The organism is Oscillibacter acetigenes, from assembly GCF_025567605.1.
Taxonomy (GTDB): domain Bacteria; phylum Bacillota; class Clostridia; order Oscillospirales; family Oscillospiraceae; genus Oscillibacter; species Oscillibacter welbionis.
In genome coordinates this window covers 1-54,539 of record NZ_JAOQKG010000003.1, presented here as the reverse complement: position 1 = coordinate 54,539, position 54,539 = coordinate 1, and the positions used below count along the sequence as shown (strand labels likewise).

The 54,539-nt window shown below is 62.7% G+C and carries 56 protein-coding genes, 1 rRNA gene, 1 riboswitch and 1 other annotated feature; of the genes, 17 read left to right on the top strand and 40 right to left on the bottom strand.

The genetic code is table 11. The features are described 5' to 3' along the window. Positions 1-146 precede the first annotated feature (146 nt). A complete protein-coding gene (sigG, locus tag OCV80_RS06940; protein WP_021749864.1) occupies positions 147-917 on the top strand; it encodes an RNA polymerase sporulation sigma factor SigG in 771 nt (256 codons plus the stop codon). Positions 918-950: 33 nt separating this feature from the next. On the opposite strand, the gene OCV80_RS06935 is transcribed toward sigG, so the two are convergent. Further along, the gene (locus OCV80_RS06935) at positions 951-2,537 is read right to left on the bottom strand and encodes a carbohydrate-binding domain-containing protein (protein ID WP_267288312.1); all 1,587 of its coding nucleotides are present in this window, start codon (positions 2,535-2,537) and stop codon (positions 951-953) included. A 142-nt stretch (positions 2,538-2,679) separates the two neighbouring features. Between OCV80_RS06935 and OCV80_RS06930 the strand changes: the two genes are divergently transcribed. Beyond that, entirely contained in the window at positions 2,680-3,090 is a 411-nt protein-coding gene (locus OCV80_RS06930) for a PaaI family thioesterase (protein ID WP_021749861.1), read from the top strand. A 45-nt stretch (positions 3,091-3,135) separates the two neighbouring features. Here OCV80_RS06930 and OCV80_RS06925 read toward each other — a convergent pair whose 3' ends face one another. Further along, on the bottom strand, positions 3,136-4,833 hold the full coding sequence (locus tag OCV80_RS06925; protein ID WP_021749860.1) for a glutamine--tRNA ligase/YqeY domain fusion protein: 1,698 nt from the start codon (positions 4,831-4,833) through the stop codon (positions 3,136-3,138). Between the two features lie 357 nt (positions 4,834-5,190). Between OCV80_RS06925 and OCV80_RS06920 the strand changes: the two genes are divergently transcribed. Together OCV80_RS06920 and OCV80_RS06915 are read left to right on the top strand one after the other, a co-directional pair. Beyond that, positions 5,191-5,940 (top strand): GNAT family N-acetyltransferase, encoded by a 750-nt coding sequence (locus OCV80_RS06920; RefSeq protein WP_267288311.1) that lies wholly within the window; start codon positions 5,191-5,193, stop codon positions 5,938-5,940. Between the two features lie 98 nt (positions 5,941-6,038). Then, positions 6,039-6,797 (top strand): helix-turn-helix transcriptional regulator, encoded by a 759-nt coding sequence (locus tag OCV80_RS06915; protein ID WP_256264801.1) that lies wholly within the window; start codon positions 6,039-6,041, stop codon positions 6,795-6,797. Between the two features lie 75 nt (positions 6,798-6,872). On the opposite strand, the gene OCV80_RS06910 is transcribed toward OCV80_RS06915, so the two are convergent. The 4 genes from OCV80_RS06910 to OCV80_RS06895 form a co-directional block, all read right to left on the bottom strand. Further along, positions 6,873-7,121: a DUF6514 family protein gene (locus tag OCV80_RS06910; RefSeq protein WP_051319917.1), complete on the bottom strand. Its 249-nt coding sequence runs from the start codon at positions 7,119-7,121 to the stop codon at positions 6,873-6,875. A 109-nt stretch (positions 7,122-7,230) separates the two neighbouring features. Further along, positions 7,231-7,827 carry a toprim domain-containing protein gene (locus tag OCV80_RS06905; protein ID WP_119311034.1) on the bottom strand — a complete coding sequence of 199 codons (597 nt, stop codon included), beginning with the start codon at positions 7,825-7,827 and terminating at the stop codon, positions 7,231-7,233. Further along, positions 7,824-8,879: a DNA polymerase III subunit delta gene (holA, locus tag OCV80_RS06900; RefSeq protein WP_021749854.1), complete on the bottom strand. Its 1,056-nt coding sequence runs from the start codon at positions 8,877-8,879 to the stop codon at positions 7,824-7,826. Before holA ends, OCV80_RS06905 begins: the two co-directional genes overlap by 4 nt. Before the next feature lie 9 nt (positions 8,880-8,888). Beyond that, on the bottom strand, positions 8,889-11,138 hold the full coding sequence (locus OCV80_RS06895; protein ID WP_119311035.1) for a DNA internalization-related competence protein ComEC/Rec2: 2,250 nt from the start codon (positions 11,136-11,138) through the stop codon (positions 8,889-8,891). A gap of 396 nt (positions 11,139-11,534) precedes the next feature. Between OCV80_RS06895 and OCV80_RS06890 the strand changes: the two genes are divergently transcribed. After that, a complete protein-coding gene (locus tag OCV80_RS06890) occupies positions 11,535-11,930 on the top strand; it encodes an S-layer homology domain-containing protein (RefSeq protein WP_267288310.1) in 396 nt (131 codons plus the stop codon). Continuing rightward, on the top strand, positions 11,888-12,997 hold the full coding sequence (locus tag OCV80_RS06885) for a hypothetical protein (RefSeq protein ID WP_267288309.1): 1,110 nt from the start codon (positions 11,888-11,890) through the stop codon (positions 12,995-12,997). Before OCV80_RS06890 ends, OCV80_RS06885 begins: the two co-directional genes overlap by 43 nt. 134 nt (positions 12,998-13,131) lie before the next feature. Here the strand turns inward: OCV80_RS06885 and OCV80_RS06880 are convergent, their stop codons facing one another. From OCV80_RS06880 to OCV80_RS06845, 8 genes are all read right to left on the bottom strand, one after another. After that, positions 13,132-13,209: an HIT domain-containing protein gene (locus OCV80_RS06880; RefSeq protein ID WP_084192840.1), complete on the bottom strand. Its 78-nt coding sequence runs from the start codon at positions 13,207-13,209 to the stop codon at positions 13,132-13,134. Between the two features lie 141 nt (positions 13,210-13,350). Then, positions 13,351-13,689 (bottom strand): histidine triad nucleotide-binding protein, encoded by a 339-nt coding sequence (locus OCV80_RS06875; protein ID WP_021749307.1) that lies wholly within the window; start codon positions 13,687-13,689, stop codon positions 13,351-13,353. A 2-nt stretch (positions 13,690-13,691) separates the two neighbouring features. After that, positions 13,692-13,889 (bottom strand): DUF4250 domain-containing protein, encoded by a 198-nt coding sequence (locus tag OCV80_RS06870; protein WP_025544731.1) that lies wholly within the window; start codon positions 13,887-13,889, stop codon positions 13,692-13,694. Between the two features lie 58 nt (positions 13,890-13,947). Next, positions 13,948-14,292, bottom strand: coding sequence for a TIGR04076 family protein (locus OCV80_RS06865; protein ID WP_119311037.1), 345 nt, complete (start codon positions 14,290-14,292; stop codon positions 13,948-13,950). Beyond that, entirely contained in the window at positions 14,289-14,912 is a 624-nt protein-coding gene (locus OCV80_RS06860; RefSeq protein ID WP_155979342.1) for a hypothetical protein, read from the bottom strand. Before OCV80_RS06860 ends, OCV80_RS06865 begins: the two co-directional genes overlap by 4 nt. Before the next feature lie 74 nt (positions 14,913-14,986). Next, on the bottom strand, positions 14,987-17,650 hold the full coding sequence (gene alaS, locus OCV80_RS06855; RefSeq protein ID WP_267288359.1) for an alanine--tRNA ligase: 2,664 nt from the start codon (positions 17,648-17,650) through the stop codon (positions 14,987-14,989). Between the two features lie 907 nt (positions 17,651-18,557). Continuing rightward, entirely contained in the window at positions 18,558-18,749 is a 192-nt protein-coding gene (locus OCV80_RS06850; RefSeq protein WP_021749313.1) for a hypothetical protein, read from the bottom strand. Positions 18,750-18,776: 27 nt separating this feature from the next. Continuing rightward, on the bottom strand, positions 18,777-19,220 hold the full coding sequence (locus tag OCV80_RS06845) for a hypothetical protein (RefSeq protein ID WP_021749314.1): 444 nt from the start codon (positions 19,218-19,220) through the stop codon (positions 18,777-18,779). A gap of 109 nt (positions 19,221-19,329) precedes the next feature. On the opposite strand from OCV80_RS06845, the gene OCV80_RS06840 reads away from it, so the two are divergent. Then, positions 19,330-19,905 (top strand): DUF5662 family protein, encoded by a 576-nt coding sequence (locus tag OCV80_RS06840; RefSeq protein ID WP_025544735.1) that lies wholly within the window; start codon positions 19,330-19,332, stop codon positions 19,903-19,905. 102 nt (positions 19,906-20,007) lie between these two features. Here OCV80_RS06840 and OCV80_RS06835 read toward each other — a convergent pair whose 3' ends face one another. The 6 genes from OCV80_RS06835 to OCV80_RS06810 form a co-directional block, all read right to left on the bottom strand. Then, positions 20,008-20,820, bottom strand: a complete 813-nt coding sequence (locus OCV80_RS06835) for a helix-turn-helix domain-containing protein (protein ID WP_119311042.1) — start codon at positions 20,818-20,820, stop codon at positions 20,008-20,010. A gap of 193 nt (positions 20,821-21,013) precedes the next feature. Next, on the bottom strand, positions 21,014-22,024 hold the full coding sequence (locus OCV80_RS06830; protein WP_136890653.1) for a YeiH family protein: 1,011 nt from the start codon (positions 22,022-22,024) through the stop codon (positions 21,014-21,016). A gap of 112 nt (positions 22,025-22,136) precedes the next feature. Further along, positions 22,137-23,219 (bottom strand): hypothetical protein, encoded by a 1,083-nt coding sequence (locus OCV80_RS06825; protein WP_136890654.1) that lies wholly within the window; start codon positions 23,217-23,219, stop codon positions 22,137-22,139. Next, positions 23,212-23,667 (bottom strand): RNA polymerase sigma factor, encoded by a 456-nt coding sequence (locus OCV80_RS06820; RefSeq protein ID WP_136891753.1) that lies wholly within the window; start codon positions 23,665-23,667, stop codon positions 23,212-23,214. Before OCV80_RS06820 ends, OCV80_RS06825 begins: the two co-directional genes overlap by 8 nt. Before the next feature lie 157 nt (positions 23,668-23,824). Beyond that, entirely contained in the window at positions 23,825-25,060 is a 1,236-nt protein-coding gene (tyrS, locus tag OCV80_RS06815) for a tyrosine--tRNA ligase (protein ID WP_021749320.1), read from the bottom strand. Between the two features lie 71 nt (positions 25,061-25,131). Beyond that, positions 25,132-25,377 (bottom strand) — a binding site (T-box leader). A gap of 19 nt (positions 25,378-25,396) precedes the next feature. Then, on the bottom strand, positions 25,397-25,681 hold the full coding sequence (locus OCV80_RS06810; RefSeq protein ID WP_025544700.1) for a hypothetical protein: 285 nt from the start codon (positions 25,679-25,681) through the stop codon (positions 25,397-25,399). Between the two features lie 105 nt (positions 25,682-25,786). Here OCV80_RS06810 and OCV80_RS06805 point away from each other — a divergent pair, with 105 nt between their 5' ends. Then, on the top strand, positions 25,787-25,975 hold the full coding sequence (locus OCV80_RS06805; protein WP_136890655.1) for a hypothetical protein: 189 nt from the start codon (positions 25,787-25,789) through the stop codon (positions 25,973-25,975). A 104-nt stretch (positions 25,976-26,079) separates the two neighbouring features. Further along, a complete protein-coding gene (locus OCV80_RS06800; RefSeq protein WP_158629660.1) occupies positions 26,080-26,868 on the top strand; it encodes a GntR family transcriptional regulator in 789 nt (262 codons plus the stop codon). A 72-nt stretch (positions 26,869-26,940) separates the two neighbouring features. On the opposite strand, the gene nifJ is transcribed toward OCV80_RS06800, so the two are convergent. Continuing rightward, on the bottom strand, positions 26,941-30,468 hold the full coding sequence (gene nifJ, locus OCV80_RS06795; protein WP_267288308.1) for a pyruvate:ferredoxin (flavodoxin) oxidoreductase: 3,528 nt from the start codon (positions 30,466-30,468) through the stop codon (positions 26,941-26,943). A 278-nt stretch (positions 30,469-30,746) separates the two neighbouring features. On the opposite strand from nifJ, the gene OCV80_RS06790 reads away from it, so the two are divergent. Continuing rightward, positions 30,747-30,893 (top strand): hypothetical protein, encoded by a 147-nt coding sequence (locus OCV80_RS06790; protein ID WP_021748730.1) that lies wholly within the window; start codon positions 30,747-30,749, stop codon positions 30,891-30,893. Between the two features lie 40 nt (positions 30,894-30,933). Then, entirely contained in the window at positions 30,934-31,149 is a 216-nt protein-coding gene (locus OCV80_RS06785; protein WP_021748731.1) for a heavy-metal-associated domain-containing protein, read from the top strand. A gap of 40 nt (positions 31,150-31,189) precedes the next feature. Here OCV80_RS06785 and OCV80_RS06780 read toward each other — a convergent pair whose 3' ends face one another. Together OCV80_RS06780 and OCV80_RS06775 are read right to left on the bottom strand one after the other, a co-directional pair. Continuing rightward, a complete protein-coding gene (locus OCV80_RS06780) occupies positions 31,190-31,834 on the bottom strand; it encodes a YigZ family protein (protein WP_267288307.1) in 645 nt (214 codons plus the stop codon). Between the two features lie 26 nt (positions 31,835-31,860). Then, positions 31,861-32,079 carry a helix-turn-helix domain-containing protein gene (locus OCV80_RS06775; RefSeq protein ID WP_021748733.1) on the bottom strand — a complete coding sequence of 73 codons (219 nt, stop codon included), beginning with the start codon at positions 32,077-32,079 and terminating at the stop codon, positions 31,861-31,863. Positions 32,080-32,177: 98 nt separating this feature from the next. Here OCV80_RS06775 and OCV80_RS06770 point away from each other — a divergent pair, with 98 nt between their 5' ends. Continuing rightward, positions 32,178-32,429, top strand: a complete 252-nt coding sequence (locus OCV80_RS06770; protein ID WP_267288306.1) for a hypothetical protein — start codon at positions 32,178-32,180, stop codon at positions 32,427-32,429. On the opposite strand, the gene hflX is transcribed toward OCV80_RS06770, so the two are convergent. The 7 genes from hflX to OCV80_RS06735 all read right to left on the bottom strand — a co-directional run bounded on the left by hflX (position 32,371) and on the right by OCV80_RS06735 (position 42,993). Then, on the bottom strand, positions 32,371-33,642 hold the full coding sequence (hflX, locus tag OCV80_RS06765; RefSeq protein WP_119311048.1) for a GTPase HflX: 1,272 nt from the start codon (positions 33,640-33,642) through the stop codon (positions 32,371-32,373). The genes OCV80_RS06770 and hflX overlap by 59 nt on opposite strands. Positions 33,643-33,651: 9 nt before the next feature. After that, complete coding sequence (locus OCV80_RS06760) at positions 33,652-34,164, bottom strand: flavin reductase family protein (protein WP_021748736.1); 513 nt, start codon at positions 34,162-34,164, stop codon at positions 33,652-33,654. Between the two features lie 112 nt (positions 34,165-34,276). Beyond that, entirely contained in the window at positions 34,277-34,480 is a 204-nt protein-coding gene (gene rpmE, locus OCV80_RS06755) for a 50S ribosomal protein L31 (RefSeq protein ID WP_021748737.1), read from the bottom strand. 126 nt (positions 34,481-34,606) lie between these two features. Beyond that, positions 34,607-35,674 (bottom strand): TRAP transporter substrate-binding protein, encoded by a 1,068-nt coding sequence (locus OCV80_RS06750; RefSeq protein ID WP_136890660.1) that lies wholly within the window; start codon positions 35,672-35,674, stop codon positions 34,607-34,609. Between the two features lies 1 nt (position 35,675). Then, positions 35,676-36,092: an SRPBCC family protein gene (locus OCV80_RS06745; RefSeq protein WP_119311051.1), complete on the bottom strand. Its 417-nt coding sequence runs from the start codon at positions 36,090-36,092 to the stop codon at positions 35,676-35,678. A 12-nt stretch (positions 36,093-36,104) separates the two neighbouring features. Next, positions 36,105-39,665: a helicase-exonuclease AddAB subunit AddA gene (addA, locus tag OCV80_RS06740; RefSeq protein WP_136890661.1), complete on the bottom strand. Its 3,561-nt coding sequence runs from the start codon at positions 39,663-39,665 to the stop codon at positions 36,105-36,107. Between the two features lies 1 nt (position 39,666). Then, positions 39,667-42,993 (bottom strand): PD-(D/E)XK nuclease family protein, encoded by a 3,327-nt coding sequence (locus tag OCV80_RS06735; RefSeq protein ID WP_267288305.1) that lies wholly within the window; start codon positions 42,991-42,993, stop codon positions 39,667-39,669. A gap of 98 nt (positions 42,994-43,091) precedes the next feature. Between OCV80_RS06735 and OCV80_RS06730 the strand changes: the two genes are divergently transcribed. Beyond that, complete coding sequence (locus tag OCV80_RS06730) at positions 43,092-43,709, top strand: DUF1643 domain-containing protein (RefSeq protein ID WP_136890663.1); 618 nt, start codon at positions 43,092-43,094, stop codon at positions 43,707-43,709. Positions 43,710-43,769: 60 nt separating this feature from the next. Here the strand turns inward: OCV80_RS06730 and OCV80_RS06725 are convergent, their stop codons facing one another. From OCV80_RS06725 to OCV80_RS06710, 4 genes are all read right to left on the bottom strand, one after another. Next, positions 43,770-44,612 carry a magnesium transporter CorA family protein gene (locus OCV80_RS06725; protein ID WP_021748743.1) on the bottom strand — a complete coding sequence of 281 codons (843 nt, stop codon included), beginning with the start codon at positions 44,610-44,612 and terminating at the stop codon, positions 43,770-43,772. Between the two features lie 24 nt (positions 44,613-44,636). Next, positions 44,637-45,188 (bottom strand): hypothetical protein, encoded by a 552-nt coding sequence (locus OCV80_RS06720; RefSeq protein ID WP_021748744.1) that lies wholly within the window; start codon positions 45,186-45,188, stop codon positions 44,637-44,639. Then, on the bottom strand, positions 45,185-45,748 hold the full coding sequence (locus tag OCV80_RS06715; protein WP_136890664.1) for a helix-turn-helix domain-containing protein: 564 nt from the start codon (positions 45,746-45,748) through the stop codon (positions 45,185-45,187). The genes OCV80_RS06720 and OCV80_RS06715 overlap by 4 nt, the downstream gene beginning before the upstream one ends. A 199-nt stretch (positions 45,749-45,947) precedes the next feature. Then, complete coding sequence (locus tag OCV80_RS06710; RefSeq protein ID WP_136890665.1) at positions 45,948-46,466, bottom strand: SLOG family protein; 519 nt, start codon at positions 46,464-46,466, stop codon at positions 45,948-45,950. 150 nt (positions 46,467-46,616) lie between these two features. Then, positions 46,617-46,745, top strand: a riboswitch (FMN riboswitch). A 104-nt stretch (positions 46,746-46,849) separates the two neighbouring features. Between OCV80_RS06710 and OCV80_RS06705 the strand changes: the two genes are divergently transcribed. The 4 genes from OCV80_RS06705 (at position 46,850) to glyA (ending at position 50,944) form a co-directional block, all read left to right on the top strand. Beyond that, entirely contained in the window at positions 46,850-47,554 is a 705-nt protein-coding gene (locus tag OCV80_RS06705) for an ECF transporter S component (protein WP_051320038.1), read from the top strand. Positions 47,555-47,722: 168 nt separating this feature from the next. Continuing rightward, entirely contained in the window at positions 47,723-48,937 is a 1,215-nt protein-coding gene (gene dinB / locus OCV80_RS06700) for a DNA polymerase IV (protein ID WP_119311056.1), read from the top strand. Beyond that, positions 48,934-49,521 (top strand): 5-formyltetrahydrofolate cyclo-ligase, encoded by a 588-nt coding sequence (locus OCV80_RS06695; RefSeq protein ID WP_136890666.1) that lies wholly within the window; start codon positions 48,934-48,936, stop codon positions 49,519-49,521. The genes dinB and OCV80_RS06695 overlap by 4 nt, the downstream gene beginning before the upstream one ends. Positions 49,522-49,690: 169 nt before the next feature. After that, complete coding sequence (gene glyA / locus OCV80_RS06690; RefSeq protein ID WP_267288304.1) at positions 49,691-50,944, top strand: serine hydroxymethyltransferase; 1,254 nt, start codon at positions 49,691-49,693, stop codon at positions 50,942-50,944. A gap of 44 nt (positions 50,945-50,988) precedes the next feature. Here glyA and OCV80_RS06685 read toward each other — a convergent pair whose 3' ends face one another. The 6 genes from OCV80_RS06685 to rrf all read right to left on the bottom strand — a co-directional run bounded on the left by OCV80_RS06685 (position 50,989) and on the right by rrf (position 54,531). Beyond that, a complete protein-coding gene (locus OCV80_RS06685) occupies positions 50,989-52,035 on the bottom strand; it encodes a hypothetical protein (RefSeq protein WP_267288303.1) in 1,047 nt (348 codons plus the stop codon). Next, complete coding sequence (locus tag OCV80_RS06680; RefSeq protein WP_267288302.1) at positions 52,028-52,522, bottom strand: RNA polymerase sigma factor; 495 nt, start codon at positions 52,520-52,522, stop codon at positions 52,028-52,030. Before OCV80_RS06680 ends, OCV80_RS06685 begins: the two co-directional genes overlap by 8 nt. A 107-nt stretch (positions 52,523-52,629) precedes the next feature. Further along, positions 52,630-53,043 (bottom strand): DUF2752 domain-containing protein, encoded by a 414-nt coding sequence (locus tag OCV80_RS06675; protein ID WP_051320039.1) that lies wholly within the window; start codon positions 53,041-53,043, stop codon positions 52,630-52,632. Between the two features lie 56 nt (positions 53,044-53,099). Beyond that, positions 53,100-53,366, bottom strand: coding sequence for a hypothetical protein (locus OCV80_RS06670; protein WP_025545273.1), 267 nt, complete (start codon positions 53,364-53,366; stop codon positions 53,100-53,102). 72 nt (positions 53,367-53,438) lie between these two features. Beyond that, positions 53,439-54,269 (bottom strand): VanW family protein, encoded by an 831-nt coding sequence (locus OCV80_RS06665; RefSeq protein WP_119311062.1) that lies wholly within the window; start codon positions 54,267-54,269, stop codon positions 53,439-53,441. Between the two features lie 146 nt (positions 54,270-54,415). Beyond that, a 5S ribosomal RNA gene (rrf, locus tag OCV80_RS06660) occupies positions 54,416-54,531 on the bottom strand. Between the last annotated feature and the right edge of the window lie 8 nt (positions 54,532-54,539).

Sequence of the window (54,539 nt, the reverse complement as noted above, 5' to 3'; positions counted from 1 at the left end):
CCCTGCCTTGAGACTATGCAGTGGACGGAATGTCCCAACACTGTTTTGTGCAGACGGGCAGAAAGCGACAAAAGCTTCCAGTATAGGAAAAAAGCCCTCCGGCCATACTGAACTCATGAAGTTTCAGGGTTTGAGGGGGCACAGCCATGCAGGGCAAGGTGGAGATCGCGGGCGTCAACACGGCAAAGCTGAAGGTGTTGAAAAACGAGGAGACCATGGAACTCCTGCGCCGTACCAAGGCCGGGGACCAGGAGGCCCGCCGGGAACTGATCGAGGGAAATCTGCGGCTGGTGCTCTCCGTCATCCAGCGCTTCGCCGGCCGGGGCGAGAACGCCGACGACCTGTTTCAGGTGGGCTGCGTGGGGCTCATCAAGGCCATCGATAACTTTGACATCAATCAGCCGGTGCGGTTTTCCACCTACGGCGTGCCCATGATCATCGGCGAGATCCGCCGATATCTCCGGGACAACAGCGCCATCCGGGTGTCCCGCTCCATGCGGGACACGGCCTATAAAGTCCTGCAGGTCCGGGACAAGTACCTGGCGGAAAACCAGCGGGAGCCCACGGTGGAACAGATCGCCCAGGAGCTGGGCATCCCCCGGGAGGAAGTGGTCTTCGCCATGGACGCCATCGTGGATCCCGTGTCGCTGTACGAGCCGGTATACTCCGACGGCGGCGACGCCATCTGCGTCATGGACCAGGTCAGCGACACCCGGAACACCGACGAGGCCTGGACGGACCGCATCGCCCTGAAAGAGGCCATGAAGCGGCTGGATGACCGGGAGCGGCGCATCCTCTCCCTGCGGTTCTACGAGGGAAAGACCCAGATGGAGGTCAGCGCGGAGGTCGGCATCTCCCAGGCTCAGGTGAGCCGGCTGGAGAAGGGCGCCATCAACACCATCAAAAAAAATATATGAGCAGGCGGGGCCGGGAAACCGGCCCCGCTGTCTTTACGTCTCAGAGGCTTCTGTTGTCTCCGTCGGTGAGAGCCCGTTAAAGAAGCTCCCGCCATCCGACAAAGTGAATGTCTTGGACAGGCCCGCGGCGCTCTGGCCGCCCTCTCCTCCGCCGGGGCCGCGGCCGCCTGCGGGAGATTCCCTACCGTCAGGCTCCATTTCCCCATCCGGGCGCTCAGGGGGATCGTCCGGAACTTCACTGCCAGCGTTCTCCGGCACCTCGCCCTCCGGCGCCTGCCAGGGATCCAAGTCCGCGGGAGGCGCCTCACCGCCCATGTGCCGACCGCCGCCGGGGCTGCCCACGCCGTCGGACATGGTGCCGGCCAGTTGGGTGTCTCCCTGCCACAGGGTGTAGTCCCCTGCCGTCAGGTCCGGGGAGGACACCACCAGACAGGTGAAGTCGTTTGCCGGCGTCCAGGTGCCCACAGTCTCCCCGTCGGCGTTTTGCAGGGTATAGGTCTGGCCGCCGTTCTGCCGGGATGCAAAGGAGAGCACCACATAGTTCTGGGCCCCGCCGTCGATTTGGTCATACATATTGCCGGAGGCCGCTACTGTGCCGCCGTTGATGGTGATGCCCATGGTGGCGTCGATACCCGCGTCCCCGCTGTCGGAGCAGGCCGCGGCGGTGACAGCGCCGCCGTTGATTACCAGCCAGCCGTTGGAGTCGATGCCGTCGCCTTCGCCGGTCTCGCCGGTGACCTGAATGTTCACGGAACCGCCGTTGACAGTGGTGACGGATACATTGTCCTCATTGGTGTTGATGCCGTCATTGCCGGAGGTGATGTTGATGGTGCCGCCGTTGATGGTGAGGTGCAGCTCCGTGTCCAGCCCCTCATTGTCGGCGGTGATGTTCAGCACACCAGTGCCGGCCTCACCCCCGTCCACATTCATGGACATCTTGGAGTAAAATGCGCCGTCGTATTTGTGGAGCTTCTCGCTGTCCTCCACGGTCATTCCGTCCTCGCTGAGCACCACGCTGTCCGGGTCGTAGATCCGGGCCACATAGGAGCCGGTGACGTTGTTGATAGTACCGTCAGCAATCAGCACGTTGGCACCGGCGGCGGAGGTGTCCACGGTCTCCGAGGCGGTGTCCTCGTCTGTGCTGCCGCACTCATAGACGTTATAGAAAATCACCGCCGGGGCCACAGTGCAGGTGATGTCCACGCCGTTCAGGATCAGCGTCACCACTGCCGCCGGGTCGTCCTCCGCGTCCTCCCCCAGGTCCACAGCGATCTGCCCTGCGGACAGGATGCCGCTGAGGGCGTAGGTGCCGGGTTGTGTGATGTGGACCACCGTGTGGGCCTCCGCCTCTTCGGCGGTATGCTCGTCGGCCTCCGTGCCCTCGCCGTAGGTGAAGTCGCGGCCGGATTCATAGCAGACAATGTCATGGGCCGTGTGGACGGCGGCTGACTCGTCTGTGGAGACCGCCTTCCCGTCCACAATAATGCCGTCATCCGAGAGGACGATGGAAACAGCGTCCGGAAATTCCTGCGCGGCCGTCTCGCGGCCCTGCGCGCCGCAGCCAGAAAGCGCGGCCGCAGCCATCGCCAGCCCCAGCAAGAGAGAAGCAATTCGTTTCATTGCAGCAAATCCTTTCCGTCAAGATGGAGGCAGTCTATCATGGATTTCTGAATTTCCGCTGAAAAAGGAGGAAAAAAATTGACCTTTTCACAAGTTCGGAGTAAGCTGAAAGCAAGTCATCAAAAACGAGGAGACCGCACACATGGACTACAAAAAGCTCAGAGACACCCGGAACAGCTCCAACCCCTTCGCCCAGCGGCTGGGGATCTTTGTGGAGGAGATCGGCCCCGGCTACGCCCGGGCGGTAAAGGACATCACGGCGGAGGACGCCAACCCTGTGGGGGTTGCCCACGGGGGCTGCTACTTCTCCCTGGCAGACACGGCCTGCGGCTCCGCCATGGCCTCCCACGGATATTATGCCGTGACGGTGAACGCCTCCTACAACTTTCTCCGCAGCGCCAAGCTGGGGGACCATCTGGTGGCAGAGGCCCGGGAGACCAAGCCCGGCCGAACTCTCTGCTTTTACGAGGTGGAGATCCGGGATCAGGCGGGGACGCTGCTGGGGAACGGGTCCTTCACCTTCTACAAGCTGGACCGGGAGATCCCGCTGTGAGAAGCGCATACAAAAAGACCGCCCTTCGGCGGTCTTTTTGTATGCTTATTTCTTGAAGCTGTCCTTCAAGCTCACAGATCGGTTGAACACCAGATGGCCGGGCTTGGAGTCCTTGCTGTCCAGGCAGAAGTAGCCCAGGCGCATGAACTGGAAGCTGGCGGGAGCTGCGGCATCCGCCAGGGAAGGCTCCACCTTGCAGCCGGTGAGGACCTCCAGGGAGTTGGGGTTCAGGCACTCCAGGAAGTTCTTGTCGGCCGCGTCCGGGTCCGCGTCGGTGAACAGGTTGTCGTACAGCCGCACCTCCGCGTCGATGGCGGTGGCGGCATCCACCCAATGGATGGTGGCACCCCTCACCTTCCGGCCGTCAGCGGGGTCGCCGCCCCGGCTCTCCGGGTCGTACTCCGCCAGCACCTCGGTGACGCTGCCGTTCTCGTCCTTCACGCAGCCGGTGCAGCGGATGAGATAGGCCCCTTTCAGGCGGCACTCCGGTCCATTGGGGTAGAGCCGCTTGTACTTGGGCACCGGGGTCTCCAGGAAATCGTCGGACTCGATCCAGAGGTTGCGGGAGAAGGCGATCTCCCGGGTGCCGGCGGCGGGGTCCAGGGGGTTGTTCTCCACGGTAACAGTCTCACTTTTCCCCTCCGGATAGTTGGTGATGGTCAGCCTGATGGGCCGGATCACCGCCATGGTCCGCTGGGCGGTCTCGTTCAGGTCCTCCCGCAGGCAGTGCTCCAGGAAGCCGTATTCCACCACGTTGGCAGACTTTGCCACACCGATGCGCTCACAGAAGTTCCGGATAGACCGGGGCGTATAGCCCCGGCGGCGCAGGCCGCAGAGCGTGGGCATCCGGGGATCGTCCCAGCCGGAGACCCTCCCCTCCTCCACCAGCTTGCGGAGCTTGCGCTTGGAGAGCACCGTGTGGTCGATGCCCAGGCGGGCGAACTCGATCTGCCGGGGATGGCTGGGCAGGTCACAGTGCTCTACCACCCAGTTGTATAGGGGGCGGTGGTTTTCAAACTCCAGGGAGCAGAGGGAGTGGGTGATGCCCTCCAGCGCGTCCTGAATGGGGTGGGCGAAGTCGTACATGGGATAGATGCACCACTTGTTCCCCTGTCGGTGATGGGGCAGGTAGTTGATCCGGTAGAGCACCGGGTCCCGCATATTGAAGTTGCCGCTGGCCAGGTCGATCTTGGCCCGCAGGGTGTACTTGCCCTCCGGGAACTCGCCGTTCTTCATCCGCTCGAACAGGTCCAGGCTCTCCTCGATGGGCCGGTCCCGCCAGGGGGAGCGGGCCGGAGTGGTGGTATCTCCCCGGTACTCCTTGAACTGCTCCGGCGTCAGCTCGCAGACATAAGCCAGGCCCTTCTTGATGAGGCCCACCGCCTGACGATAATCCTCGTCAAAGTAATCCGAGCCGTAGAAGAACCGGTCGCCCCAGTCAAAGCCCAGCCAGTGAATGTCCTGCTGAATGGCGTCTACGAATTCCTCGTCCTCCTTGGTGGGGTTCGTGTCATCCATCCGCAGGTTGCACAGGCCGCCGAACTTCTCCGCCGTGCCGAAGTCGATGGTCAGCGCCTTGCAGTGCCCGATGTGCAGGTAGCCGTTGGGCTCCGGCGGGAACCGGGTGTGGACGGTCATCCCCTCGAACTGGCCGCCGGGGCCGATGTCCTCCTCGATGAAAGCGTGGATAAAGTTCCGGCTCTCCGGCGCCTCGTCCTGCGTCAGCTTGATCTCCTCTGCCATGCGCTGTCATTCCTCCCTCTCGCGCAGTGTATCGTTGGTATGCGTACACGTTAGGATATTTATTATACAAAATCTGACGGGGAAATGCAATACGTTGTTTTAGACGGCCATTGGCGGCATGGGGACAGCAAAAACTTGTCTGTATGCGGGAATATGTCAAAAGCGATCACATATTCACAAAACGGAGATTGACCTGTCCTCAATGCCCAAAAGCGGGATGCGCCGGCACCGTATCATTAAGATAAACCTGCCGCTGGCAGCGCCTTTGGCGAACCGGCAGGACAGTTGCGTTCTTCCGCCGGATCTGGTACGATACGAAAAAAAGGCCGGCGTCTCCGGCGGAAAGAGAGCGTCTGTATGGAACCGGGATTCATCGATCTGACGGCGGAAAACATCGCCGATCAGCACCTGTGCTGCATCATCCGCAGCAAAAAGCCCCACCCCGGCGTGGAGGCTAAACGCCGATGGCTGGTGGACCGCCTGCCGGAGGGGCACGTCTTCCGGAAACTGGATGTCAAGGAAAAGGTCTTTATCGAGTACGCCCCTTTGGAGACCGCCTGGGTCCCTGTAGAGGGGGACAACTATCTGTACCTCTACTGCCTCTGGGTGGCCGGTGCATACAAGGGCAAGGGGTACGGCCGGGCGCTGATGGAGCACTGCCTGGCGGACGCCCGGGACCGGGGAAAATCCGGCATCTGCATGCTGGGGGCGGAAAAACAGAAGGCCTGGCTCTCCGACCAGTCCTTCGCCCGGAAGTACGGCTTTGAGACGGTGGATGAAACGGGCTATGGCTACACCCTGCTGGCCCGATCCTTCGACGGTACCCTCCCCCGCTTTACGGACCAAGCCAGGGCGGGGACCATCGGTGAAAAGGCGCTGACGGTCTATTACAGTGACCAGTGCCCCTATGTGGCCAACAGCCTGGAGATCATCCGGCAGGTGTGTGGAGAGGCCGGGGCTCCGTATTCTCTGGTGCCTGTGGACACATTGGAGAAGGCCAAGGCCCTTCCCTGCGTGTTCAACAACTACGCCGTGTTTTACGGCGGTGCCTTCCAGACGGTGAACCTGCTGGACGCCGCTTCTCTACGGCGGCTGCTGAAGCGGTAAAGCTGCCCTTTTCCGCCGCCGCAACCGATTGTTGCCGGATAGTTGGTGGTCAAAGGAGTTGAATTCTGGTAGCATAAAGTCTGAAAGGAGGTGTGTCCATGACCACGCTGGGTCAGCGGATCAGGGAACACCGCCGGCGGGCAGGCTTGTCCCAGGAGGCTCTGGCCCGCCGGATGGATGTCAGCCGCCAGGCGGTTACCAAATGGGAGTCCGGCCAGAGCGCCCCCAGCACGGAGAACCTCTTCCGCCTGGCGGAGCTCTTCGGCACCACGGTGGACCTGCTGCTCCCATCAGAGGGGGCGGACGCTCCGGCGGCAGAGGCACCTCCACCCCTGTGGTCCCGGAGCCGCCGGCGTCCCCGGGTCCTGGCGGCTCTGGCGGTGACTGCGGGGTATCTTGTCTTTTACCTGCTGGGCCGCATCCTCTGGTGCCCCCTGGAGGACAGCTCCCTGCTGGGCTGGCTGCTGTGGGAGCGGCCCAGCGGCGGGGAGAGCTATCTCTACGGCTGGCTCCTCAGCAGCGGTCTCTTCTGGTGGGCCATGGCCCTCTCCGCCCTGACGGCGCTGCTGGGGCGGTACCGGCTCTCCTGCACCACCTGCGCCTATTTTCTCATCGGATTTTTGATGGGGCTGGTTCTGGGGCCCCACCCGGCGGGAGCGGCCATGGGACACGGGCACTACGGCTGGGCCTTCTGGGGATGCATCTATCTGCTGTCCCTCCCCATGGGGCTGCTGGCGGAACGGACGGGACGGAAGGGCGTGACGTTCGCTTCCCGCCGGGGACGGCTGCTGGCGGCGGGACTGGTCCTGTGCCCGCTCCTGTCCGCCGTTCTGGCGGCGTTGGCAAAAGCGCCCTGAAATTTGTAAAAAGAGTCCGGAGAGAATGCACACCCTGCATCCTCTCCGGACTCCTTTTTACGGCCGGACTGCACGCTATTCCAGCAACCAGTCCTCCACCACATCCCGCGCCGCGACGGGCGTCACGCTCCCCCGCATCAGCTTGGACAGCAGCGACAGGATCCCAGACTGCGAGGCGGTGATCCCTGGGATCTCCGTCCGCTCCCCGCCGCTCTCCACGCGGATGCCGTAGCACTCCCAGAGGGCGTCCCACTCCTCCACCAGCAGAAAGTAGTCCACCGGTACGCCGCGGCACGGCCTTCTTCCTACCAGGAAGGCCCGCACCTCGATTTCCTCCTTCTGTCTGTTGTCACACACGAACAAAAAAATTGTAGCACTGCCGTTTGGGGGAATGCTGTCGAACCCTGTCGATGGCCCGGCTTCCTCCCGCTTTTTACTGAGTTTTCACCATTCGGGAAAGGAACTCCTCCCGGCTGTATAACAGGTTCAACGCCTCTAACATGCCGTTGGGCGTCAGGTGCTCCGGCAGATCCAGCTGCTTCAGCAGCGCCCGGCGCTTCGCGGCGCTGTCGGTTCCGCCGGTGAGGCCCAGGGCGAACAGATCCGCCTTGGTGATAGGGTCTCCCGGACACTCCGCCGCCCCCTCGTCGGCGAAGGTGGCGCCCGCCCGGCGCAGGGCCTCCAGCAGCACGGCGGGCCTCATACCCTCCACGCCCAGCTTGCCCTCTTTGCCGGGGGTCCGCTTGCGGCGCTCCTTGCCTGGGATGTCCGGGATATATGCCTGCTTCACCCGATCCCGTGGGAGAGCACCCTTCAGATAGTTCCGGATGACGAACCCTGCCCCATCGCTGTCCGTCAGCACGATGAGCCCCCTCTGCTCCGCCAGGCGGCGGAGAAAGGCCAGCTTCTCCCGGTCGTTGAACACGGCGAAGCCGCCCAGTGTGATGATGGTAGCGTCCACCACCTGACTGAGGGCGTTTTTGTCGTAGCGGCCCTCTACCACAATGACCTCTCGGATCGCTTTCTTCATCGCCGCTGCGCCCCCAGACGCACCAGCAGCAGCTTCAGCTCGCCCACGGCGTCCACGCCCTTCTCGCTCTTCATCCGCCGGTCCAGCACCTGGCACATCTGCACCGCGTCGGCGCACCAGGCGGCCGTGGTCTTTTTGGCGGCGGAGAGCAGGAGTTTGGCCGGATAGTCGCTCTTCATCTCCCACAGCTCCATGAGCCAGTACTTGTCCTTGCCGCTGTCAATGGCCATCCGGGCGGTATAGATGCGCCGGAGCTGGCTGCCCAAAGCCGCCAGGATCATGATGGGCTCTGTCTGCATTTTCAGCAGATCCCCCAGGATGCGGGCCGCCCCGTCGTAATTCCCCTGGAGCACCGCGTCGGACAGGCGGAACACCTCCGCCGACAGCACCGGATCCGCCACAGCGTCGATGTCCTTCTGGGTGATGGCCCTGCCTTTGGCGTAGGCGCCGATCTTTGCGATCTCCGGCACCAGCCCCGTCATCAGACCGCCGCAGGTGAAGATCAGGTACTCCGCCGTCTGACGGTCGATCTCCTTCCCCAGGGCCTTGAACCGCCGGGCGATCCACACCACCAGGTCGCTGTTGTCCGCCGGACGGAACTCCACCGCTTCCACGTGGTCGGTGACGGCCTTGTACAGCTTCTTCATGGTGCGGTTGGGCTTGTATTCCACCGTGTCGTAGAGGAACACCACGCAGCAGTAGGGCGGCACATCCTCCAAAAAGGCGATCAGCTTTTCCCGCTGCTCCTCGTTCAGCTTGAACAGGTCGAAGTCCGACACCACGATCAGCGTCCGCTCCGCCATCATGGGCATGGCCTCCGCCGTCTCTGCCAGGGTCTGGACCGTCAGGTCCTTCCCCTCCAGGGTGTGGTAGTTGAACTCCTCAAACCCGGCGGGGACCAGCTTCTTCCGCAGCTCTTTGAGATAGTACTCCCGGAGATACGTCTCCTCCCCGTAGAAGATGTAGGCGTTCCCCGCCGTTCCCGCGGCCAGGTCGTTTTTCAGTTTCTGAAAGGCCTCGTTGGCCTTGGATGTCTTTTTCGCGTATGCCATGGTGTCTCCTCAATTCACAGATAGATGGACGGTACCCTGCTTGTCCGTCCGGTAGATCTCCACGTCTGCCAGCACCAGGCGGCGGAGGGCGTCCTCCGTGGGGTGGCCGTAGCTGTTGTCCCCCACGCTGATGATGCCCGTCTCCGGCGTCAGGGCCTCCAGCAACTCCTTCGAGGTGGAGGATTTGGAGCCGTGGTGGCCTACTACCAGGGCCTCGATGTCGGGCAGATCATGGTCGGCGATCAGCTGCCGCTCCGCCGCCATGTTCCGGTCCCCGGTAATCAGCAGGTCGTAGTCGCCATAGGTGCACAGGACGGCCAGCCCCTGTTCGTTGTCGCCCTCCACGTCCCCCGGCGGGTAGATGGTGAGGCTGCTCTCCCCCAGGGTGTAAACCGTCTCCGCCTCCACGTATTGAATGTCCACGCCGTGGTTCCGGGCGGCCAGCTCCACCCGGAACCGCGCCCCTGCATCGTCGGACACGTCCGGCAGGAGCAGAGTGTCCACCCGCGCTCTTGCCAGCAGCTCCGCCACGCCGGAGATGTGATCGTAGTCGTAGTGGGTCAGAATCAGATAGTCCAGCGTCCCACAGCCCATGGTGGCCAGGTGATCCGCCGCGATGCCGCCGGCGTCGTACCAGCTGTTGCGGCTGCCGCAGTCCACCAGGGCAAATTTCCCGCCGGAGGTCAGCAGCACGCTCTCCCCCTGCCCCACGTCCAGCACATAGGCGTCCAGGCCGCCCCGGGTGTAGTGGGGCGCGCCCAGCCGCACCGTCACCGCCAGGGATACCGCCGCCAGCACACCGGCCACGGCATACTTCCGCCGGGCCTTGGGCCGCAGGAAAAAGGCCGCGGCGAAGAGGACATACAGAAATACCAGCCAGTATTTCAGATACGGGTTGGTGAAGTACAGGGCGTGGTGGGGGACAGACGCCAGAACCCCGGATATCCAGAGGATATACCGGGTCAGCAAAGCCGGCACGAAGCCGATCACCGTCCCCAGAGGCACCCAGAGGAAGCTCGCCAGGACTGCCCCAAGCCCCAGCGTGAACACAAGGCTGGAGGCTGTCAGGCACAGCAGGTTGCTTACCGGAGAGATCAGTACCAGCGACCCGAAGTAGACAGCGCACAAGGGCACCGTGAATGCCATGGCCCCCACGGTGGCCGACAGGCTGGAAACCAGCAGTCGGCAGACCTTCCCACTCGGTCTCTCCCCCAACAGCAGGTCCTGGAGCTTCGGCGTCAGCCAGAGAAGCCCCGCCATGGCTCCGAAGGACAGCTGCAGACTGATGGAGGCCGCCGCAAAGGGGTTCGCCAGCAGGATCAAAAACAGGGCGGCGGACAGCGTGGTGGGCGGGTCGCTGTCCCGCTGAAACAGGGGTGCCGCCAGCACGAACACCACCATGATGCAGGCCCGGACCACCGAGGGACTGGCCCCGGTCAACAGCGTATAGAACATCAGGACGGGCAGCGCCAGCGCCGCCGCCAGACGGTGCCGGTGCCGTCCTGTGAGCAGCAGAATCAGCGTCATCAGAAAGCCGCAGTGCAACCCGGACACGGCCAGGATGTGGCTGAGTCCCGCCTCCGACAGGTCGGACCGGGCTTCTTCCGACAATCCGGACGTGTCCCCGGTGAGGATGGCGCTGAGGAACGCGGCCTCATCTCCGTCAAACAGCGCCGTCACCCGGTTCTGCATGGCCCGGGCCGCATGGGCGGGCCACCACCGTGGCGAGCCGGCGGATCCCTCACCGTAGACGGCCTCGTCTCCCCGCTGGTAGGCCAGCAGGAACACTCCCTGAGCGGTGAAGTTGGTAATGGTATCCTCCCGAAGCCGGGCGGAATCCTGAAATTTCACCTGTGCCGCCACCGTCTGGCCCGGCTCCAGGTCCAGCAGGTCCGCCCCGCCGTAGCAGACCACCTTGCCCAGGGGAACCCCCTCCAGCTTCACTGTCACCTTGGCGCCGTAGTCCGTGGGGACGGCGTACTCCAAAAGAGTCATGGAAGCGGTGCCCTCGCTGCCGGACAGGGCCGCAAGAGGCGCCCGTACAGCATAGCTGTACAGCCAGTTCCACCCCAGGGCCAGGGCCAGCCCCGTGCCCACCAGCAACACCCGCTTCCGCCAAAGTCCCGGCAGCAGCAAGGCGAGGCAGGCCGCGGCAAAGAAAACTGCCGCCACGGGCAGAAGAAGCCTCTCCGGCAGCAGATACTGGGCCAGACAGATCCCCAGAGCGAAGGACACGGTGAACGCGGCCAGCTTGCGCATGGTCTCTCCTCTTTTCCATCCTGCCAAACAGCTCGTCCAGCGGCTGCCCAGAACAGCGGGCAGGCTGCAAAAGAGCCGCAATTTTGCTCTCTCCGCCGGATCCATGCATAGGCCGCCGGGATTCACGGCACCTGCTCCGTTGCCCCGTGTCAGCCCTTTGGCCGGACGCGCTTTCTCCCAATGATTCTGCTTTCCCGCCTCGCCCCAGCCGATCACAGCTGTTTGGAAAAATGGGGAAAGAGAAACCATTTGGGTACATTATACCGGGAACCGGCGGGAAATACCAGCCCTTTTTCCATAAATCATGTTCCCTGCTCTTGACGGCTCTCTCCGCCCGGCGTAAGATAGCAGTAATCAGTGGAAATTCTTCCACCAAAAAAGAGAGGAGCGTTGACCATGAAACGCATTCTGACCATACTGGCCGCGACCTTGTTGCTGACTGCGGCAATGGCCGGGACCGCCTCCGCCTCTTCCTACGACTCCGTTGCGGAGGAATTGTCCGCCATCGGCGTGTTCCGGGGCACCGCCGGCGGCTTTGAGCTGGACCGCGCCCCTACCCGTTCCGAGGCCGCCATCATGCTGGTGCGGCTCTACGGCGCCGAGGACGAGGCCAAAGCCGCCTATGAGGCGGGAGAGATCTCCATGCCCTTCACCGACGTGAGCGAAACCGCGGCCCCCTCCGTCGCCTGGCTGTACAGCCAAGGCATCACCAACGGCACCTCCGCCACCACTTTCGGCGCATCCAGTCCGTGCGCGCAAAAATGTATTGCGCCTTCCTGCTGCGGGCACTAGGCTATGAGGACGGCGTGGACTTCCTGTACGCAGACACGCTGGACTTCGCCATGCTCCACGGCCTGTTCAACCTCTCCATGCTGGACGCCGCCCCCTTCCTGCGGGACGATCTGGCTGCCGTCACCTACCAGGCCCTGGGCGCTGATCTCAAGGACGGCAGCACCTATCTGCTGGCCAGCCTGGTGGAGAGCGGCGCCATTGACGCCGAGGCCGCCCGGCCCATTACCGAGAAAATCGAGGCCTACCGGGCCCTGACCGCCGCCAGCCAGGCCTCCTCCACCGGCATCGACGCGGACTATACCATGAATATGGGGATGGACATTGCCGTTGACGGCTCCGATGGGACCGAGACCATCCACGAAACCATGTCCGTGGCCGTCTCCGGAAACGGCCGCATCCAGATGATTCTGAAAGACCCGCTCCAGCTGGCCATTTCCATGAACATGAACATGGAATCCAACACGGCAGGCGCCGGCCCCGATGTGACCATGCAGGATCAAGTCTCTGTTCAGGAGTGGATGCAGGACGGCTGGGTCTATATCCAGGAGGAGATGGACGGAACCACAGACCGGTACAAATATCCGGTTGGCAACATGGACGGGTTCGCGGAGTTTTACCAGGAGATGCTGCAGATCAGCGGCCAGATGAACAGCATGATGCTGCCCATGATCGACTCCATCGACGTCTCCCGCACGGGCTCCCGCACCGTATACACCATGAAGATGGATGACAGCCTGAACAGCCTTCTGGAGGATCTGCTGACGGCCTTGCAGGAAGAGCTTGCCGCCATGGAGAGCCCGGTGGACCTCACCGCAGATCTGCAGAGCTGCACATACGTCTACACCGTCGGTTCCGACGGAGAGCTGGAGTCCTGCACCGCGGACTTCGACCTGGATCTGGTGCTGGGCCTGCCTGTCACGGAGACCGAAAATGCGCAGATTACTGCCAAGCTCCAGATGGATATGCAGATGGATGTCAACGCCACCGGCGATGATGTGCGCATCTCTTATCCCAGCTTCTCCAACTTTGAGGACCTGACCCCGGTCCTCTCCGGCGGTGAGCTGTAACCCCCCCCTTCTAATTCAGTAAGAGAGCGCCGCGAGCTTTGCTCGCGGCGCTCTCTTATGCTCCAACGGACGGCAAATCAGGAAATTGAAATCATTTTGCCTCAGCGGTACAGCCGCCCCTCTCGAAGGCCGCATCAGCCCGGAGGCCACGTCATATCTCTGCCGCTCAGTACGTGGAAGTGCAGATGAAACACGCTCTGCCCCGCCTGCATTCCCCACCTGGCCAAGCCCGGTGGGGGCCCCGGATAAAACTTGAGCGGGCAGGCAAAGCCCGCCCGCTCCAAGGTTTTGCTTCGCAAAACGCTTGCACGCGCTCTCGCGTGCGGCCCCGCCGGGGCCGTGGCTCCCAGGCATCAGCCCGGAGGCCACGTCATATCTCTGCCGCTCAGTACATGGAAGTGCAGATGAAACACGCTCTGTCCCGCCTGCTCGCCGATGTTGGAGACCACCCGGTAGCTGTCCAGCCCCTTTTCCTTTGTCAGCTTGGCAATGACCTCGAAGATATGAGCCACCACTGTGCTGTTGTCCGCGGTGATCTCAGACACAGAGCCGATGTGGGCCTTGGGTACCACCAGGAAGTGGGTGGGCGCCTGGGGATCAATGTCATTGAAGGCGTAGCACACGTCGTCCTCGTAGACCTTGCTGCTGGGGATCTCCCCGGCAACGATCTTGCAGAATAGGCAATCGGACATTTTCAAACCTCCTTTGATGTGATCGGTATAAACTGATGATAAACGGGATCGTAGCGATAGTCAACCCCCGCCAGCGTCTCCCGCAGGGACTGCTCGTCCGCATCCAGGGACGCGCACAGATCCTCCAGGTCCGCATACTGGTCCCGGAGGCGGGCGTTGAGGAAGCTCAGAAGAATGTAGGGGTCCTTGGGCAGCAGCATGGCAGCCCCCTTTCTCTGTAAAGGGAATTTGCTTGCGATATTCTGAAAGTAAATAATTTTACCGCACGGGTGTGTAGTTGACGGATGCTTCCTCCTCTGTGGTCTCCAGCTTGAAAATCACGGGGCGGAGCCCATCGTTGCAGGAGCAGATGGCCACGCCGGGCCTGCGGATCCAGTCGCCGTAATAGAACAGACCCTCTCCCGCCCCGTGGGCCAGGGCGAACACATACTGATAGATAGCCTTCCAGGCCTCGTCACAGAGGCCATCCGGCTTGGCGTAGTCGGCGTAGAACACCTGGCCTTCCCGCAGCATGGGGCAGGGGCCCAGCCCTTCAGCGCCGTATTCCGCCGCCAGCTCTTCATCCAGGGTGGTTTTCAAGACGGTGATCTTGACTTTTTTCATGGATCATCCTCCTGGTAAAGATCAAATGTGATAGGTGGAAATTCAAACAGGGGCTTTTCCTTCCTCTGCATCCCCCGCTTGGGCTTCTCCAACCCCAGTGTGTCATAATACGCGTCGGAGAAATTCAGGACCGACGGGTCAAAGCCCGTCTGGAGCTCCTTCACCCGCTGGAATGGGTCCCGGGACCGGATGTGGAATGTCTCCGCCAACAGGTCCAGGGACGCGTCCCGGCTCTTGAAGTCCTCCTCGCAGCCCGGCCAGGTGTTGGCATCGTTGTCCTCCAGAAGCTTCCGGAACCGGGTCGCGTCCAGCATGAAGATTTGCGCCAGAGGACTGGTACATTTGCAGTAGAGCAGATGGGAAAGGAACTCCCGGAAGTCCGCCCCCACCGGCAGCACAAAGGTACCCTCCTCTGCCATCTCCGGTTCCACGCAGTACACCGCCTCATCCCCCGGCAGGAGGACGAAGTGCGTCCCGCAACTGCCCCAGCCAATGATCTCGGCATTTTCCGGGGTACAGAAATACCGTACCGGGTCGGCGCCTGTCTCCGGTTCCAGCTCCAGCATGGAGAAGTCCAGAGGCAGGCCGAAAAACGTCTTGACGTCCTCTCGAGTTGACATAAAGTTCTCCCACTCCACTCTGCTCCCGCCAGGCCTTTGCCCGGCGAGGCCCCGGGGAAGGTGTCATCTACAGCTTACTTCAGCTTTTCCGCCACAAAATCATCCACGGTGGCCAGTGCATCATCCAGCTTCAGCAGGTCACTGCCGCCGCCCATGGCGCTGTCAGGCTTGCCGCCGCCCTTGCCGCCGCAGATGGCGCAGACACTCTTCACCAGGTCGCCGGCCTTGATGCCGCGCTTCACCGCCTCGGGACCGCAGACTGCCAGGAAGGTGATCTTCTCCCCATTGGCAGAAGCCAGCACTGCCACAACATCCGGGGCCTTGTCCCGCAGGAAATCGCCCATCTGCCGCAGGGCGTTCGCATCCATGCCGTTACGGATAGCGGTCAGGACCTTCAGTCCGCCCACGTTCTTGGCGGCGGTCAGGAATTGTCGGGCCTCGCCCAGGGACGCCTCGGACTTGAACTTCTCCAGCTCATGGCGCAGCTCCTTCATCTCCGCTGCCTGCTGCTCCGCCTTGGCGGCCAGCTCACCGGGTGTTGTCTTCAGCACTTGAGCGGCGTGGAACAGCAGCTCCTGATTCCGGTTCATGGTGTCCAGGCTCAGTCGGCCCACCGTGGCCTCGATCCGGCGGACGCCCGAGGCGACGGAGCCCTCGGACTTGATGCGGAAGGGACCGGCCTTGGCGGTGTTGTCCAGATGGGTGCCGCCGCAGAACTCCATGGAGAAGTCGCCCATCTCCACCACGCGGACGATATCGCCGTACTTCTCACCGAACATGGCCACGGCGCCCTTCTTTTTGGCCTCCTCGATGGGCAGCACCTCCGTCGCCACGGGGTAGCCCTCCAGGATGGCGTCGTTCACCAGCTTGTCGATCTGAGCCAGCTGCTCCGGGGTGATAGCCTCAAAGTGCGTAAAGTCAAAGCGCAGCCGGTCCGGCTCCACCAGGGAGCCCGCCTGATGCACATGGTCGCCCAGGACCTTCTTCAGGGCAGCGTCCAGCAGGTGCGTGGCGCTGTGAGCTCGCATGATGGCCTTCCGGCGCTCCACGTCGATGGATGCGGTGACGGTCTCGCCCACGCTGAGGGTGCCGGAGACCACCTTGCCGGAGTGCATGAACTTGCCGCCCTTGTTCTTCTGAACATCCGTCACCTGGAAGGTGCCATTGGGTCCCTGAATGGTGCCGTGGTCTCCCACCTGGCCGCCCATCTCGGCATAGAACGGCGTCTGGTCCAGCACCAGGATGCCCTCCACGCCCTGAGCCAGCTCGTCCCGCAGTTCCCCGTCGGCCACCAGGGCCAGGACTCTGCCCTGCTCGCTGGAGCGATCATAGCCTACGAACTCCGTGGCGGGCATGTCCTTGCCGAACTCGATGCCTGCCCAGCCCAGGTCGCCCAGGGCCTCCCGGGCCTTGCGGGCGCGGACCTTCTGCTCTTCCATCAGAGCCTTGAAGCCCTCCTGGTCCACGGTCATGCCGGCCTCCTCCGCCATCTCCACGGTCAGGTCGATGGGGAAGCCGTAGGTGTCGTACAGCTTGAAGGCGTCAGCGCCGGAGAACACGGTCTCCCCCTGGGCCTTGTGGGCGGAGAGCATATCGTCATAGATCTTCATGCCGGCGTCCAGGGTCTTGGCGAAGTTCTCCTCCTCCGTGCGGATGACCTTGGTGATATAGGCTTGCCGCTCCCGCAGCTCGGGATAGTGGCCCTCGTTCTCATGGACCACGGTGTCGCACACCTCATATAAGAAGGGATGGTTCACTCCCAGCAGCTTGCCGTGCCGGGCGGCCCGGCGCAGCAGGCGGCGCAGCACATAGCCCCGGCCCTCGTTGCTGGGCAGAACACCGTCACAGATCATGAAGGTGGCGGAGCGGATATGGTCGGTGATGACCCGCAGGGAGACGTCGATCTTGTCGCTCTGCTCGTACTTGGCGCCGGTGATCTCGCTGACCTTGTTGGTGATGTTCATGACGGTGTCCACGTCGAACAGACTGGCCACGTTCTGGCTGACGCAGGCCAAACGCTCCAGGCCCATGCCAGTGTCGATGTTCTTCTGCTTCAGCTCGGTGTAGTGGCCCTCTCCGTCGTTGTCGAACTGGGAGAACACCACGTTCCAGACCTCGATATACCGGTCGCAGTCGCAGCCCACGGTGCAGCCGGGCTTTCCGCAGCCCCACTCAGGGCCCCGGTCATAGTAGATCTCGGAGCAGGGGCCGCAGGGGCCGGAGCCGTGCTCCCAGAAGTTGTCCTCCTTGCCGAACTTGAAGATCCGATCCTCGGGGATGCCGATTTCGTCCCGCCAGATGGCGAAGGCCTCATCGTCGGCGGGGGTGGTCTCGTTGCCGGCGAACACGGAGGGATACAGCCGGTCCGGCTCCAGACCCACCCATTCGGGAGAGGTCAGGAACTCCCAGGCCCAGTGGATCGCGTCCCGCTTGAAGTAGTCTCCGAAGGAGAAGTTGCCCAGCATCTCGAAGTAGGTGCCGTGGCGGGCGGTCTTGCCGATGTTCTCGATGTCGCCGGTGCGGATGCACTTCTGGCAGGTGCAGACCCGGTGGCGGGGGGGCTCCTCCTCCCCGGTGAACCAGGGCTTCATGGGCGCCATGCCGGAGTTGATCAGCAGCAGGCTGGCGTCGTTCTGGGGAATCAGGGAAAAGCTGGGCAGCCGCAGGTGTTCTTTTGTCTCAAAGAATTTGAGAAACATCTCCCGCAGCTCGTTCAGTCCGTATGTGGGATGTGCCATAAATGTTCTTCCTCCTAAAAATATCTTTTTATTCTCAATAATATATGATAAATAAAAGCAATACCGCCTGTTATTTCCAGTCGCCGGCATGGTGGGATCCGTCAGCTCCGCCGCGGCCAGCAGCTGCCGGGCCGCCATGCCGATCTTCCGGGGCAGATCCGGCAGTTCCCTGTCCAGCCGTACCTGCAGCTCCACCTGTCCCTTGACCACGCCCCAGATGTTGTTCTCCAGATGCCGGGGCCAGTAAGCCAAGGAGATGTCTCCCGGGTTCGGATGTCCGAACGCCGCGACAATCAACCGGTGCGCCCGAAAGAAAGCCCGATAAGACCGGGCGGTTCCCTTCCAGAAGGGAACCGCCGTCAGCTCCGGCGGCAGTTCCTCCCAGCAGGGAGTGCCCTCCCATCGATCCCACAGAGCCAGCAGTGCCGTCCCCAGCTCCGGAGCCGTCAGCGGCGGGGACAGGGTCTTTACCGCTGCAAGAATGTGCGAAGGCCCGCTCCGGCTGCGGATCACCGGAAACAAAAGGAATCTCCCCTCTGAATCGGAAAAAATCTGGATGCCACCCAGGCGGGACGGGTGCGGAGATTGGGCTCGCTGAAAGAACACCAGTATATCCCCTCTTTTCTAAAGCAGAAAAACCGCCCCTGACGCACGTCAGGGGCGGAAGAACTTCCACGGTACCACCCTGATCTGTCCCATGGGGACATCTCATGTCATCCGCTAACGGGGATGAGCCGTCCCGCTCGCCGCAGGCCGCTCCAAAGTGGCTGCTCCGCGGCGTGGGCAAGGGGCTCGCACCGTCTCCCCTCTCGCTTGGCCGGTCTCGCGAAGCTGGCTTTGTCATAGCTTTTCGCTGTTTTCAGACACAATTATTATAAACGTTTCTGCCCGGTTGTCAACGGGAAAATCACAGGTTTTTTCCCTTGCCTCCGGAAATCCCCGGGACCTTCTTTCCTGTCAGAATGCAGACGCCGTCCGCCACGCACTTGCCACAGCCGATGCAGCTGGTAGGTCCGCTCTTCCGGCTGTACGCCGCCCAACAGTAAAACGCAGTGCCCGCCAGAATGATCCCCGTCGCCAGAATCTCATGCCACGCCATGTTGCAGCCCCCCTTTTTGTTTTTAGTCTACCACACAAAGGGGGCACTTGTCTGTGGCAGCTGCAACAGCCGCAGGCCCAGCAGCGGCAGCAGCTCCGCCGCAGGAGCCGGAAGTTCCGGCAGGGGAAATTCCTGGGGCTCCACCACGCCGCCGCCCGGCCGAGGCAGCTGCCGCTGGACGCAGAGGACCGGTTCCGCCAGGCTGGACAGGGTGAGACTGTCCCTGGAGGACAGGCCATAGGTGACCACCGTCTCCGCCGTGATGCGCTCCAGCGGCGCGGTACAGTCCCCCGGCACCAGCAGCACCCGGCACAGGGCGGCCGTATCCCCCAGCTCCCCGCACCCCCGGCGGGTCAGGACCAGCAGTGGCCAATACTGTTCCGCCAGCGCCTCCGCCCGCTCCGCCCCCAGAACGCCGGGCGGCAGCAGCTTTCTCCACGCCGGGGGACAGCAGAAGATAACTCCCTCCATCAAAACACCTCCCGGCTAGTGTCTGCTGGAGGTTGGATTCCATGCAAAAAATTTGCTCGTCATTTTGCACCTGCCGTGCTATACTGGAACGTAAGATACTGGAAACGGGGTGATCTCCTTGCATTTCTGGGCCCATCTGCGGACCATAAACCGCCACCGGGCACTGGTGCGGAAGTACTGCTTCCGCCTGGGGCTGTACTGGCAGGGCCTGACCCATGACCTGTCCAAGTACGCCCCTGTGGAGTTCTTTGCCGGGGTGAAATACTTCCAGGGGGATCACAGCCCAAACGACGCCCAGCGGAAGGAACATGGATACAGCGCCTCCTGGCTCCACCACAAGGGCCGCAACCGCCACCACTTTGAGTATTGGACGGATTACAGCCCCACCGGCGAGGGGATCGTAGGTGTGGAGATGCCGAGAAAATATGTGGCGGAGATGTTCTGCGACCGTCTGGCCGCCAGCAAGGTCTACCGGGGAAAGGATTTCAATCCCGGTGACCCTTACCAGTTCTATCTCCGGGGCAAGGACCGGCGGCTGCTGATCCACCCGGCCACTGCAGCGCTTTTGGAGACCATGCTTTTAAAGCTCCGGGATGAGGGCGAGGACGCGGCCTTTGCATATATCCGGCAGGAGATCCTGGGAAAGTCCCAGGATGCCCCACCGCCGGACCCCCGGCGCTTTTGACAGGTGCACAGATTGTCCCCCTCCACTGATGCCGAGAAGAGCCGTATGCCGGCGAGCAAACATTGACCATGTTTGCTCGCCGGCATGAGACTGGGCAGCGATTTACTTGATATGGGCGCCGATCTCCGTCAGCAGCCGCAGCAGGGGCCGCCACAGGTCCGGGTGGTGCTCCAGCAGAAAGGTCTGGACCTCCGGGGCCGTCAGGCCGTCTCCCCACAGCAGCACATGGCTGCCGGAGGCGAACTCCCCCACGGCGGTGGGCGCCACGGCGGAGACCGCCACGGCGATCTTGGCGGCAATGGCCGCCACGCCGCCGGCATAGACCCCCACGGCGCTGACCCCCAGGGCCAGATACCCCAGGGCCGCCACGCCGAAAGCCGCCAATCCCCCCGCCACGATGCCCAGGGACAGCATTCCCATGGCCAGCACGCCGAAGGTGAACAGGCCCACCCCCACGATGCCGATGGCCACCACGCCGATGGCGCAGTTGCCGATGGCGATGATGCCCTTGGCCGTGTTATCCATGGACAGTTTCCCGTTCCGGACGAAGCCGAACCGGATAGACACCAGGGGCAGGCCGAAGATCCGGGTCTTGCTGTCGTAGCGGTAGACCCTGCCCTTCACATAATTGGTCAGCTCGTCCACCTTTTTTTCCAGCCGGTCTGCCTGCTTGGAAGAGATTTCCCCGCTTCCGCCGCATGGATTGTCCGGCTCCTCCATCCAGTCCTTCACCAGATAGTCCACGGACACGCCGAACAGCTCTGACAAGGAGATCAACTTCACAAGTTCCGGCATGGCAGTGCCGCCCTCCCACTTGCTGACAGACTGCCGGGTGACCCCCAGGCGGTCTGCCAGCTGCTCCTGGCTCATGCCGGACTTCCGCCGCAGCCCCGTCAATTTCTCGGAAAATGTCATCGGAGAACACTCGCTTTCTCATTTGGATGCCCTTATGATAAGCCACCCGCCGCGCACCTGGCAAGAACGCGGCGGGTGGAACTTTGTCAACTCCAGGTTGCAGCCCTTGAGGCCCAGGGGATTCCAGATTTTTGCCAGGCTCCGGGTGCTATGGCGGGAGTTCCTGCTGCGACGGGCGATGAGGCAGGGTGTTTTACCAGATCCCCAGCAGGTGCTGGACCAGCAGGCTGACGCCGGCAATGGCCACCCAGCAGCAGAAGCCCATGAAGATGGGCTTGCCGCCGGTCTTCACCAGCTTCACGATGTCGGTGTTCAGACCGATGGCTGCCATGGCCATGACGATGAAAAACTTGCTGGCGTTTTTCAGGAAGCTCACCGCAGCCGCAGGGATGGGCAGAACCGTGGTGATGATGGAAGCCAGCAGGAACAGCAGCACAAACCAGGGGAAGATTTTCTTGATGTCCACCTGGGCGCCGCCCTGCTTTCCCTCCCGGCGGGTCCTCAGCAGGGCCAGCACCAGCGTGATGGGGATAATGGCCAAGGTCCGGGTCATCTTCACGATGGCGGCGGTGTCCAGGGTATTGGCGCCGGGATGCATTCCATCCCAGGCGGCGGCCGCCGCAGTGACGGAGGAGGTGTCGTTCACCGCGGTGCCGGCAAAGAGGCCGAAGCCCTCGTTGGAGAGGCCCAGCACACCTCCCAGAGTGGGGAAGATCAGAGCCGCGATGACGTTGAACAGGAAGATCACAGAGATGGCCTGGGCGATCTCCTCGTCATCCGCGCCGATGACCGGGGCAGTGGCGGCGATGGCGCTGCCGCCGCAGATAGAGGAGCCCACGCCGATGAGAGTGGAGATGTTGCTGTCCATGTGCAGGGCCTTATAGAGGGCGAAGGCCACGATCAGGCTGGTGGCGATGGTGGAGACGATGATGGGCAGTGACTGTCCCCCCACCTGTAACACGCTGGAGAGATTCATGCCGAAGCCCAGCAGCACCACCGCCAGCTGCAAAACCTTCTTGGAGGTGTAGGTGATGCCGCTTTTGGCACTTTTCTGATCCTTCCAGAACAGGGCGATCACCATGCCGATGAGGATGGCGAACACCGGGCCGCCCACCACCTCGAACCGCTGGCCCAGCAGCCAGGCAGGCACGGCGATTACCAGACAGATCAGGATACCCAGCGCGTTTTTTTTGACAAATTCCATAATTCGTTTCCTTTCTCTCTTGACAATCGGAGTTGTATCATATCATGCCGTTCAGGATTTGTCAAAAAAATCCGGGGCGGCCTCTGGCCGCCCCGATGATGCAATGCCAGGCTCAGTGGAGGGGGATCTCCGTCTCTCCCCACAGCAGATAGTCCGCTTGAGACAGATCCACAGGCCGGGCGAAGAAGCCGCTCTGCTCCATCCAGCCGCTGCCGCCCTTGCTGAAGCTGCTGGCAACCTCCACCTGCGTCCCATCTTTCAAAACCAGCAGCAGTTCTGTGTCGGGGATAGCTATATCTGAGAATTCCACTACCTCTCCGCTGTCAGCCGTCACAAGCGCCACGGCGTCTCTGCCGTTTTCTGCCGCCGCGGCCTGGACGGCGTTCTCATCGTAGTGATAGCTCCACTGGAGCCCCAGAGGAGAGACCTTCAGACGATCCATGGTCAAGGTGCCGCAGGGCGCCTGTGCCGTGACACCGGCGACATCCACCGCCAGCAGGCTATCTTCCGCCAGACCACCGGAGAGCACGAAGTCAAAATCGCCGGAGAAGATCTCCGTATAGGCCTTCCCATCCGTCTGCTTCCACAGCCCTGGTATGTGGAGGACCTTTCCCTCCAGGTCTCCGTCCGCCAGAATGGAGAGTACCACTGTCAGCGTGTTGTCCGCAGGATCCGGGTCCTCCAGCCAAGTGAACTCCGTGGAATAAGAGATCGCCGGGTCCCCGCCGTCCGGCTCCCGCAGCTCAAGCCACTCGCCGTTCAAAATATCATCGCCGAAGAGCTGGTAGGTTTCATTTTCACCGTCCAAGGGTGGCAGGACCGTGCCCTCTGGGGCCTGAATCTCCAGCATCAGGTAGAATACCCCATCCATGCCGAAGGCCGCCATAGGTGTCATCATGGCTCCGCCTGCGGAGACCGCACCCGACAGGCCGCCGCTGAGGGTGTCCACCACCGCCTGCTCCCCCGGGTCCAGTCTGCCGAAAAAGCTGTCCCATAGCGACGCAGTAACAGCCGCCGCCGTGCCCACCAACAGCACTGCTGCCAGTACCGCCGCCATCCCCCGTTTCATCCACAAGCTCCGGTGCTGGACCGGCGGTCCGGCCTGCTCCGCCATCAGGGCGTCCGTCAGGGCGGACCTCCCCGCTTCCGTGAACTGTACCTGGTCCAACTCACTCTGATAAGCATTCCTATCCATAAGCGCCTCCCAGCATGTTCCGCAATTTTGCCTTGCCCCGGTAGAGATACGTGCTGACCTGACTGGCCGTGCAGCCCATCAACGTCCCGATCTCCGCCGGCTCGTATCCCTCGTAATACCGCAGGTACACCGCCTGGCGGTATCGCTCCGGCAGGGCCTGCACCGCCGCCAGCACAGGCCTCTCCCCCGGCTCCGGCAGATGGACCGCCGCGTGGGCCGCCGCCTCCAACGGCAGGCGCCGCCGGACCCAGGCGGATTTCTTCCAGTCCTTGCAGCAGTTGACGGCCACCCGGACCACCCAGGCCCGCTCCAGCCGCTCCTCCGCAAAGCGGCGGGGACTGGTCAGCAGCTTCAAAAGCACCGTCTGACAGATGTCCTGGGCGTCGTGGACGCTGCCCGTCCAGGTCCAGGCGATCCGCAGCACGGTGTCCGACCACCGCTCTACCAGTTCCTCCGCTTCCGGGCGGGTATATGTGATTTGTTCCGTACAATCAACTCCTTTGCCGGCGCCGTTCTGCTGATAAAACGAATGATGAGGCTGCCATCTGACAGGGACATACAAAAAGCCCGCCGGGAATATCCCGGCGGGCTGACCGAATGTCCGCTTACTGCTCTTCCAGCACGGCCTTGTGATAGACCTTCTTGCCCTTTTTGATGACCGCGCCCTCGCCGCAGCAGTCCTTGCAGCTGAACCTGGCCTCAATATCGGCCACCTTCTGGCCGCAGACCGTGACGCCGCCCTGCTGCACCAGCCGCCGGGCCTCGCCCTTGGAGGCAGCCAGGCCGCACTTTACCAGCAGGGTCAGAATGTCGATCTCTCCCTCGGCGGTGAAATCCTCCCGGCAGAGCTTGGTGCAGGGCATGTTGGCGCTGTCCCCGCCGCCGCCGAACAGGGCGCGGGCGGCCTCCTGGGCCTTGGCGGCCTCTTCCTCGCCGTGAACCAGCTTGGTCAGCTCGAAGGCCAGGATCTCCTTAGCGGTGTTCAGCTGACTGCCCTGCCAGGTATCCATCTCGTCGATCTGCTCCAGCGGCAGGAAGGTCAGCATCCGGATGCACTTGAGCACATCGGCATCTCCCACGTTCCGCCAGTACTGGTAGAAGTCGTAGGGAGAGGTCTTGTTGGGGTCCAGCCACACGGCGCCGCTGGCGGTCTTGCCCATCTTCTTGCCCTCGGAGTTCATCAGCAGCGTGATGGTCATGGCATAGGCGTCCTTGCCCAGCTTGCGCCGGATCAGCTCCGTGCCGCCCAGCATATTGCTCCACTGGTCGTCGCCGCCGAACTGCATGTTGCAGCCCACCGTCTGGAACATGTGGTAGAAATCATAGGACTGCATAATCATATAGTTAAATTCCAGGAAGCTCAGGCCCTTTTCCATCCGCTGCTTGTAGCACTCGGCCCGCAGCATGTTGTTGACGGAGAAGCAGGCGCCCACCTCCCGCAGCAGCTCGATATAGTTCAGCTTCAGCAGCCAGTCGGCGTTGTTCAGCATCAGGGCCTTGCCCTCGCCGAACTCGATAAACCGCTCCATCTGCTTCTTGAAGCAGTCGCAGTTGTGCTGGATGGTCTCCGGCGTCATCATGGAACGCATGTCCGTCCGGCCGGAGGGGTCGCCGATATAGCCGGTGCCGCCGCCGATCAGGGCGATAGGGCGGTTGCCCGCCATCTGCAGCCGCTTCATCAGGCACAGGGCCATGAAGTGGCCCACGTGCAGGCTGTCCGCCGTGGGGTCAAAGCCGATATAGAACGTGGCCTTGCCGTTGTTCACCAGCTCCCGGATCTCCTCCTCGTCCGTCACCTGGGCGATGAGCCCCCGGGCCTTCAGTTCCTCGTAGATCTGCATGATTTGTCTCTCCTTTTGTCCGTTTGTGAAATCTGGGACAGGTATCAAAAACGCCCTCTGTCCCCCAGGGGACAGAGGGCGAGAAGTTCTCGCGGTACCACCTCTGTTCGCGCCGCCCTCGCGGGCAGACGCCTCAGGCCGTGCGAACACACGGCGGCGCTGTAACGGGCGCTCCCGGAGCACGCCTACTGGGCCGAAGGCCGTTTGGGTGCCAGCTCCGCGGTGTATTCGCCGGGCCCTGCCCGCCTCTTTCCACCAGACCAGAGGCTCTCTTGGGGGCGGTCTTCCCGGGTACTGCTCCGCTTCATCACTGTAAGAGGTATTCTAGCCGATTTTTTACAGCTTGTCAACGGGTGGACGGCCTTTCTTTTTGCGGAAGAAATCGTATACACCCTTCTGGCAGTCGTCCTCATCCGCCTGTTCCAGCATCTGGCGGAGACGGCTCTCCGCCTCCTGAAGCGGGGCGCAGGCGCAGGGTGTCCGCCGCAGGATCTCCAGGACCTCATACATCTCGCCGCCGAGCCGCAGATAGAGGTACTTGTACCGGATGTTCTCCTCCGCTTTCTCCTTATAGAACTCCGCTTCCCGCCTGTATGCCTCCGCCGTCTCCAGATCGTCCATTCTGACACCTCCTTAAATTTTGTGTCTATATTCTAGTACGCTTTTTACATAGTAACTCGTTTTGTACTTAAAATCAACTTATATTCTACTGAAATGGAGTTTACTATGAAAAAGCCACGGGACAGTCATCTTGGATTTCGCATGGATAAGGAGACACATGACAAGCTGTTTTATATCGCGGAATATGAAGGACGAACAGGCAGCGGGCAGATTCTTTACCTGATCCGCCGCTGTATCACGGAGTTCGAGCAGGTCCACGGCAAAATCAATCTGGAGGAAGAACTCCGGGACTGAAGGAGCCCCCTCCCGGTCCGGCGCGGTTTTCTGCGCCGGGCTTGATTTTCGCGCCCGCGGCCGCTATGATAGGATACAGATATTTTTCAGAAGTGAGGTGCCCTATGCCCCAGGATCCCAGACAGCGGGACGGCTGCCAATTCACCGCACAGAACATCACAGCGGCCCAGGAGAAGAATCCCTTTGCCAAGATCTCCGACATCGTCTATGAACTGCTGGAGAAGGCCATCTTCTCCTCCGCCATCCCGCCGGGGAGCAAGCTGAACATCTCCAAGCTGGCGGAGCAGATGGGGGTCAGCACCTCCCCGGTGACCCGGGCGGTGGAGCGGCTGGAGGAAAACGGCCTGGTGACCGCCGTCCGCAGCAGCGACAGCAAATACCGCAGCTACTTCGTCTTTGACCTCAGCAGCGAGTCCCTGGAGGACCTGTTCGTGGCCCGGCGGGCCATCGAAGGAGAGGCGGCCTTCCTCTGCGCACAGAAGCGGACTCTGATTGACCTGCCCAGGCTCCAGAAGCTGGCGGACCAGTTCCAGTCCGCCTGGCAGGACTTTGCGAAGGATCTGGATACCGCCCCCACCGCCTCCGAGCGGGCCAAGATCGACCTGGAGTTCCACCACCAGCTGGTGCTGACCACAGAGAACGAGTATCTCATCGACATGTTCGAAACCCTCCAGGGCACCCTTCACTACCTGTCTATCCGCTCCTGCGAGTTCGTTGCCACGGAACAGAAAAAGGACAATCTGATCGTCATGGGCTCCCAGCACGTGGCTATCTGCTCCGCCATCGGCCTGGGGCTGCCGGAGCTGGCTCGCTCCGCCATGGAGCGGCACATCGATTTCTGCTGCAGCCGCTGCCTCATCAACCGCACCTTTCACGCCGCCGGATCCCGCTGACGGCGGAACGAAAGCGCCCCAGGGCAAAGCCCTGGGGCGCTTTCGTTTATAGGAGTGTCGATTTCAGCAAAGTTATTTCTGGGCCGCCAGCTTCTCGTACTGGGCGTACCGGGCGGCGCACTGCTCCTCCGCCTCGGCGAAGAGCTGCTCGGCGATCTGAGGGAAGGTGCGGGTCAGGCCGGAGAACCGGACCTCGCCCATCATGAACTCCCGCAGCTTGCCGTTGGGGGCCTTGCTGTCCAGCTGGAAGGGGTTCTTCCCCTCCGCCGCCAGCTCAGGGCTGTACCGGAACAGGGGCCAGTAGCCGCACTCCACCGCCAGCTTCTGCTCCGCCTGGCTCACCTTCATGCTCTTGGCGATGCCGTGGTTGATGCAGGGGGCGTAAGCGATGACGAGGGACGGGCCCTTGTGGGCCTCGGCCTCCTTCAGGGCCTTCACCACGTGGGCGGGGTTGGCGCCCATGGACACCTGGGCCACATAGACATGGCCGTAGTTCATGGCAATCATGCCCAGGTCCTTCTTGGGGGTCTTTTTGCCGCTGGCGGCGAACTGAGCCACCGCACCGATGGGCGTGGCCTTGGAGGCTTGGCCGCCGGTATTGGCGTACAGCTCGTTGTCCACCACCAGGATGTTCACGTCGATGCCGGAGGCCAGCACGTGGTCCAAGCCGCCGTAGCCGATGTCATAGGCCCAGCCGTCGCCGCCGTACATCCACATGGTCTTTTTCACCAGCTGGTCGGCGTTGTCCCGCAGGAACCGCACGTCGGCGCTGGAGTCGGCGGTCTGGTTCAGGGCGGCGATCAGGGCGTCGGACACGGCCCGGGTCTTGTCGCCGTCGTCGCCGTCTTGCAGCCAGCTCTCCAGGGCGGCCTTCAGGGCAGCGTCGGAGGTAGTGTCCAGGGCAGCCTTGGCGTGGGTCTTGACCTGGTTGCGCTGCTGGTCCACGGACAGGCACATGCCCAGGGAGTATTCGGCGTTGTTCTCGAAGAGGGAGTTGGACAGGGCCGGTCCGTGACCGGCGGAGTCCTTCACCATGGGAATGGAGGGTACGGAGAGGAACATGGCCTGGGCGCAGCCGGTGGCGTTGGCGATGTACATCCGCTCGCCGAACAGTTGGGTCATCAACTTCATGTAGGGGGTCTCGCCGCAGCCGGCGCAGGCACCGGAAAACTCCATCAGCGGCCGCTGGAACTGGCTGCCCCGGACGGTGAACTTGTCCAGAGGATTGGCCTTCTCGGAGAGGGACAGGCAGTGATTCCAGTTGTCCTGCTCCGGCATCTGGGACTCCAGCGGCTTCATCACCAGGGCCTTCTCCCTGGCGGGGCACACGTCGGCGCAGCTGCCGCAGCCCTGGCAGTCCAGGGGATCCACCTGGATGCGGAAGGTGTAATTCTCCATCCCCCTGCCGTTGGCCTTGTGGGTGATGCAGCCGGCCGGGGCCTGCTCCGCCTCCTCCTTGGTAAACAGGAAGGGCCGGATGGCGGCGTGGGGGCACACCAGGGAGCACTGGTTGCAGCCGATGCAGTTGTCCGGCAGCCACTGGGGCACATCCACGGCGATGCCGCGCTTTTCGTACTTGGAGGTCTCCGCCTCCGTCACGCCGTCGGCAAAGCTGAGGAACTTGCTGACAGGGATCTTGTCGCCGGCCTGGGCGTTGACGGGGATCAGCACGTCCCGGACGTAGTCCGGCACACCTGCGGCCTCAGTCTGCTCCAGGGGCTCGTCGGGCAGGTCCTTCCAGCTGTCGGGCACTCGGATCTCCTCCACGGACTGGAGGCCCCGGTCCACAGCGGCGTAGTTCATGTTCAGGACCTTGTCGCCCTTCTTGAAGTAGCTGTGGGTGATGGCGTCCTTCATGTACTGGACGGCCTCATCCACCGGCAGCACGCCGGAGAGCTTGAAGAACGCCGCCTGGAGGACCGTGTTGGTCCGGTTGCCCAGACCCAGCTCCTGGGCGATGGACACGGCGTCGATGGTATAGAACTTCACATGGTTCCGGGCCAGCGTCCGCTTCACGTGGTTGGGCAGATTCCGCTCCAGCTCCTCCCCCTTCCACAGGGTGTTCAGCAGGAAGGTGCCGCCGGGCTTCACCTCGTGGACGATGTCATAGGAGTGGATGTAACTCTGCTTGTGGCAGGCCACGAAGTCCGCCTGGGTGACGTAGTAGGCAGAGCGGATGGACTCCTTGCCGAAGCGCAGGTGGCTTTTGGTGACGCCGCCGGACTTCTTGGAGTCATATTCAAAATACGCCTGGACGTACTGGGGCGTGTTGTCGCCGATGATCTTGATGGAGTTCTTGTTGGCGCCCACGGTGCCGTCGGAGCCCAGGCCCCAGAACTTGCACTCGATGGTGGAGCCGCCGGCGGTGCTGATGTGTTCCCCCACGTCCAGAGAGCGGTGGGTCACATCGTCCACGATGCCCACGGTGAAGTGGTTTTTCTGCTCGCCGGCCATGTTGTCGTACACAGCCTTCATCTGGGCGGGGGTGGTGTCCTTGGAGCTGAGGCCGTACCGGCCGGCCAGCACCTTGATCCCGCTGCGCCCGGCTTCCGCCAGGGCGGTGCACACATCCTCATACAGGGGCTCGCCGATGGCGCCGGGCTCCTTGGTCCGGTCCAGGACGGAGACGGTCTGGACGGTATCCGGCAGCTTGGCCAGGAAGTGGGACACGGAGAAGGGGCGGTACAGATGGACCTGGATCATGCCCACCTTTTCGCCCTGGGCGTTCAGGTAGTCGATGACCTCCCCCAGGGTGCCGCAGACGCTGCCCATGGCGATGACCACCCGGTCCGCGTCCGGCGCGCCGTAGTAGTTGAACAGCTGGTAGTCCCGCCCCGTCAGGTCGCTGACGGCCTTCATGTATTCCTCCACGATGGCGGGCAGGCGGTCATAGGCGCCGTTGCAGGCCTCCCGGTGCTGGAAGAAGGTGTCCGGGTTCTGGACGGTGTTGCGGACCGTGGGATGCTCGCTGTTCAGGGCCCGGGCCTTGAAGCGGCGGACGGCGTCCCAGTCCACCAGGCGGCTCATGTCGTCGTAGTCCAGCACCTCGATCTTCTGGATCTCATGGGAGGTGCGGAAGCCCTCAAAGAAGTGCTGGAAGGGGATGCTGCCCTTGATGGCGGCGAGATGGGCCACGGCGCCCAGGTCCATGCACTCCTGCACGCTGGAGGAAGCCAGCTGGGCGAAGCCCGTCTGGCGGCAGCCCATGACGTCAGAGTGGTCGCCGAAGATGGACAGGCCGTGGGTGGACACCGTCCGGGCGGAGACGTGCATGACACCGGGCAGCATGGAGCCCGCGATTCGGTACATGGGCGGGATCATCAGCAGCAGGCCCTGGGAGGCGGTGTAGGTGGTGGCCAAGGATCCGGTCTCCAGCGCGCCGTGCATGGCGCCGCAGGCGCCGGACTCGGCCTGGAGCTCCATCAGCTTCACAGGCTGGCCGAAGATATTCTTCATGCCAGCGGCGGCCCACTCATCCACGTGGTCTGCCATGGGGCTGGAGGGCGTGATGGGGTAGATCGTCGCCACTTCCGTGAACGCGTAGGAGATATAGGCGGCTGCCTCGTTGCCGTCCATGGTCTTGAATTTCTTGAGGCTCATGCAGTCTCGCTCCTTTTTTCCATCCTCTCGGGGAGGACAGCGTGATTTCCTTTCCTACTTTACCGCAGGGGGATGCCTCCTGTCCAAATCCATGGAATTTATGAAAAATCCCGCGGATTTTCCACGGATGCGGACGGCAATCTCCCCAGTTTTCCCAGGAGTTTTTGTGCCCGGCCGCGCTTTTGCGTCCAGGCCGGGCATGTGCCTGCCGCTGTTTTCCGGCTTTTTCCGGCATGGTTCGGCCCGGTGCGGGACAAGCTAGGGCAGAGGTGATCTAAATGCATGATGACAGCCGCAAGGTAGAGCTCCCCCGGCGGAGAAAGCAGGAGAAGCCCATCCCCAGCGTCTATCCGGTGCTGGACACCGATCTGGCCCGGGACAACGTGGAAAACGACATTCCGGCGGCAGACCTGGAGGACCTGTGAGGACTCCGGACTTCTTCCCCACAGCTGGGAGGTGAAGCGAATGGCAAGCATTTCCGTCTCCCTGGACCGGAACGCGGACCGGCATGACGTGAAGCTGCTGAAGCGGGAGCTGGACACCCTGCCGGGCGTCACCTCCGTCAGCGTCAGCAGCGGCGGACAGCTGGCGGTGGACTACGACGCCACAGGCGTCCGGCAGGCGGACATTCTGGAAAAGATCCAGGCGCTGGGCTACCACGTCCGGCAGGAACACGCATAACAAAACCGGGAACCGGCCAAAAAGCCGGCTCCCGGTTTGTTTATGTTCCGTTGGCGGACTCCCGGGGGCCTGGAAGAAACTCCTCCCCCGCCGCCTCCATAGCCAGACTCCCCGCGGAGAGCTCCGTGAGGCGGGGAACGAACTGTTCCGCCCCGCCCGCCGGGAACGCCGCCCGCAGGCGGATGTCCGCGCCGTACGCCGTGTCCCGCACCACGCCGCCGCAGGCGGTGATCTCCAGCTTCACCCGCTCGAAGAGGGGATATGTGCAGGGCACGTCCCACAGCGTCCACAGGCTCATGGTGCTGATGCCCACGGCGTCCAGGGCGTCCTTGGCTCCCTTGGTATAGGCCCGGGTCAGTCCCCCGGCCCCCAGCAGCACGCCGCCGAAGTACCTCGTCACCACGCAGCACACGTTGGTGACGCTCTCCCGCTGGAACACGTTCAGCATGGGCTGGCCCGCCGTGCCCTGGGGCTCCCCGTCGTCGGAGTAGCGGACCACGCCGCCCTCCTGCAGCAGATAGCACCAGCAGTTGTGGCGGGCGTCGTAGTATCTCTTCTTCATCTCCTCGATGCGCTCCCGGGCCTTTGCCTCGGTCTCCACCCGCCAGATGTGGCTGATAAAGCGGGATCGCTTCTCTGTGAACGCGCTCTCCCCGTTTTCAAAGGGCACCCGATAGGTGGTCATGGCCGTCCTCCCTGTCTGCTCCGCGCTCATTTCCACACGTCCCGCCGGTCCGTCCGGCCCGCCAGATAGTCCATGGACACGCCGAAGTGGTCCGCCAGGGCGCACAGATTATGGAAACTGGGCAAATTATTTCCAGACTCAAATTTCTGGTAATGCCGTTCTCCAATTCCAATGGCCGTGGCAACCTGGGCCTGGGTTTCTCCGCGCTCTTTTCGGAGCGATCGCAATTTTTCCTGAAATTCCATGCGTCCCCCTTGACACGCCAAATTTTAGGTATTATACTAAACTTAGAAACACGCCATTTTTTATGTTATTCGAGGTGATTTTTAGGATGACAGATTTTATGAAATGGCTCTATCCCCGGTATATCCGCCCTTATGTGGAGGCGGCGCCCCAGGAAGAATATGAGATGTGGCTGTCCCTGATGGAGAGCGACTTGGAATATCAATTCCGGGAGGAATTCGACAAGACCCTGGAATTCACCGCCATCCACGTCTTCCTGCTGGGCCTGCGCACCGGGGCGGGCCTGGGGGCGCTCATTCCACAAGGAACGGCGCCATCTGCCCCAGGACCTTCGGCGTGCACACCGCCGTGACCGCGATGGTCTCCCCGTACTCCACGTTCTCCACCTTGGCCTCCCGGTACAGCTGGTCCAGCAGGCCGCCCTTGTCGTAGGGGATGTGCAGCACACAGCGGCGGCTGCCGCTGTCCAGGCGTTCCCCGATCATCTCCAACAGCTTGTCCACACCCTCGCCGGTCTTGGCGGAGAGGGAGCAGATATCCTGACCGTGGGGCATGATCTCTCCGGCGGGCAGCCGGTCGGACTTGTTGAACACGTCGATCCGGGGCAGCTCTCCGGCCCCCAGCTCCCGGATCAGGTTCTCCACCACCGCCGCCTGCTGCTGCCACTCCGGGTTGGACACGTCGATGACGTGGAGCAGCAGATCTGCGTACTCCAACTCCTCCAGCGTGGCCTTGAATGCCTCCACCAGCTGGTGGGGCAGCTTGCGGATGAACCCCACCGTGTCGGAGATCACCACGTCCAGCGTGTCGCTGACCGTGAGAAGGCGGCTGGTGGTGTCCAGCGTGTCGAACAGCCGGTTGTTGGCGGGGATGCCCGCTCCGGTCAGGTGGTTCAGCAGCGTGGACTTGCCCGCGTTGGTATAGCCCACAATGGCCACCACCGGGATTTCGTTCTTCTGCCGCCGCTGCCGCTGGGTGGAGCGCACCCGGCGGACCTCCTCCAGGTCCTCCCGGAGCTTGTCGATCTTCCGGCGGATGTGGCGGCGGTCCGTCTCCAGCTGGGTTTCGCCGGGGCCCTTGGAGCCGATGGGCCCCTTGCCGCTGGTGCCCGCCTGTCGCTCCAGATGGGTCCACATGCCGGTCAGCCGGGGCAGCAGATACTGGTACTGGGCCAGCTCCACCTGGAGCCGCCCTTCCTTGGTCTTGGCCCGCTGGGCGAAGATGTCCAGGATCAATCCGCACCGGTCCAGCACCTGAACGCCCAGCAGCTCCGTCAGCACCCGCATCTGGGAGGGGGACAGATCGTTGTCGAAGATCACCATGGTGGCGCCGGTGTTCTCGCAGTAGAGCTGCACCTCCGCCACCTTGCCCTCCCCGATGAAGGTCCGGGGGTCCGGGGACGGCCGGTTCTGCAGCACAATCCCCACGGTCTCGCCTCCGGCGGTCTCCACCAGGGCGGAGAGCTCCTCCATAGTGTCCTCGTCGGCGTTTTCCTCTTTTTTCAGCACCGGGGAGTTCAACCCCACCAGCACCACTTTGTCTCGTACTTCCTGTGTCTCTGCCATGCAAACTCCTTATTTTTGATAGGCCTCCACGACTTGGCCCACATAGATCCGGTGCCAGCCGCCCTGCCCCGGCGTGTAGAAGGGCAGGATCTCCCCCTCCCCCAGCACGCAGGCAGGGTCCATGTCCTGGGCGTACAGCTTCCGGCACACCAGGACCCACTCCGCCTCGTCAAAGAAGGGCGCGTCCCCGGCCCCCCAGCGGACCGTCAGGCCGCACGCTTTCACCTTGTCCACGTCCCGGCCGCTCTTGCTGCCGCAGAGGGCGGTCACTTTTTTTGCCTCCTCCGGCAGGATGGAGACGGTGAAATAATCGTGGGACTCCATAAATTGATAGGTATATCGCTCGGGCCGCACGTAGACTGTGCAGACCGGCAGGTTCCACAGCCGGCCCAACTGGCACCAGCCGATGGTCATGGTGTTCAGGCCGGTCTTGTCTCCGGCAGTCAGCAGCGGGGGCTGCCGTCCGAAAACATGCAGGATCTCCGGCGTCAAACGCTCCAACTCCACAGGATGCAGCTTCATGCAAACGCTCCTTCCGCTTCATTGATACCATACAGTATATGCGCTTTTGCCGGAAAAGTAAATGAAAAAAGGGCCTGCCCAACCGGCAGACCCTTTTTGTGACGTGTCAGACTTACTTGTCCAGACCGAACTTCTTGTTGAACTTGGCCACGCGTCCGCCGGTATCCACCAGCTTCTGCTTGCCCGTGAAGAAGGGGTGACACTTCGAGCAGACTTCCACCTTGATATCCTTCTTGGTAGAACCTGTCTCAATCACATTACCGCAGGCGCAAGTAATCGTAGTCTGCTGATAATTGGGATGGATTCCTTCCTTCATTGCTCTCGTTCACCTCTTTCTGATCCAGACTACCTCGCCGGAGCTTTCACCCCATAAAGGCGTTTATCAGTGTATCACACGGACGTCAAGATTGCAAGACCTTTTTTCATTTTTCCGGAGATTTTTTCAGGAGGGGCGAAACTGCTCCACCCACTCCGGCGTACAGTCCGCAAACCAGTCCTGGTGATCCGGGTCCTCCGGGTCGTAGAGCCGGTCCGTCAGGGCCTGGAAGGCGCTCCACTGCTCCTCGGTCAAAACATGGACGGAGATGCCGTCCTCTTCCTGCCACCGCTCCAGGATCTCCGCCTCCTGCTCCCGGTTCCGGAGCCGCTGGTCCGCCATGGCCTCCCGGCCGCAGCGGTCCACCGCCTCCCGCAGGTCCGGGGAGAGGGAGTCGTACAGATCACTGTTCATGGTGAGGATGGCGGGCTCATAAAATGCCGGGAAGATGGTCACGTCCGTCTGGACCGTCTGGTAGCCCGCCGCGTCCGCCTCCGCCAGGGTGCTCTCCTGGCCGTCATAGTATCCCGCAGACAAAGGCGTCATCACATCTAAAAAACTGGAGGGGTAGAGTTCCGCTCCCCAGCAATCCACATACGCCACGGACACTTCCAGCATTCCCGCCGTGCGGATCTTGAGCCCTTCCAGATCTTCCGGGGCAGTCACCGCACGGCCTTCAGAAGTCGTCGGATACCGGAAGCCCAGCTCCCCGTATGCCAAGCCCCGGAGCCCCAGCTCCGCCAGGACACCGTTCAGTGCCTCTCCGCCGGTGCTGTCCAGGACCTCCGCCGCCGTTTCGGCGTCCGGGAACAGAAAGGGCATGGTCACGGAGAAAAACGGTCTGCCCAACTCTTCTTCGTCGCCGTAGGAGCCATATACGAAACTGCTGTCCAGATAGAGGTCCACGATCCCGGCCGCAGCCTGCTCCAGGGAGGTAACCCTATCGAGGGGCATCGGCTGAACCTCCACCGCCACGGCGCCTTCCGTGGCGTCGGACAGTGCCTCGGCAAAAGATTCCGCCGCGTCCCAGCAGGTGGAGCCCTCCGGCTGGCCCACCACCAGGGTCCAGGTTGTCTCAACATTCTTCGGAACCGGCGGCTCCTCTGAAACCTCCTCCGGCACTCCGCCGGTGCAGCCGGTGAGGGCCAGGACCGCCAGACCGGCAGCGGTCAGCTTGGTAAGACGGCGCTTCATTTCAGGTCCCTCCTTCTTGTTCCAGCGCCCGCCCCAGGTCCGCCAGATACCGAGCCTGCTGGCGGCGGAGGTAGCCCTTGGCAAAGAAGCGCATCCAGGGCTTTTTTACGGTGATGGTCTCGGTGAAGGTGACCTGGGTGCCGCCGCCCTCCGGCCGGAATTCCCCGGCCCACCGGCCCGCCAGATTGGCATTGTCCAGGTCAAAGGCCCAGCGGGACAGGGGGCGGCGTTCCGTGACGGTGAAGCGGGTGGGAAAGCCGCTTCTGTCGTACTCCGTAAAGGCGTCCTCACCGACGTGGTCCAGACGGCTCAGATCGCTGCGCCACTGCCAGCAGTCCAGATCCGTCACCACCGCCCACACCCGCTCCGGCGGATACGGCACCAGGGCCGTGGCTATACTGACGATTTCCCTTCCCATTGGCCTTCCTCCTCAAATCTCCATGGTCTCGCCTGCAGCCAGGAAATACAGGGCCCGGCGGACCACCTTCTTTTCCAGCACCCGCTCCAGGGCCCGGCTGTATGCCTCCAGCTGGGGGCGGTAGTGCTCCGCCCGCTGCCGGACCTCCAATGCCGAGAACACACGGTCCGTTTTGAAGTCCACCACGGTCAGGCCGTCTGCCGTCTCGAAGCAACAGTCCACCACGCCCTGGAGGAGGATTTCCTCCCCCGCCGCCGCGGCGGGATCGTAGTCCCGGGCATCCATCAGCAGGGTGAAGCGATACTCCCGCAGGACGCTTCGGCTTTTGCGGATCTCCTCCGCCAGGGGGGAGCGGAGAAACCGCTCCAAAGGCGCGGTCTCCACGGCCGCGGCCTGCTGGTCCGTCAGCAGGCTCCGCTGCCGCAGCGCCTCGATCTGGCCCGCCACGTCAACGTTTGAGAAGTCCAGGTATTGCAGCACCAGGTGGGTGGCAGTGCCCCGCTCTGCCGGGGTCAGGCCCTGCCGCTCCCGCCGGAAATTCGGCTGGCTCAGGGGCCGGAGGTACGGGGTATGGGCGGCATACTCCGCGATCTCCTGGTCCGCAGGGCGGCCCTTCAGCTGGGTGGCCGTCACCTTGGCGGGCAGGGCCGTCTCCCGCTGGTAGGGGTAGATGAAAGACAGCAGCTCCGGGTCAAAGAGGGCGGTCTCCCCTGTCTCCTCCGCCGTCGCCTGGGGCCGAGCGGGCCGTTCCCGGTAGTCCTCACTGTCATGTAAAAACACTTGCCAGGATCTGTCCTCTCCAATATATAGCTGGTCAATCTCTGTCTCCGCCATAGCCCGCAGGGGTGCGGCCTCCGGCCGGCACAGCAGGGGCAGCAGGACCCAGTCCCCCAGGGTGCGGCCCTCTGCCACCGTCTCCGGCAGCACGGGACAAGCAGCCACAGCGGCCAGCTTCTGGAGCCGCCCGGTGGCGTTGTACAGGGCGTCCACCAGGATCAGCTTCTCCTTGGGCCGGGTCATGGCCACGTAGAGGATGCGCTGCTCCTCCGCTAGGTTCTCCCGCCGCAGCTTTTCCTGAATGGCCAGCCGGGCCAGGGTGGGATACTGGATTTTCCGCTCCAGGTCGATGCGCTTGGGCCCCAGGCCCATGTCCGGGTGCACCAGCACCGGCGTGTCGAAGTCCTGCCGGGAGAACGCGTGGTCCAGATCTGCCAGGATGACGATGGGGAACTCCAGGCCCTTGGACTTGTGGATGCTCATGAGCCGCACGCCGGCAGCCTCCGCCGGGCCCCGGGTGGCGGGAGCCTGGTCCTGCTCCAGCAGCCGCCGCAGCTGAGTGACGAAGGCGAAGAGGCCCCGGTATCCATTGCTCTCAAACTTCTCCGCGTGCTGGCTCAGGGCGATGAGATTCTCCCGCCGGGCCGCACCATCATCCATGGCGCCGAAGACCCCCAGCACATTCAGTCGGTTGTAGATGTGCCAGACCAGGCGGTGGACACTCATGTCCCGGCCCGCCTGCCGCAGATCCGAGAGGATTGCCAGGAAGTCTTTGCAGTCCTCTCCCCCATCGGCAGTCACAGCGTCGTAGTAGTCCCCGGTGGGGGCGGCGGAGCGAACCTCCGCCAGCCGGTCCGCCGTGAAGCCGAACAGGGGTGACCGGAGGACGGAGATCAGAGGCACGTCCTGCCGGGGGTTGTCCACGATCTCCAGCAGGGACAGCATGACGGAGATCTCCATGGTGTGGAAGAAGTCCCCGCTCTCCTGGAAAGAACAGGGGATGTCCCGCTCCGCCAGGGCGGCGGCGAAGGCGGCAGACCGGCTGCCGGGGGAACGCATCAGGATCACGATATCCTCCGGCCGGCAGGGGCGCAGGGTGCCGTCGCTCTCCGTGACGGGATAGCCCTCATCCAGCAGCTTCCGGATGCGCGCCGCCACGAACCGGGCCTCGGCGGTGACCTTCTTTACCGGCTTGTCATTCTCCCCCGCCTTCTGGTGGGCAGAGATGAGATGGAACTCTGTCTGGCAATCCATCCGCTCCGGGTAATACGCCGCCCCGAAGTGGAGGGCCTCGTCCTCGCCGTAGTCCATCTCCCCCATCTCCACAGACAAAATGTTGGAGAAGATGAAGTTGGTGCTCTCCAAAATCTCCCGCCGGGAGCGGAAGTTGCGGGACAGCAGGATCTTCCGCTCCTCTCCGTCAGCCGCCTCCTGCCAGGACTTGAACCGGTTGTATTTTCCCAGGAAAATGGTGGGGTCCGCCAGGCGGAAGCGGTAGATGCTCTGCTTCACGTCCCCCACAGTGAAGATGTTCTGCCCGTTTTTGGACACCGCCCGGAAGATGGCGTTTTGGATCTCGTTGGTGTCCTGGTACTCGTCCACCAGGATCTCCCGGTATCGGGCCGCCACCTGCTCCCCCAGCTCTGTGGGGGCACCGCCGGAACCCACCAGCAGGCCCAGGGCCAAGTGCTCCTGGTCGGAGAAGTCGGCAGCGTTCAGCCGCAGCTTCTCCTGCCGGTACCGCTCCGCAAAGTCCTCCGTCAGCTCCAGCAGGGCCACCATGGCCGGGGCCACGGCAGTCAGGTCCTCCATAGCCTCCTCCTCAGAGACAGACAACAGGCCCGCCAGCTTCTTCTCCTCCGCCTTGCACCGCTCCCACACCTGTTTCAGCGCGGCAATGCCCGGCTCGTCCTTCCGTCCTTTGGGGGTGGAAAGCCGGGGGAAGGCGACGGCCGCTTCCGTCTGCCGGGCCGCCTCCCAGGTCTGGACCTGGGCCAGGGCGTCAAAGGCCACAGACACCTGGAGAAACTTCTCCCCGTACCCCCGGTACAGCGCCTCGTCCCCCTCGGTCCGGGCGGAGGCGGACCGGAGCAGGGCCCCCCAATGGGCCCCCTTCCGGCGGATGGCGGCCAGCAGCTCGGCGGCGTAGGGGGTGTCATCAAAGCCGCCCTCCCAGCCGCCCCAGACGGTCCGGTTCTCCGCCAGCCACCCGGCCGGGTCCGCGTGGCTCTGGACCTTGTCGTACAGCTCCAGCACCAGGGCGGCCAGACGGCTGTCGTCCCGTCCGGCCCCCAGCGTGTCCGCCAGCAGGCCACGGCCCTCGTCCAGCTGGTCATAGAAGTCCTCCAGCGTCCGGGAGAGCACCCGCTGGCGGATCAGCTGGGCCTCGTTATCGTCCAGCACCCGGAAGTCTGGGGTCAGGGCCCGGCTGTCCCCCTCCCGGGCCAGGAGGTGGGTGTTCTCCCGCAGCAGCGACGTGCAGAAGGCGTCCACGGTCTTGATGTCCGCCTGATACACCCGCAGCAGCTGCCGCCGGAGCTGCTGGTCCCCCGGCGTCTGGCCCAGCCGCTTGGACAGCTCGGAGGCGATCTTGCTCCGCAGCTCCGCCGCGGCGGCCTTGGTGTAGGTGATGATGAGGAAATCATCGATATTGCAGCGTTCCTCCGTCACATAGCGGAAAAGCCGGTCCACCAGTACCTTTGTCTTGCCGGAGCCGGCGGCGGCGGACACCAGCAGGCTGCCGCCCCGGTTTTCCACCACCGCCTGCTGCTGGGGGGTCAGGGTCAATTTTGCCATGTTACTGTCCGCCTCCTCTCTCTGTCTCCTCTTCCACCTGGCGCCAGAACTCCTCCGGCTTTACCGGCAGGATGTAGTGCAGGTGGTCGCCGTCCCGCCCATCCTGGAAGTGGCAGGCGTCGGCCCAGTCGCAGTATTTGCAGAAGCTGTCGTCCTCATTGTGGCAGCAGGGGTCCGCGTCGATGTTGCCGTCCCGGACCTCCCGGGCGATCTGGTGGAGCAGCCGCTCCACATACTGCCCCAGCCGCCCAAGCTGATCGGCGGAGGCCAGGGCGCCGGACACGTCCCCCTCCCGGTTTACCCGCACCGGTAGGAACCGGGGACTTTGCAGAGCCTCGTGCTCCATGGCCTGGAGCACCTCCGGTTCAGAGAGCAGCAGGCCCGTTCGGCGCAGCTCCTTCTCCCGCTGGCTCTGGAGCTGCTCCGGCGTGATATTTCGCTCGGCGGAGAGAATCTCATCCCGGGCAGGGAGATACAACACCCCGGCGGGCTCAATGTCCATGCCAAACCGCTGCTTGCCCTCCTTTTTCAGGGCGAACAGGTACAGCAGCATCTGGATATCCAGGCCCATCCGGACGGCGGCCAGGTCAAAGGCTTTCTTGCCGGACTTGTAGTCCACTACCCGGAGATACAGTCTGTTGTCCTTCACCCAGCCGTCCACCCGGTCCACCTTGCCGCCGATTCGCAGCTCCGCGTCCGGCTCGCTGACCGTCACCGCCGGCAGTTCTCCGCGCTCGCCGAAGGACAGCTCGAAGGCCAGGGGCACGAAGTCGGAGCAGCGCATCTCCTCGGCGATCTGGTCCACCACCGCGTAAGCGGTGTTCCGCAGCCGGGCGAAGAGGTACCGGAACCGGGCGTTCCGGCCCTCCAGATTTTGGAGCACCTCCGCCGCATACTGCTCAATATAGCGCCGCACCAAGGCGTGGAGGTCCTCCTCTCCCACTGCGGCAAAGCCGCCCCGGTCCAGCACGTCCTTTGTGACGTGCTCCAGCAGGTAGTGGAGGAAGGTTCCGATCTGGGGGGCGTCAAAGGCCGCCGCCCGGCGGGCCTTGGCCTTCAGGCCGTACTCCATAAAGTAGGCGAAGTGGCAGCTCCGCAGCCGCTCCACCCGGGAGGCGGACATGGAGATCCGCTCCCCGTACAGCGATTGTACCGCGCTCCTGGAGAGGCTCCCCCGCTTCAGCGCAGCCGCCCGCTCCATGGCCGCCATGGGGGGCGCCAGGACCTCGTCATCTGCGAAATACCGCCACAGGATCCCCCCTGGGGCGGTCCCTGCGGTCTCCAAGGCAGGGATCCTTGCTGTAAGGCGATAAGCCTTATCAGTCCCTTCGTGCTCGATACGCAGCTCCGGAAACAGCGTTAGCAGGCGGTCCACTACAAAGGCAGGCCGCAGCTCTGCACCGGACACGTCCGCCGTGGGATAGCTGACCACCAGTCCCTCCCGGGGCTGAACCAGAGCGGCGTAGAGGTTCTGGAGCTCAATGCCCATCTGTTCCATGCCGCTGGGCGCCAGGCGGATACCCCGCTGGGCCAATTCCTCCCGGTCATCGTCGTTGAGAATGCCGCCGCTCTGTCCCACAGCGGGCAGCACATGGTCATTGGCCCCCAGCAGAAACAGGTAGGCATCCGTGTGACGGTCATTTCGGGTGATTTCCGTGACGGACACCTGGTCCAGAGACACGGGGATAGTGCCCACGCTGTACTGGGAGGCCACCTGCCGCAGCAGGCGGCTGAATTCATCGGTCCCCATAGGCTCGTCCCCCAGGATCTCCACGAACTGGTCCAGGATGGCGCAGAGGATCTCCCACAGCTGGGCGGTCTCCTCCGCGTCCTGGAGGCGCCCTGCCTCCGCCTGGGCCCGCATCTGTTCCTCCAGCGCGTTCTGGAGATTCAGATGCTCCAGGAAACTATAAAGGGAATTTACTTTCTCCCCAGCTGTAACGCCGGCTTTCAGCCCTTCATACAGCTCCGCAAGAGGTGCGCGTACCCGGCGGCGCAGCTCGTTCACCCGGTCCAGGCGGGCCTGGCGGCGCTTATCCCAAGGTGCGCCATAACCGTCCGGATTGTCGGTCCAGTCCACATCCCGGAGCCACATCTTCCCGTGGATCTCCCAGGTGAGAACGTAGTTTTCCAGCTCATCGCACTCCTCCGGCATCAGGCCCGCCAGGCCGGTCTTCAGCCAACGGAACATGTCCTCGTACTCCAAGCCGTTTTCCAGAGCGGAGAGGACGCCGGTGATAAGGCTCCACACGGGCTTTTCCAACATACTGCTCCGGCGGCTCAGATAGGCGGGGATGCTGTACCGCTCGAATACCGTCTCAATGGTGCCCTCGTAGTCGGTCATGTTCCGGGCGGCCACGGTGATATCCCGGTAGCGGCACTTCCCCGCCGCTACCAGGCGGCGGATGTCCGCTGCCGTCTGCTCCACCTCGGAAAAAGCGGTGTCCGCCTCCCGGACCCGGATGGCGGAGCTGTCTCCTTGGTAGGGCTCCCCCTCTCCGAAGAAGTGATGCTCCAAATATCCCAGGGCGGAGTCGTCGGCGCTGGTGAGCGTCCGGACCTCCCATGGGCAGCCCGCCTGGTCCGCCAGCCGCGTCAGCTGGTCCCGGGTGCGGAGAGAGACCTGAAACATCTCCTCCGCGCTGTCCGGCTCCCCCAGCAGCGTGACAGTGACAGACCGAGCCTGCCGCAGGATGCTCTCCAGCACCTGCCGCTCCTGGGCGTTGAAGTACGTGAAGCCGTCCACAAACACGTCCTTGCCGAAAGCGTAGCGGGAGGACTCCAGCGCCTCGCAGAGCTTGGTCATCCGGTCCCGGGCATCAAGGCCGGGGCGGTACAGCCGGGACTCATAGGCGCCGTACAGCAGGCTCAGGTCCAGCAGCTTGTCCCGGGTGGCGCCCTGGATTTCCCGTGCCTGGCTCTCCAGCAGCTCTGGGGACACGTCGTAGCAGCGCAGCTCGTCGAAGAGGTCCAGCAGCTGCTGTAAAAACGACGCCTTCTGAGAGGGACGGCGATACACCTTCAGCAAGGGGGCCACCTCTCCCAGGGCCTTCTGCAGGGTCAACAGCTTGCCGCCGGCATCCAATGTCACCTGAGCGGCGCCGCCGGTGATGGTCAGCACCCGGTCGCACAGGCGGCGGAAGCTGAGGACCTCCGCATGGCGGCTGGCAGTGTCTCCGCAGGCACGGCACAGATCCACCTCCGCCTGGTGGGAGGCGTGCTCCGGCACCAGCAGGATCTGCCGGCTGGAATCCCCCAGTTCTCCGATCCGGCGGAGCACCTGTTCCGATTTTCCCGTTTTGGCCCGGCCCATCAGGATCGTCAGCATGGCGGGACCTCCTTTGCGCAATTTCAAAATTCATTGTAGCATATCCCGCCGATTCGTGCTATCCTGTTTCTTGAAGATTTTCCGAGGAGGACTGACCCATGCACATTCCCCAAGGCCCCACAGCCGCCCTGGCGCTGGAGCTCTTCGACGACGCCCTGGCCGCTGCCCTCCGGCCGTCGCCGGACTATGATGTGAGCCGGTGGCTGTACGTCCCCAACCACTATTCGGAATACCGGTACATCCTGGGCACCCGGGGCCGGAAGCCCCTGATCTGCATGGGTATCAACCCCTCCACCGCCGCGCCGGACGCTCTGGACCCCACCCTCCAGTCCGCCCAGCGGATCGCGCTTTCCAACGGGTACGACAGCTTTTTGATGTTCAACGTCTACGCCCAGCGGGCCACCCGGCCCGACGATATGGAGCGGTCCTGCAACCCGGTGCTCCATGCGGAGAACCGAAGGGCCTTCTGGTATCTCCTCTCTCTGTCCCCGGCCCCCGCCCTGTGGGCCGCCTGGGGGAACATCATCGAGAAGCGAGGGTATCTGATGGATTGTATGCGGGACTTTGCCGCCGACGCCAGCGCCGCCGGGGCCGGGTGGTTCACCGCCGGCCCCCTGCTGAAATCCGGCCACCCCCACCACCCCCTGTATCTCAAGGGGGACACGAAGCTGCTGGCCTTCGACATCGACAGATATCTGCGGGACCGGGCAACCTGAACCGCTGCGAGGCACAAAGCAGGCCGCCCCCCAATGGGGACGGCCTGCTGTTTTTCTGTGTCACAGCCACTTTTTCTTCTTGAAGTAGATCACCAGCGCCGCCACGATCCCCACGCTCACCAGAATCACCGCCGGGTATCCGTACTTCCAGTGGAGCTCCGGCATCCCCACAAAGTTCATCCCATACCAGCCTACCAGCAGGGTCAGGGGCAGGAACACCGCCGTCACCACGGTGAAGATCTTCATCAGGTCGTTCTGCTGGATGGACAGCTGGGACTGATAGGCCTCCCGCAGTTGGGCCACGGACTCCCGCAGGGACTGGACCGCGTTCAGATACCGCTCCATCCGATTGCCCAAGTTTGCAAAACGGCGGGTGTTCTGCTTGCCCAGCAGGCTGTTGTCGTTCTCCGCCAGCTCGTCAAAGATGGAATCCAGCTGCTCGTAGTACCGCTTCAGCCGCAGCAGCTCCTGCCGCCAAGCGATGATCCGGTCCAGATACGCCTCATGGGCACCGGTGAGCACCTCTGTCTCCCCATCGCTGATGTCCGCCTCCAGCCGGTCCAGATGGGCCATATCCCCCCTCAGCAGCCGGACGAAGAAGCGGTGGAGCACCTGCTCGTTGGACAGTGCCTCTTCCTCCGGCACCAGCAGGGCCGCCTGGGCGGCGTCCTCCGCTGCGTCGTCCTCACAGAAGACGAACAGGTCCTCCCGGTCCAGATACAGCAGCATCTGGGATGCTGCCGTCCGCTCGCTGCGCACGTCGTACCAGTCAAAGGCGATCAGATCGAAGTCCTCAAAGCCCTCAAACGCTTCGATCTGCCCCTCGTGGATGTAGTCCAGCACCTTGGCGTCCATATAGGGCTCCATCTCCCGGATGCGGGACATGGGCAGTACCTTTCGCATGGCGGTCTCTCTCCTCTCGGTCTCTCACAGGTTTTCCAGGCCGGCGTCCTTGGGCGGCAGGCCGTCATAGAGCCCGGCGCACTTCCACAGTGCCGCGAGAAACCAGATGATGCCCACCAGCAGGGCAATCAGGGCCATCAGTGCCAAAGCGTCCAGCAGCAGGCCGCCCAGCGTTCCGGCAATCTGTGCCGCCAACAGGACAAACCAGGCGGTCCGTGCCGAAGTGCCGTTCAGATCTGTCCCATAATGGGTCTCCATCTCCAAAATGGCCTGGATCACGCTCCAGGAAATATACAGGGCGACCGCCAGAGCAGCCAGCTCCAGGAGCGTACTCAGCCAGTTTGCGCCGGTCACGCCCAGCAAGTCTCCCACCCACAGGATACCTGTGTATATGGCCACAGCCACAGCAAAGGGGCGGAGTTTCCCGAATCGACCGCTCTCTCCCAACAATTCCCCTGCTGCCCGATAGAGTAAGATATAACCCGCAAAGGTCGGCAGCAGATTCAGTGTATGTCCGTTGATTGTCACATAAAAATTGATAAAGATCAAGAAGAACCCCCAAAAGATTCCCTTCACTGCATTTCCTCCTCCCGCTTCTTTTGTACATGCCTTTTTCCGAAATACAGCACCAGCACCCCCGCCGCGATCTTCACGGCGGCGTACAGGGCCGGGAACAGCAGCACACCTGCCGGGAACACGTCAAGCAGATTCACTCCGCCCATCTCCGCCATATCCCAGCCGATCAGACCCGTGAATCCGCCCAGCATCCCCCGGTACGCCAGATAAAACAGCGCCAGCTGCACCAGATCCAATACGCCCCAGGCGATCAGCACCCATCCCAGCAGGTACCACTTCCGCTTGCTAAAGGCCAAAAAACGCTCCACCCAGTCCTTCCGTTCCTGGGGCGGCGGCTGCTTCTCCTCCGGCTTCGTCTGCTCCAGCTGGAGGCGGAGCAGATAGTCTGTTGTCACACCGAAAATATCCGCCAGGGCCACCACTTTGTCCGTCTCCGGCATGGTCTCGTCCCGTTCCCAGCGGCTGACGGCCTGCCGGCTCACCTGCAGGCGCTCGGCCAGCGCGTCCTGGCTCATGCCGGCTCTCTGCCGGAGGGATTGCAGCTTCTCTCCGAATGTCATAGGCATTCTCCCTTCTCTTGGATGCCTTCAGCTTATCAGGCCGCCCGGTTGCATACCAGCAACCAAGCATGGAAGTTCCGCAATCTCAGATTGCCTTCCTCTCCAACATACCACAACAGGGCTCCCCGCGCAACGGCTCCGGCCCATATTGCAAGAAAAAACCAAGGCACCGGACGTCTCCGCATCCAAGCGCCCCGGCCTATCGGGCGGGCTCCAGCACAATGGGCAGGTCCACGATCTCCAGCCCCCGGCGCATGGCGTACTCCACCGTGTACCGGGTTCCGCCGGGAGACCCGTCAAAGGCGGCGATCAGCAGCGCGGCGTGGTCCACCATATACCGGTCCCGCCGCTGCATACAGGCGGGGGTGTAGCAGGCGGACACCAGGGTCTCAAAGTCACAGGCAGCCACCAGCCGCTCATACCGCCGCCGCTGGTCCGGCGGCCAGGCATCCGCCTGGGAGGGACATGGGACGGCCGCCTCCACCGTCACGTCCGGGTGCGTCTGGCGCAGGCGGAGGACGCACTCGCAGAAATACAGGTCACAGCCCAGGGCCATGCCGCAGAGAAAGTGACGGAATCCCTCCTGATAGGCCGCCTCCACCGCGTCTGCGATGCGGGCCTTGAGCGACACGCAGCGCAGGTCCTCCTCGTTATACCGCCATGGCAGCTTACCGGGCCGGTGCCCGGTAAAGCAGCAGGCCGCCTGCCGCCCCCGCATGGTCTCCGCCTCCCTCCTTCTGGTCTTTGATTCAGTATAGAACATCCGTTCTTGTTTGTAAAGACCCACGGGAAATTTGCCGTTTTTTCATTTAGGGACTTGCAATTTCTTCCGCGCTGTCATATACTATGGCCAGAAAGCAACTGAATACTTTGTCTTCAGGGCGGGGTGAAATTCCCCACTGGCGGTACAGTCCGCGACCGCCTGCGCGTATGCACAGGCGCTGACTCGGTGAAACTCCGGGACCAACAGTTACAGTCTGGATGGAAGAAGATGAGTGCGGCGTGGCCGCGCGTTTGTTCGCGCTCCTGCGTTGCGTGGATCACCTTGGAGAAGCCAAAGCGTCCAGGGTGTTTTCAAGCAACGAAAAGGAGTGTATTTTTATGTCCGAACCCAATGCCAACGCCATCAAGAACCCCTCCCGGCCCGCAACAAACGTCCGAACCATCACCTCCCTGGCCATGCTGGCGGCCATCGCCTATGTGGTGATGCTCCTCAGCAAGATGCTGCCACAGGTGTCCGGCTTCCTGCAGATGGACCTGAAGGACACGGTCATCTGCATCGGCGCCTTCCTCTTCGGACCTCTGTCCGCCGCCGTCATCTCCATCGTGGTGGCCGTGGTGGAGATGTTCACCGTCAGCGACACCGGCCCCATCGGCTGCATCATGAATGTGCTGGCTACCTGCGCCTTCTGCTGCACCGCCGCCTTCGTCTACAAGAAGTTCCACACCCGCAAGGGCGCCGTCATCGGTCTGGCCCTGGGCACTGTTTGCCTCACCGTGGTGATGCTGCTGTGGAACTATCTCATCACGCCCATCTACATGGGAATGGATCGCGAGGAAATCGTGGTCCCCATGCTGATCCCGGTGTTCCTGCCCTTCAACCTGGTGAAGGGCGGCCTGAACATGGCGCTGATCCTGCTGCTCTACAAGCCGGTGGTCACCGCCCTGCGGAAGGCCCGGCTGGTACCGGAGTCCCATGCGCCTGTCGAGGGCAAGGGCAAGCTGAGCGCCGGGTTCCTCCTGTTCTCCCTGGCCCTGCTGGCAACCTTTGTGGTGCTGGCCCTGGTGCTGATGGGGATTCTGTAAATCTGAACACCACAGGCGCGGGGGCGGATACCGTCCCCGCGCCTTTTACTGCGGCCCATATCCGTCCCTCCGCCTCCCTGCGCCGGTATGTCAAAACCTTCCCATCCCTTCTCCCTTTTCAGGAACGAACAGATGTGCTATAATAGAAGTGAGAAAGGAGGCGGGGCCATGGACCGCATCATCCTGCACTGCGATCTGAACAGCTTTTACGCCTCCGTGGAGCTGCGGAGCCGACCAGACCTGCAGAACGTGCCCGTGGCGGTCTGCGGAGATCCCACCTCCCGCCACGGCATCATCCTGGCCAAGAATGAACCGGCGAAAAAATTCGGCGTCCAGACGGCGGAAACCATCTGGCAGGCCAAGAAAAAGTGCCCGGAGCTGGTGCTGCTGCCACCCCACCACAAACTGTACCGGCAGGTCTCCAAAGAGGTCAACACCATCTACGAGCAGTACACGGACCTGGTGGAGCCCTTCGGCATCGATGAGAGCTGGCTGGACGTCACCCATACCCTCCACCTCTTCGGCGGTGATGCCAAGGCCCTGGCAGACCATCTGCGGCAACGGATGAAGCAGGAGATGGGACTGACCCTCTCAGTGGGGGTCTCCTTCAACAAGGTGTTTGCCAAGCTGGGCAGCGACTACCGGAAACCCGACGCCACCACTGTCGTCTCCCGGGAGAACTGGCAGAGGCTGGTCTGGCCTCTGCCGGTGGGGGCGCTGCTGTACGTGGGGGGCGCCGCCCGGAAGATTTTGGCCCAGTTCGGCGTGAAGACCATCGGAGAGTTGGCGGCCTGCAAGCGGGATGCCCTGGAGACCCTGATGGGCAAAATGGGCGTCCAGCTCCACGACTATGCCAACGGGCTGGACACCGATCCAGTCCGCTCCCGGTACGAGCCGGAGATGGTGAAGTCCGTTGGCAACGGCACTACCTTCCCGAAAAACCTCACCACCGCAGAGCAGGTGCGGGGCGGCGTCGCCGTGCTGGCGGACTCCGTGGCCACCCGACTGCGGCACAGCGGGCTGTATGCCGGCGGCGTCCAGGTGACGGTGCGGGATCCCCAGTTCCATGACCGCTCCCGTCAGATGCAGCTCTCCGCCCCCACCCACCTGATCCGGGAGCTGACGGCGGCGGCCATGGACCTGACCGGCCAGCTGTGGAAACCCCCGGCTCCCGTGCGGGCCCTGACTGTTACCGCCATCCATCTGGTTCGGTCGGAGGACGCCTATGAACAGGTAGACCTGTTCACAGCTGGGGCGGCGCCCAAAAAAGAAAAACAGGAAAAGCTGGAGGCGGCTATGGACCGCCTCCGTGGAAAGTTCGGGACCGACGTCATCTCCTACGGCGCGGCCCGTCCAGAGAAAGAGGAGGATCCCCTGCCATGACAATAGACGAGGAAAAACAGCAGCTCCGGGCTACGATCCGGCGCCTCAGCGCCCAGCTCCCCTTCCGGTACCGGGAAGCGGCGGACCGGGCCATCGCCCGCCATCTCCTGGCTCTTCCAGAGTATCGCAGTGCCGGAGCGGTGTTCTGCTTCGTCTCCGCCGGGCGGGAGATCGACACCCGTCCCATCCTGGAGCAGACTCTGGCAGACGGCAAGATGCTGTGCGTCCCTCTGTGTGTGGCGGATGGCATCATGGAGCTGCGGGCCATCCGCGACCTGAAGGAGCTCTTCCCCGGCGCCTACGGCATTCTGGAGCCTCCGGCAGACAGCCCTGCCCTCTCCCCGGACCAGATCGACCTGGCGGTGATCCCCTGTGTCACCTGCAGCCGGGAGGGCCGCCGTCTGGGGCGGGGCGGCGGCTATTACGACCGCTTCCTGGCCCACTACCGGGGCGCGGCGGTTCTGCTGTGCCGGGAGCGGCTGCTGCGCCAGGAGATCCCCTTCGGCGTCCACGACTATCCCATCCCCTGGGTGCTGACAGAAGCCGGACTTTTTGAGGACGGCACGCCATCCCGGCTGGAATGACTGGGAAAAGGTCCGCCTCCCACAAAATCGTCAAAATATTCCCACTATCTCTACAACATTTTGTGGGGGTATTACCTCTTGTTCCCTTGACAGGTCCCTGGAACTCTGATAAGCTGGAAAAGGCTTATATTTTCCGGAAGACCGGATCACACGAAGGAGGACCCCTGCAATGATCCAGGACATCATGGACTTTCTCTCCCAGGCCGACCCCGAGGTGGGGGCATCTATTCAGAAGGAATTCGACCGGGAGCAGCACAACATTGAGCTGATCGCCTCCGAGAACATCGTCAGCAAGGCCGTCCTGCTGGCCATGGGCACTTGTCTCACCAATAAGTATGCGGAGGGCTATCCTGGAAAGCGGTATTACGGAGGCTGCTATGCCGTGGACGTGACGGAGGAGCTGGCGCGGCAGAGGGCCTGTCAGCTGTTCGACTGTGCGCACGCCAATGTCCAGCCCCACTCCGGCGCCAACGCCAATCTGGCGGCGTTCTTTGCCCTGCTGCAGCCCGGTGACACAGTGCTCAGTATGAATCTGGCCCATGGCGGCCATCTGAGCCACGGCAGCCCGGTGAACATCTCCGGCAAATATTTCCGCATCGTTCCCTATGGCGTGTCTGACGACACAGAGACCATCGACTACGAGCAGGTGATGGCCATCGCCAAGGAGTGCCGCCCCAAGCTGATCCTGGCAGGGGCCAGCGCCTATCCCCGCACCCTGGACTTTGCCAAGTTCCGGGAGATCGCCGACGCAGTGGGCGCCCGGCTGATGGTGGACATGGCCCACATTGCGGGTCTGGTGGCCGCCGGTGTTCATCCCTCCCCCATCCCCTACGCCGATGTGGTGACCACCACCACCCACAAGACATTGCGGGGTCCCCGGGGCGGCATGATCCTGTGCAATGACGACGACCTGTACAAAAAGATCAACTCCGCCGTGTTCCCCGGCACACAGGGCGGTCCGCTGGAGCATATCATCGCCGCCAAGGCCGTGTGCTTGGGCGAGGCGCTGAAGCCGGAGTTCCGGGCCTATGGGCGGCAGGTGGCTGCCAACGCCGGGGTTCTGGCGGAAAAGCTGATCGAGCAGGGCTTCCGGCTGGTCTCCGGCGGCACGGACAACCATCTGATTCTGGTGGACACCCGGCACTTTGGCCTCACCGGCAAGGAGTATGAGCACCGGCTGGATGAGGTAGGCATCACGGTGAACAAGAACACCATCCCCAACGACCCGGAGAAGCCCTTCGTCACCAGCGGTATCCGGGTGGGCACTCCCGCCGTCACTACCCGGGGCTTCCGGGAGCCGGAGATGGCGGAGATCGCCCGGTGGATGGGCCTCATGGCAAAAGAGGACTATGCGGACCATGCGGAGCAGGTCCGTGCGGAAGTGGCGGAGCTGTGCAAGCGGTTCCCGCTGTATCAGGAGTGAACGAACAAGGCCCGGAGAGTGCTGGCTCTCCGGGCCTTTTGCAGTTATGCCGCCGGGAATTCGTACCATTGTCCGTTCAACTCCAAGCCGGTTACGCTGTCCGGGTCCAGCAGCCGGGGCGACAGCAGGGACAGGTGGCAGAGCGGTGCTCTCTGCTCCGACGCCTCCACGAATTCTATGTGGATGGCATGGGTGCCTCTCTGGATCCGCTGGGTCAAAGCATCCTCCATCTCCAGGGCCCTGCCGTCAGTAAAATAAAGTGTCAGCACCTGCTTTGCGAGAAAGTCCTCCTCCCAGGTGACAGCGGACTGGGACTCTTCCAGCCATAGGTCATAAGAGGTCTCTTCCACAGGAAACCAGACTTCCGCCCGCAGGGGCGTCACCACCGCCCGGGTGCCGTCCGGCCAACTGACCTCCCGAACAGGGATCGTGTCATTCATCCGGACATGGAATGCATAGATCTCAATGGGGTGCATCACGCCAGTGTCCCGGTCGTTCAGCATCTTCACCACCAGCTCCACCTCCCGTCCCAGGTAGTTCTCTTCACAATTCTCCTGAGCGTTCTCCGACACCTGCCCGGTGGCCAGAATAAACCGGGCCGTGTTGAGTTCCTTGCCTTGGTCCACCCGCCAGCAGCTGATGACATCCGCCCAGCTTCCGGCGAATAGCAGGGTGTCCTCCATTACATCATCGATATCGGGGAACGATTCATCATACCGGGCCGTTACCAGGCAGTAGATCACCCGGCCGTCGGTGATGGCGTTCTCCAGCGTCAGATCGCAGTGATTCCCCTCCACGGTCTGATCTACCTGGACGGAGCAGGTCTTCAGCATTCCGCCGCTGCCGCCGTCATCCACCACTGGGCTCAGCCAGCCCATGCGCTCCGCCGCCACGGCAAAACCACAGGCCAGTACTGCCAGCGCCGCCGCCAGCAACAGCACCCGCTTCCCCAGCCGCCGTTTTCCGGGCCGGTCCAGGGTGCCCTGGCGGATCTGTTCCTCCAGCCCGTCCATGGCCGTCTCATAGGCCGCGGGCAGGGCCCACTCCTCCCGCTTTGCCATTGCCCGTAGGCGGGCGTCCAGCTCATCCATAGTCTCCCTCCTTCAAGATGCTCCGCAGCTTCTCACGTGCCCGGCTCAGCCGGACCCGCACCGCCCCCGGGGACGTCCCCACGATCCGGGCGATCTCCTCTGTGGGCAGGTCCTCATAGTAGAACAGCACCACCGCCTCCCGCTGGTCTTGTGGCAAGGTCTGCACCGCCTGCCAAAGGGTATCGTCCCCCGTCTCCCGGCCCGGTATTGCCGGTTCCGTGGGCAGATCATCCAAAGAGACTGTCCGGCCTCGCCGTTGGCAGAGACGCCGGGCCTCATTGGCGGTGATCTTCAGCAGCCAGCGGGGCAGCTTCTCCTTTTCCCGCAGCTGAGGATACCGCTCATAGGCCCGGCAGACTGCCTCTGCCACCGCCTCCTGAGCATCGCTGCTGTTCCGGGTGATACTGAAAGCCAGACGGTACAGGCTGGTCCGGCTGTGATGCAGCACTTGGCAGAACCGCTCCCGCTCTTGCTCCGGCAGCGTCATGTCCTTCCCCCCTTCTCCTGTTCTGCCTGTATGACCCAGCAGCGTGGCAAAATGTTACGGTGTACTCGCAAAAAAGCCGCCTCGCAATGAGGCGGCTCATATTCGCTTCACAGCGGGACGCCGAGGCCCAGCCACAGGACGTTCCGGACCACGCAGTTGGCCAGGAACAGCCCCACTAGGACCATCGGCCAGCGGCGGTCATAGCGCAGGACCCAGCCCCGCTTTCCCCGCAGCCGCCACGCGGTTTGAGAAAACAGATAGATCGCTGCCAGGGCCAGCGTGATCACCACCGGCGTGTGGTACCAGAGAGCCGCGCCCACCCGTCCCTGGGCTAGGGCCATCAGCGCCCGTGTCCCTCCGCAGCCCGGGCAGTAGACATGCCAGTGCTCCCAGACCCAGCAGCGGCTGACAGTGGGTGCCCCCAGCGCAAAGCGCCATAGCAGATATAGCAACACCAGAACCGCCAGGGTGATCCAGGCGGTCGGATAGGCCTCCCGGTCTGTCATAGAACCTCTCTGCATAAAATTTCCTCCCTGTAAACAGCAAAAAGGCCGCGCAGCGCGCGGCCCTTTCTCCTTTACTTCAGCAACCGGATCTGTCCCAGCAGAGGAACTGCCTTCTCCTCTCCATTGACAGCGGAGATGAAGCCCATCACCGCGCAGATGAAGCAAAAAATGCCCCACAGCCAGCCGATACATGGAATGAAGCTCAGCAGCCCCGCCAGCCAGATCACCAGCGCTTGATTCAGATGGAATTTCGCGCCCTCCCGGTCGCCCAGTACAAAGGCAATCACCAGACCGATCCAGGTAATATAAGCGACAATACCCGTCGTTTTTGCATCCATAAAAACACCTCTCTTTGGTTCAGTGGGGTTGTCCATAGTGTACCACGGTTTTGGAAAGAATACAAGCCCGCGTCAGGACTCCTCCGGCAGAAGCGGGCTGTACATCATGATGGCGTCATTTGCAAAGAGGAATTCCTCTTCCAGCAGGCCCCCCTCCAGGTCATAGATGCGGCGGTACAGCTCGTTATGCCGCACATATCCGCCCCAGGATGCCTGGTCCATCCGGTGGTTCCTCTCTACGATCTCATAGCGGCAGACCGGAGGTGCCGGGGCCCGCCACTCTCCCTTCAGAACCTGCTTTCCCACCTGGACACAGAGCTGGAAGGGCTGTTCCGTGTCGTTGCGGATCATCAGATCCCGGTGGGGATAGGCGCAGGTGGCGCCGCTGCCGAAGGGCTGGGTCCGGTTGGTATCCGGAAAGACATCGTGAGAGTGACGGTACCGCTCCACTACCGTCAGCGGCGTGTGGAGAGTCATCCAGAAAATCAGATTGGAGAGCTGGCACAGCCCGCCTCCCACATCGCTGCCGATCCGGCCTAGAAACAGCACCATCCCGTCTCGATAGCCCTTCCGGCGGGTGGGCTTTCCGATCAGCCGCCAATAGCTGAAGGTCTCGCCGGGATACAGGACAATCCCATCCAGCCGGGCCACTGCAAGCCGGAGATTAGCCACCTTGTTTTCCTGGAGTTCCTGATCCTCCCCTCGCAGATGGCGGTACAAGGGTGTGGCGTGTGAAATCAGCATATACGGCAGGCGCTCCGTCTGACGCTGTTTGGCCCAGTGAAACCGGGGCGACATCCACAGAAGACGGCGCCGTCCGCCGTAATAGAGTTTTCCCAGACGCAAACGCAGCCAGCTGCGGTGAATGGGCGGCCAGAGCTGTCGATTATTGGGATCTACCATGGGACCTCCTCCCTATTTCCCAGACCGTTCGCAAATAAAGACGAAATCAGAACCTAAAACGATTTTAAAGTGTTCGGTCCCATAAATCCTCACAAAACTGTTACAAACAATAACAAAAAAGAGACAGTCAATTGACTGTCTCTCAGTGTTGGCGCTACCTATCTTCCCGGGCCGTCACCAGCCAAGTATTGTCAGCAGGAACGAGCTTAACTGCCGTGTTCGGAATGGGAACGGGTGGACCCTCGCCCTAATCAGCACCAACTCTATGTC

What these genes read in the sequence shown, in the direction of transcription:
- sigG (WP_021749864.1), top strand. Translation starts at nt 147, where the DNA reads ATGCAGGGCAAGGTGGAGATCGCGGGCGTCAACACGGCAAAGCTGAAG.
- OCV80_RS06935 (WP_267288312.1), bottom strand. Translation starts at nt 2,537, where the DNA reads ATGAAACGAATTGCTTCTCTCTTGCTGGGGCTGGCGATGGCTGCGGCC.
- OCV80_RS06930 (WP_021749861.1), top strand. Translation starts at nt 2,680, where the DNA reads ATGGACTACAAAAAGCTCAGAGACACCCGGAACAGCTCCAACCCCTTC.
- OCV80_RS06925 (WP_021749860.1), bottom strand. Translation starts at nt 4,833, where the DNA reads ATGGCAGAGGAGATCAAGCTGACGCAGGACGAGGCGCCGGAGAGCCGG.
- OCV80_RS06920 (WP_267288311.1), top strand. Translation starts at nt 5,191, where the DNA reads ATGGAACCGGGATTCATCGATCTGACGGCGGAAAACATCGCCGATCAG.
- OCV80_RS06915 (WP_256264801.1), top strand. Translation starts at nt 6,039, where the DNA reads ATGACCACGCTGGGTCAGCGGATCAGGGAACACCGCCGGCGGGCAGGC.
- OCV80_RS06905 (WP_119311034.1), bottom strand. Translation starts at nt 7,827, where the DNA reads ATGAAGAAAGCGATCCGAGAGGTCATTGTGGTAGAGGGCCGCTACGAC.
- holA (WP_021749854.1), bottom strand. Translation starts at nt 8,879, where the DNA reads ATGGCATACGCGAAAAAGACATCCAAGGCCAACGAGGCCTTTCAGAAA.
- OCV80_RS06895 (WP_119311035.1), bottom strand. Translation starts at nt 11,138, where the DNA reads ATGCGCAAGCTGGCCGCGTTCACCGTGTCCTTCGCTCTGGGGATCTGT.
- OCV80_RS06890 (WP_267288310.1), top strand. Translation starts at nt 11,535, where the DNA reads ATGAAACGCATTCTGACCATACTGGCCGCGACCTTGTTGCTGACTGCG.
- OCV80_RS06880 (WP_084192840.1), bottom strand. Translation starts at nt 13,209, where the DNA reads ATGCAGGCGGGGCAGAGCGTGTTTCATCTGCACTTCCACGTACTGAGC.
- OCV80_RS06875 (WP_021749307.1), bottom strand. Translation starts at nt 13,689, where the DNA reads ATGTCCGATTGCCTATTCTGCAAGATCGTTGCCGGGGAGATCCCCAGC.
- OCV80_RS06870 (WP_025544731.1), bottom strand. Translation starts at nt 13,889, where the DNA reads ATGCTGCTGCCCAAGGACCCCTACATTCTTCTGAGCTTCCTCAACGCC.
- OCV80_RS06865 (WP_119311037.1), bottom strand. Translation starts at nt 14,292, where the DNA reads ATGAAAAAAGTCAAGATCACCGTCTTGAAAACCACCCTGGATGAAGAG.
- OCV80_RS06860 (WP_155979342.1), bottom strand. Translation starts at nt 14,912, where the DNA reads ATGTCAACTCGAGAGGACGTCAAGACGTTTTTCGGCCTGCCTCTGGAC.
- alaS (WP_267288359.1), bottom strand. Translation starts at nt 17,650, where the DNA reads ATGGCACATCCCACATACGGACTGAACGAGCTGCGGGAGATGTTTCTC.
- OCV80_RS06850 (WP_021749313.1), bottom strand. Translation starts at nt 18,749, where the DNA reads ATGGCGTGGCATGAGATTCTGGCGACGGGGATCATTCTGGCGGGCACT.
- OCV80_RS06845 (WP_021749314.1), bottom strand. Translation starts at nt 19,220, where the DNA reads ATGGAGGGAGTTATCTTCTGCTGTCCCCCGGCGTGGAGAAAGCTGCTG.
- OCV80_RS06835 (WP_119311042.1), bottom strand. Translation starts at nt 20,820, where the DNA reads ATGACATTTTCCGAGAAATTGACGGGGCTGCGGCGGAAGTCCGGCATG.
- OCV80_RS06830 (WP_136890653.1), bottom strand. Translation starts at nt 22,024, where the DNA reads ATGGAATTTGTCAAAAAAAACGCGCTGGGTATCCTGATCTGTCTGGTA.
- OCV80_RS06825 (WP_136890654.1), bottom strand. Translation starts at nt 23,219, where the DNA reads ATGGATAGGAATGCTTATCAGAGTGAGTTGGACCAGGTACAGTTCACG.
- tyrS (WP_021749320.1), bottom strand. Translation starts at nt 25,060, where the DNA reads ATGCAGATCTACGAGGAACTGAAGGCCCGGGGGCTCATCGCCCAGGTG.
- OCV80_RS06810 (WP_025544700.1), bottom strand. Translation starts at nt 25,681, where the DNA reads ATGGACGATCTGGAGACGGCGGAGGCATACAGGCGGGAAGCGGAGTTC.
- OCV80_RS06805 (WP_136890655.1), top strand. Translation starts at nt 25,787, where the DNA reads ATGAAAAAGCCACGGGACAGTCATCTTGGATTTCGCATGGATAAGGAG.
- OCV80_RS06800 (WP_158629660.1), top strand. Translation starts at nt 26,080, where the DNA reads ATGCCCCAGGATCCCAGACAGCGGGACGGCTGCCAATTCACCGCACAG.
- nifJ (WP_267288308.1), bottom strand. Translation starts at nt 30,468, where the DNA reads ATGAGCCTCAAGAAATTCAAGACCATGGACGGCAACGAGGCAGCCGCC.
- OCV80_RS06790 (WP_021748730.1), top strand. Translation starts at nt 30,747, where the DNA reads ATGCATGATGACAGCCGCAAGGTAGAGCTCCCCCGGCGGAGAAAGCAG.
- OCV80_RS06785 (WP_021748731.1), top strand. Translation starts at nt 30,934, where the DNA reads ATGGCAAGCATTTCCGTCTCCCTGGACCGGAACGCGGACCGGCATGAC.
- OCV80_RS06780 (WP_267288307.1), bottom strand. Translation starts at nt 31,834, where the DNA reads ATGACCACCTATCGGGTGCCCTTTGAAAACGGGGAGAGCGCGTTCACA.
- OCV80_RS06775 (WP_021748733.1), bottom strand. Translation starts at nt 32,079, where the DNA reads ATGGAATTTCAGGAAAAATTGCGATCGCTCCGAAAAGAGCGCGGAGAA.
- OCV80_RS06770 (WP_267288306.1), top strand. Translation starts at nt 32,178, where the DNA reads ATGAAATGGCTCTATCCCCGGTATATCCGCCCTTATGTGGAGGCGGCG.
- hflX (WP_119311048.1), bottom strand. Translation starts at nt 33,642, where the DNA reads ATGGCAGAGACACAGGAAGTACGAGACAAAGTGGTGCTGGTGGGGTTG.
- OCV80_RS06760 (WP_021748736.1), bottom strand. Translation starts at nt 34,164, where the DNA reads ATGAAGCTGCATCCTGTGGAGTTGGAGCGTTTGACGCCGGAGATCCTG.
- rpmE (WP_021748737.1), bottom strand. Translation starts at nt 34,480, where the DNA reads ATGAAGGAAGGAATCCATCCCAATTATCAGCAGACTACGATTACTTGC.
- OCV80_RS06750 (WP_136890660.1), bottom strand. Translation starts at nt 35,674, where the DNA reads ATGAAGCGCCGTCTTACCAAGCTGACCGCTGCCGGTCTGGCGGTCCTG.
- OCV80_RS06745 (WP_119311051.1), bottom strand. Translation starts at nt 36,092, where the DNA reads ATGGGAAGGGAAATCGTCAGTATAGCCACGGCCCTGGTGCCGTATCCG.
- addA (WP_136890661.1), bottom strand. Translation starts at nt 39,665, where the DNA reads ATGGCAAAATTGACCCTGACCCCCCAGCAGCAGGCGGTGGTGGAAAAC.
- OCV80_RS06735 (WP_267288305.1), bottom strand. Translation starts at nt 42,993, where the DNA reads ATGCTGACGATCCTGATGGGCCGGGCCAAAACGGGAAAATCGGAACAG.
- OCV80_RS06730 (WP_136890663.1), top strand. Translation starts at nt 43,092, where the DNA reads ATGCACATTCCCCAAGGCCCCACAGCCGCCCTGGCGCTGGAGCTCTTC.
- OCV80_RS06725 (WP_021748743.1), bottom strand. Translation starts at nt 44,612, where the DNA reads ATGCGAAAGGTACTGCCCATGTCCCGCATCCGGGAGATGGAGCCCTAT.
- OCV80_RS06715 (WP_136890664.1), bottom strand. Translation starts at nt 45,748, where the DNA reads ATGACATTCGGAGAGAAGCTGCAATCCCTCCGGCAGAGAGCCGGCATG.
- OCV80_RS06710 (WP_136890665.1), bottom strand. Translation starts at nt 46,466, where the DNA reads ATGCGGGGGCGGCAGGCGGCCTGCTGCTTTACCGGGCACCGGCCCGGT.
- OCV80_RS06705 (WP_051320038.1), top strand. Translation starts at nt 46,850, where the DNA reads ATGTCCGAACCCAATGCCAACGCCATCAAGAACCCCTCCCGGCCCGCA.
- dinB (WP_119311056.1), top strand. Translation starts at nt 47,723, where the DNA reads ATGGACCGCATCATCCTGCACTGCGATCTGAACAGCTTTTACGCCTCC.
- OCV80_RS06695 (WP_136890666.1), top strand. Translation starts at nt 48,934, where the DNA reads ATGACAATAGACGAGGAAAAACAGCAGCTCCGGGCTACGATCCGGCGC.
- glyA (WP_267288304.1), top strand. Translation starts at nt 49,691, where the DNA reads ATGATCCAGGACATCATGGACTTTCTCTCCCAGGCCGACCCCGAGGTG.
- OCV80_RS06685 (WP_267288303.1), bottom strand. Translation starts at nt 52,035, where the DNA reads ATGGATGAGCTGGACGCCCGCCTACGGGCAATGGCAAAGCGGGAGGAG.
- OCV80_RS06680 (WP_267288302.1), bottom strand. Translation starts at nt 52,522, where the DNA reads ATGACGCTGCCGGAGCAAGAGCGGGAGCGGTTCTGCCAAGTGCTGCAT.
- OCV80_RS06675 (WP_051320039.1), bottom strand. Translation starts at nt 53,043, where the DNA reads ATGCAGAGAGGTTCTATGACAGACCGGGAGGCCTATCCGACCGCCTGG.
- OCV80_RS06670 (WP_025545273.1), bottom strand. Translation starts at nt 53,366, where the DNA reads ATGGATGCAAAAACGACGGGTATTGTCGCTTATATTACCTGGATCGGT.
- OCV80_RS06665 (WP_119311062.1), bottom strand. Translation starts at nt 54,269, where the DNA reads ATGGTAGATCCCAATAATCGACAGCTCTGGCCGCCCATTCACCGCAGC.